The sequence below is a fragment of the Streptomyces sp. NPDC002888 genome (assembly GCF_042888465.1).
Lineage (GTDB): Bacteria > Actinomycetota > Actinomycetes > Streptomycetales > Streptomycetaceae > Streptomyces.
Genome location: NZ_JBIAPU010000005.1, coordinates 172029 through 229699 on the forward strand (window position 1 = coordinate 172029; position 57671 = coordinate 229699).

General features: G+C 70.8%; 52 protein-coding genes and 1 pseudogene (2 of these 53 cut by a window edge). 41 read left to right on the forward strand and 12 right to left on the reverse strand.

What is annotated here, in order from left to right; translation table 11 throughout:
• On the forward strand, nt 1-214 hold the end of the coding sequence (locus tag ACFYWX_RS10400) for a D-alanine--D-alanine ligase family protein (protein WP_389423556.1). The gene continues 944 nt to the left of window position 1, outside the view; the window shows 214 of its 1158 coding nt (coding positions 945-1158); the start codon falls outside the window, past its left edge; it ends in the stop codon at nt 212-214.
• A gap of 12 nt (nt 215-226) precedes the next feature.
• Here ACFYWX_RS10400 and ACFYWX_RS10405 read toward each other — a convergent pair whose 3' ends face one another.
• Complete coding sequence (locus ACFYWX_RS10405) at nt 227-724, reverse strand: DUF3515 domain-containing protein (RefSeq protein ID WP_389423747.1); 498 nt, start codon at nt 722-724, stop codon at nt 227-229.
• A 26-nt stretch (nt 725-750) separates the two neighbouring features.
• Nucleotides 751-984: an Lrp/AsnC family transcriptional regulator gene (locus ACFYWX_RS10410; protein WP_037677600.1), complete on the reverse strand. Its 234-nt coding sequence runs from the start codon at nt 982-984 to the stop codon at nt 751-753.
• 206 nt (nt 985-1190) lie between these two features.
• Between ACFYWX_RS10410 and ACFYWX_RS10415 the strand changes: the two genes are divergently transcribed.
• Entirely contained in the window at nt 1191-2156 is a 966-nt protein-coding gene (locus ACFYWX_RS10415; RefSeq protein ID WP_389423557.1) for a thiamine-phosphate kinase, read from the forward strand.
• Nucleotides 2153-2992, forward strand: a complete 840-nt coding sequence (gene thiD, locus ACFYWX_RS10420) for a bifunctional hydroxymethylpyrimidine kinase/phosphomethylpyrimidine kinase (protein WP_389423558.1) — start codon at nt 2153-2155, stop codon at nt 2990-2992. Before ACFYWX_RS10415 ends, thiD begins: the two co-directional genes overlap by 4 nt.
• Here thiD and ACFYWX_RS10425 read toward each other — a convergent pair.
• The 3 genes from ACFYWX_RS10425 to rpmB all read right to left on the reverse strand — a co-directional run bounded on the left by ACFYWX_RS10425 (nt 2968) and on the right by rpmB (nt 7564).
• Nucleotides 2968-4182, reverse strand: coding sequence for an FAD-dependent monooxygenase (locus tag ACFYWX_RS10425; RefSeq protein WP_389423559.1), 1215 nt, complete (start codon nt 4180-4182; stop codon nt 2968-2970). The genes thiD and ACFYWX_RS10425 overlap by 25 nt on opposite strands.
• A gap of 35 nt (nt 4183-4217) precedes the next feature.
• Nucleotides 4218-7229 (reverse strand): BTAD domain-containing putative transcriptional regulator, encoded by a 3012-nt coding sequence (locus ACFYWX_RS10430; RefSeq protein ID WP_389423560.1) that lies wholly within the window; start codon nt 7227-7229, stop codon nt 4218-4220.
• Nucleotides 7230-7378: 149 nt separating this feature from the next.
• Entirely contained in the window at nt 7379-7564 is a 186-nt protein-coding gene (gene rpmB, locus ACFYWX_RS10435) for a 50S ribosomal protein L28 (protein WP_004924906.1), read from the reverse strand.
• A 247-nt stretch (nt 7565-7811) separates the two neighbouring features.
• Here rpmB and ACFYWX_RS10440 point away from each other — a divergent pair, with 247 nt between their 5' ends.
• Nucleotides 7812-9638 (forward strand): DAK2 domain-containing protein, encoded by a 1827-nt coding sequence (locus tag ACFYWX_RS10440; RefSeq protein WP_389423561.1) that lies wholly within the window; start codon nt 7812-7814, stop codon nt 9636-9638.
• A 59-nt stretch (nt 9639-9697) separates the two neighbouring features.
• Here ACFYWX_RS10440 and ACFYWX_RS10445 read toward each other — a convergent pair whose 3' ends face one another.
• Nucleotides 9698-12625 carry a tetratricopeptide repeat protein gene (locus ACFYWX_RS10445; protein WP_389423562.1) on the reverse strand — a complete coding sequence of 976 codons (2928 nt, stop codon included), beginning with the start codon at nt 12623-12625 and terminating at the stop codon, nt 9698-9700.
• Entirely contained in the window at nt 12625-14451 is a 1827-nt protein-coding gene (locus ACFYWX_RS10450) for an HSP90 family protein (protein ID WP_389423563.1), read from the reverse strand. The genes ACFYWX_RS10445 and ACFYWX_RS10450 overlap by 1 nt, the downstream gene beginning before the upstream one ends.
• A gap of 170 nt (nt 14452-14621) precedes the next feature.
• Between ACFYWX_RS10450 and recG the strand changes: the two genes are divergently transcribed.
• The 8 genes from recG (at nt 14622) to mutM (ending at nt 22013) form a co-directional block, all read left to right on the forward strand.
• Nucleotides 14622-16832 (forward strand): ATP-dependent DNA helicase RecG, encoded by a 2211-nt coding sequence (gene recG, locus ACFYWX_RS10455; protein ID WP_389423564.1) that lies wholly within the window; start codon nt 14622-14624, stop codon nt 16830-16832.
• A gap of 79 nt (nt 16833-16911) precedes the next feature.
• Nucleotides 16912-17499, forward strand: a complete 588-nt coding sequence (gene rsmD / locus ACFYWX_RS10460; RefSeq protein ID WP_389423565.1) for a 16S rRNA (guanine(966)-N(2))-methyltransferase RsmD — start codon at nt 16912-16914, stop codon at nt 17497-17499.
• Nucleotides 17496-18005, forward strand: a complete 510-nt coding sequence (gene coaD, locus ACFYWX_RS10465) for a pantetheine-phosphate adenylyltransferase (protein WP_389423566.1) — start codon at nt 17496-17498, stop codon at nt 18003-18005. Before rsmD ends, coaD begins: the two co-directional genes overlap by 4 nt.
• A 99-nt stretch (nt 18006-18104) precedes the next feature.
• Nucleotides 18105-19196: an ATP synthase F0 subunit B gene (locus ACFYWX_RS10470; RefSeq protein WP_389423567.1), complete on the forward strand. Its 1092-nt coding sequence runs from the start codon at nt 18105-18107 to the stop codon at nt 19194-19196.
• 141 nt (nt 19197-19337) lie between these two features.
• On the forward strand, nt 19338-19982 hold the full coding sequence (locus tag ACFYWX_RS10475; RefSeq protein WP_389423568.1) for a YceD family protein: 645 nt from the start codon (nt 19338-19340) through the stop codon (nt 19980-19982).
• A 2-nt stretch (nt 19983-19984) separates the two neighbouring features.
• Nucleotides 19985-20158, forward strand: a complete 174-nt coding sequence (rpmF, locus tag ACFYWX_RS10480) for a 50S ribosomal protein L32 (protein WP_003951102.1) — start codon at nt 19985-19987, stop codon at nt 20156-20158.
• Nucleotides 20159-20177: 19 nt separating this feature from the next.
• Entirely contained in the window at nt 20178-20978 is an 801-nt protein-coding gene (rnc, locus tag ACFYWX_RS10485; protein WP_389423748.1) for a ribonuclease III, read from the forward strand.
• A 174-nt stretch (nt 20979-21152) separates the two neighbouring features.
• Nucleotides 21153-22013 (forward strand): bifunctional DNA-formamidopyrimidine glycosylase/DNA-(apurinic or apyrimidinic site) lyase, encoded by an 861-nt coding sequence (gene mutM / locus ACFYWX_RS10490; protein WP_389423569.1) that lies wholly within the window; start codon nt 21153-21155, stop codon nt 22011-22013.
• On the opposite strand, the gene ACFYWX_RS10495 is transcribed toward mutM, so the two are convergent.
• Together ACFYWX_RS10495 and ACFYWX_RS10500 are read right to left on the reverse strand one after the other, a co-directional pair.
• Nucleotides 21986-22387, reverse strand: a complete 402-nt coding sequence (locus ACFYWX_RS10495) for a winged helix-turn-helix transcriptional regulator (RefSeq protein ID WP_389423570.1) — start codon at nt 22385-22387, stop codon at nt 21986-21988. The genes mutM and ACFYWX_RS10495 overlap by 28 nt on opposite strands.
• Before the next feature lie 71 nt (nt 22388-22458).
• Nucleotides 22459-23583 carry a CAP domain-containing protein gene (locus tag ACFYWX_RS10500; protein ID WP_389423571.1) on the reverse strand — a complete coding sequence of 375 codons (1125 nt, stop codon included), beginning with the start codon at nt 23581-23583 and terminating at the stop codon, nt 22459-22461.
• Nucleotides 23584-23754: 171 nt separating this feature from the next.
• Between ACFYWX_RS10500 and ACFYWX_RS10505 the strand changes: the two genes are divergently transcribed.
• From ACFYWX_RS10505 to ACFYWX_RS10520, 4 genes are all read left to right on the forward strand, one after another.
• On the forward strand, nt 23755-24036 hold the full coding sequence (locus ACFYWX_RS10505) for an acylphosphatase (protein ID WP_389423572.1): 282 nt from the start codon (nt 23755-23757) through the stop codon (nt 24034-24036).
• Between the two features lie 382 nt (nt 24037-24418).
• Nucleotides 24419-24622 carry a hypothetical protein gene (locus ACFYWX_RS10510; protein ID WP_389423573.1) on the forward strand — a complete coding sequence of 68 codons (204 nt, stop codon included), beginning with the start codon at nt 24419-24421 and terminating at the stop codon, nt 24620-24622.
• Between the two features lie 262 nt (nt 24623-24884).
• Nucleotides 24885-28778: an AAA family ATPase gene (locus tag ACFYWX_RS10515; RefSeq protein WP_389423574.1), complete on the forward strand. Its 3894-nt coding sequence runs from the start codon at nt 24885-24887 to the stop codon at nt 28776-28778.
• Nucleotides 28779-28965: 187 nt separating this feature from the next.
• A complete protein-coding gene (locus ACFYWX_RS10520; protein ID WP_389423575.1) occupies nt 28966-30384 on the forward strand; it encodes a sugar porter family MFS transporter in 1419 nt (472 codons plus the stop codon).
• Between the two features lie 234 nt (nt 30385-30618).
• Here the strand turns inward: ACFYWX_RS10520 and ACFYWX_RS10525 are convergent, their stop codons facing one another.
• Nucleotides 30619-31590 (reverse strand): LLM class flavin-dependent oxidoreductase, encoded by a 972-nt coding sequence (locus tag ACFYWX_RS10525; protein WP_389423576.1) that lies wholly within the window; start codon nt 31588-31590, stop codon nt 30619-30621.
• 167 nt (nt 31591-31757) lie between these two features.
• On the opposite strand from ACFYWX_RS10525, the gene ftsY reads away from it, so the two are divergent.
• Entirely contained in the window at nt 31758-32963 is a 1206-nt protein-coding gene (gene ftsY / locus ACFYWX_RS10530; RefSeq protein WP_389423577.1) for a signal recognition particle-docking protein FtsY, read from the forward strand.
• Nucleotides 32964-33055: 92 nt separating this feature from the next.
• Here the strand turns inward: ftsY and ACFYWX_RS10535 are convergent, their stop codons facing one another.
• The gene (locus ACFYWX_RS10535; protein ID WP_389423578.1) at nt 33056-33721 is read right to left on the reverse strand and encodes a bifunctional DNA primase/polymerase; all 666 of its coding nucleotides are present in this window, start codon (nt 33719-33721) and stop codon (nt 33056-33058) included.
• A 445-nt stretch (nt 33722-34166) separates the two neighbouring features.
• Here ACFYWX_RS10535 and ACFYWX_RS10540 point away from each other — a divergent pair, with 445 nt between their 5' ends.
• The 5 genes from ACFYWX_RS10540 (at nt 34167) to ffh (ending at nt 41758) form a co-directional block, all read left to right on the forward strand.
• Entirely contained in the window at nt 34167-35642 is a 1476-nt protein-coding gene (locus tag ACFYWX_RS10540; RefSeq protein ID WP_389423579.1) for a hypothetical protein, read from the forward strand.
• Between the two features lie 316 nt (nt 35643-35958).
• Complete coding sequence (locus tag ACFYWX_RS10545; RefSeq protein WP_389423580.1) at nt 35959-37302, forward strand: ammonium transporter; 1344 nt, start codon at nt 35959-35961, stop codon at nt 37300-37302.
• Nucleotides 37299-37637, forward strand: coding sequence for a P-II family nitrogen regulator (locus ACFYWX_RS10550; RefSeq protein WP_003997576.1), 339 nt, complete (start codon nt 37299-37301; stop codon nt 37635-37637). Before ACFYWX_RS10545 ends, ACFYWX_RS10550 begins: the two co-directional genes overlap by 4 nt.
• Before the next feature lie 50 nt (nt 37638-37687).
• Nucleotides 37688-40123: a [protein-PII] uridylyltransferase gene (locus ACFYWX_RS10555; protein WP_389423581.1), complete on the forward strand. Its 2436-nt coding sequence runs from the start codon at nt 37688-37690 to the stop codon at nt 40121-40123.
• Nucleotides 40124-40204: 81 nt separating this feature from the next.
• Nucleotides 40205-41758: a signal recognition particle protein gene (gene ffh / locus ACFYWX_RS10560; protein ID WP_389423582.1), complete on the forward strand. Its 1554-nt coding sequence runs from the start codon at nt 40205-40207 to the stop codon at nt 41756-41758.
• Nucleotides 41759-41860: 102 nt separating this feature from the next.
• Here the strand turns inward: ffh and ACFYWX_RS10565 are convergent, their stop codons facing one another.
• A complete protein-coding gene (locus ACFYWX_RS10565) occupies nt 41861-42718 on the reverse strand; it encodes an SAM-dependent methyltransferase (RefSeq protein ID WP_389423583.1) in 858 nt (285 codons plus the stop codon).
• Between the two features lie 205 nt (nt 42719-42923).
• On the opposite strand from ACFYWX_RS10565, the gene proS reads away from it, so the two are divergent.
• From proS to ACFYWX_RS10660, 19 genes and pseudogenes are all read left to right on the forward strand, one after another.
• Complete coding sequence (proS, locus tag ACFYWX_RS10570; RefSeq protein ID WP_389423584.1) at nt 42924-44339, forward strand: proline--tRNA ligase; 1416 nt, start codon at nt 42924-42926, stop codon at nt 44337-44339.
• A 261-nt stretch (nt 44340-44600) separates the two neighbouring features.
• Entirely contained in the window at nt 44601-45197 is a 597-nt protein-coding gene (locus ACFYWX_RS10575; RefSeq protein WP_389423585.1) for a hypothetical protein, read from the forward strand.
• Between the two features lie 327 nt (nt 45198-45524).
• Complete coding sequence (gene rpsP, locus ACFYWX_RS10580) at nt 45525-45944, forward strand: 30S ribosomal protein S16 (RefSeq protein ID WP_389423586.1); 420 nt, start codon at nt 45525-45527, stop codon at nt 45942-45944.
• Between the two features lie 2 nt (nt 45945-45946).
• Complete coding sequence (locus tag ACFYWX_RS10585) at nt 45947-46186, forward strand: RNA-binding protein (protein WP_003973401.1); 240 nt, start codon at nt 45947-45949, stop codon at nt 46184-46186.
• A gap of 103 nt (nt 46187-46289) precedes the next feature.
• Nucleotides 46290-46835 carry a ribosome maturation factor RimM gene (rimM, locus tag ACFYWX_RS10590; RefSeq protein ID WP_389423587.1) on the forward strand — a complete coding sequence of 182 codons (546 nt, stop codon included), beginning with the start codon at nt 46290-46292 and terminating at the stop codon, nt 46833-46835.
• Entirely contained in the window at nt 46835-47668 is an 834-nt protein-coding gene (gene trmD / locus ACFYWX_RS10595; protein ID WP_389423588.1) for a tRNA (guanosine(37)-N1)-methyltransferase TrmD, read from the forward strand. The genes rimM and trmD overlap by 1 nt, the downstream gene beginning before the upstream one ends.
• Nucleotides 47669-47801: 133 nt before the next feature.
• Nucleotides 47802-48152, forward strand: a complete 351-nt coding sequence (gene rplS, locus ACFYWX_RS10600) for a 50S ribosomal protein L19 (RefSeq protein WP_030797849.1) — start codon at nt 47802-47804, stop codon at nt 48150-48152.
• Nucleotides 48153-48197: 45 nt separating this feature from the next.
• Nucleotides 48198-48914, forward strand: coding sequence for a signal peptidase I (gene lepB / locus ACFYWX_RS10605; protein WP_389423589.1), 717 nt, complete (start codon nt 48198-48200; stop codon nt 48912-48914).
• Nucleotides 48907-49998, forward strand: coding sequence for a signal peptidase I (gene lepB, locus ACFYWX_RS10610; RefSeq protein WP_389423590.1), 1092 nt, complete (start codon nt 48907-48909; stop codon nt 49996-49998). The genes lepB (ACFYWX_RS10605) and lepB (ACFYWX_RS10610) overlap by 8 nt, the downstream gene beginning before the upstream one ends.
• On the forward strand, nt 49886-50890 hold the full coding sequence (gene lepB / locus ACFYWX_RS10615) for a signal peptidase I (RefSeq protein WP_389423591.1): 1005 nt from the start codon (nt 49886-49888) through the stop codon (nt 50888-50890). Before lepB (ACFYWX_RS10610) ends, lepB (ACFYWX_RS10615) begins: the two co-directional genes overlap by 113 nt.
• Nucleotides 50891-50997: 107 nt before the next feature.
• A complete protein-coding gene (gene lepB, locus ACFYWX_RS10620) occupies nt 50998-51771 on the forward strand; it encodes a signal peptidase I (protein WP_389423592.1) in 774 nt (257 codons plus the stop codon).
• Nucleotides 51761-52309 carry an NUDIX hydrolase gene (locus tag ACFYWX_RS10625; RefSeq protein WP_389423593.1) on the forward strand — a complete coding sequence of 183 codons (549 nt, stop codon included), beginning with the start codon at nt 51761-51763 and terminating at the stop codon, nt 52307-52309. Before lepB (ACFYWX_RS10620) ends, ACFYWX_RS10625 begins: the two co-directional genes overlap by 11 nt.
• Nucleotides 52310-52365: 56 nt before the next feature.
• Complete coding sequence (locus ACFYWX_RS10630) at nt 52366-52674, forward strand: DUF2469 domain-containing protein (protein ID WP_003993268.1); 309 nt, start codon at nt 52366-52368, stop codon at nt 52672-52674.
• Nucleotides 52675-52752: 78 nt separating this feature from the next.
• On the forward strand, nt 52753-53154 hold the full coding sequence (locus ACFYWX_RS10635) for a YraN family protein (RefSeq protein WP_389423594.1): 402 nt from the start codon (nt 52753-52755) through the stop codon (nt 53152-53154).
• Between the two features lies 1 nt (nt 53155).
• Nucleotides 53156-53899: pseudogene (locus ACFYWX_RS10640) on the forward strand (magnesium chelatase domain-containing protein); the annotation flags it as partial.
• 58 nt (nt 53900-53957) lie between these two features.
• On the forward strand, nt 53958-55544 hold the full coding sequence (locus tag ACFYWX_RS10645; RefSeq protein ID WP_389423595.1) for a recombinase family protein: 1587 nt from the start codon (nt 53958-53960) through the stop codon (nt 55542-55544).
• A 441-nt stretch (nt 55545-55985) separates the two neighbouring features.
• Nucleotides 55986-56510 carry a hypothetical protein gene (locus ACFYWX_RS10650; RefSeq protein ID WP_389423596.1) on the forward strand — a complete coding sequence of 175 codons (525 nt, stop codon included), beginning with the start codon at nt 55986-55988 and terminating at the stop codon, nt 56508-56510.
• Nucleotides 56507-56728: a hypothetical protein gene (locus ACFYWX_RS10655; RefSeq protein WP_389423597.1), complete on the forward strand. Its 222-nt coding sequence runs from the start codon at nt 56507-56509 to the stop codon at nt 56726-56728. The genes ACFYWX_RS10650 and ACFYWX_RS10655 overlap by 4 nt, the downstream gene beginning before the upstream one ends.
• Nucleotides 56729-57307: 579 nt before the next feature.
• A protein-coding gene (locus ACFYWX_RS10660; protein WP_389423598.1) for a hypothetical protein crosses the window boundary here: on the forward strand, nt 57308-57671 show its 5' portion. The gene runs 218 nt beyond the window's last position; 364 of the gene's 582 nt are visible here — the first part of the coding sequence; its start codon is at nt 57308-57310; the stop codon falls past the right edge of the window.

Below are 57671 nucleotides of genomic sequence, written 5' to 3' on the forward strand. Positions count from 1 at the left end.
CGCCTTCGAGGCGGCCTCCTGCGAGGGGCTGGTCCGCGCGGACTTCTTCCTCACCGAGGACGGCGAGTTCGTGATCAACGAGATCAACACGATGCCCGGTTTCACACCGATCTCGATGTATCCGCAGATGTGGCAGGCGAGCGGGATCAGCTATCCGGAACTGGTGGACAGGCTGGTGCAGGCGGCGCTGAGGCGCTCCACCGGGCTCAGGTGAGAGCAGTATCGTTCAGTCGGCGATCCCTTCGGGGATCGCCTTCTTGACGGCCGACGCCAGGTCGATCAGCGCACTCGAGCTGTCCCGCCCCTTCGGCACCGTGACCTCCACGTACGCCCGACGGTTGGCCGTGGTGTAGCGGTACGCCCCGTCGTCCTGCTTCTCCATCAGCCAGTCGACCCCGTTCACACCGCCCGCGACCGCGTCCGGGTCGTGCCCCTCGGCCACCTTCGGGTCGATCATCTTCGGCGGTCGCGGAACACCGCAGCGCAGTATGATCGCCGGGTTCCCCCAGCCCGCGGTCAGCGCGGACTCGGGCTCGGGGTCCCGGCGACCCTGACTGTCGACCTTCGACGGCAGCGCCTCGTCCAGGTTCCGGCACAGCTCCATGGCCTTCGCGGACGGGCTGGGAACCGCCGTCGACGCACTGTCGTCTGCTGATGAGCAGCCCGCCGCAGCGATCAACAGAGCGAGCGCGAGCAGTCGAGAAGGCCGGTGACGGAGGAAGATTCGCACCGGCCAAGGGTAGACGGGGGCTACAGATGCACCACCGGGCAGGTCAGGGTGCGGGTGATGCCGTCCACCTGTTGGACCTTCGCGACCACCATGCGGCCGAGGTCGTCGACGGTGTCGGCCTGGGCCCGCACGATGACGTCGTACGGGCCTGTCACGTCCTCGGCCTGGACGACCCCAGGGATTTTGCTGATCGTCTCGGCGACGGTCGACGCTTTGCCGACCTCCGTCTGGATCAGGATGTACGCCTGTACCACGGAACCTCCAGGGCGGCCACGAGGATCATGTGGGGAAAAGGAACGCCACGGTATCGCGTCGCCGCTCGCCGCGGGGAGACCTGCGGGGGCCGGGGCGTACGCGCCGGGGTGCAGGCACGACAGAAGTTGACGGTCACTTCGACCGTATCGAGGACACTGGTCACGCGCGACCGGGCACGGACAGGGACAGAAGGGGAGAAAGGGCAATGAAGGGCACTGTTGGTGAGCTCGGGGAGTTCGGGCTCATCAGGGAGCTCACCTCCCGTCTCACCACCACCCCGGCGGTCCGGGTCGGCCCCGGCGACGACGCCGCGGTGGTCGCCGCGCCCGACCGGCGGGTCGTGGCCAGCACGGACATCCTCCTGGAGGGCCGGCACTTCCGCCGCGACTGGTCCACGGCCTACGACGTCGGCCGCAAGGCGGCCGCGCAGAACCTCGCGGACATCGCCGCCATGGGCGCCGTGCCGACCGCGCTGCTGCTCGGCCTGGTCGTCCCCGCCGAACTGCCGGTGGCCTGGCCGACCGAGCTGATGGACGGCCTGCGCGACGAGTGCCAGGTCGCGGGTGCCTCCGTGGTCGGCGGCGACGTCGTACGGGGCGACACGATCGTGGTGTCGATCACCGCGCTCGGCGACCTGCGCAACCAGGAGCCGATCACCCGGGGCGGAGCGCAGCCCGGTGACCTCGTCGCGGTGACCGGCTGGCTGGGCTGGTCCGCCGCCGGGTACGCGGTGCTCTCCCGGGGCTTCCGCTCGCCGCGCGCCTTCGTCGAGGCGCACCGCCGCCCCGAGCCGCCGTACCACGCGGGTCCGGCCGCCGCGGGGCTCGGCGCGACCGCGATGTGCGACGTCAGCGACGGACTGATCGCCGACCTCGGGCACATCGCGGAGGCCAGCAAGGTCCGCATCGACATCCGCTCCGGCGCGATCGACATCCCCACCCAGATGAACGACATCGGGCAGGCCGTCGGCGTCGACCCGCTCCAGTGGGTGCTGACCGGGGGAGAGGACCACGCGATCGTGGCGACCTTCCCGCCGGACGTGAAGCTCCCGGCCCGCTGGAAGGTGATCGGCGAGGTGCTCAACCCCTCCGCGCTGCCCCAGGTCACGGTCGACGGGGCGCCGTGGACCAGCAAGGGCGGCTGGGACCACTTCGGGGACATCGAGTCATGAGCGCTCTCGCCGGTCCTCCCAGGGTGCTGACGGTGGCGGGCTCCGACTCCGGTGGGGGCGCGGGGATTCAGGCCGACCTGAAGACGATGCTCGCGCTCGGCGTGCACGGCATGAGCGTCGTCACCGCGGTCACCGCGCAGAACTCCCTCGGTGTGCAGGGTGCTTGGGAACTTCCGGTGGAGGCGGTGCGGGCCCAGTACCGCAGCGTGGTCGACGACATCGGCGTACAGGCCGTGAAGACCGGGATGCTCGCGTCCGCCGAACTCGTCGAAGTGGTGGCCGAGTTGATCGCGGAGACGGACGCGCCGACCGTGGTCGACCCGGTGGGCGTCTCCAAGCACGGGGACTCGCTGCTGGCGTCCTCCGCCCTCGACTCCGTGCGCACCAGGCTGCTGCCGGTCGCCACCGTCGCCACCCCCAACCTCGACGAGGTGGCCCAACTGACCGGCGTACGGGTCGAGTCGGAGGACTCGATGCGGACGGCCGCCGCGGCCGTGCTGGCGTACGGGCCGCGATGGGTCGTGATCAAGGGCGGTCATCTCTCCGGCGACGCCGTGGACCTGCTCACCGACGGCTCCGAGGAGCTCTGGCTGCGCGCGCCGCGCCACGACAACCGGCACACCCACGGCACGGGCTGCACCCTCGCCTCGGCGATCGCGTCGCAGCTGGCGAAGGGGCGCTCCGTGCCGGAGGCGGTGACGTCGGCGAAGGAGTACGTCACCGGGGCGATCGCGGCCGGGTTCGGGCTGGGCGGTGGCATCGGGCCCGTGGACCACGGGTGGGCCCTCGGGTCCACCGGCTCCCGTGGGTCTCAGGATTCCGGCAGCTCGGGGTAGTCCCGCAGCTCGATGTTCGTCGCCGCCTTCTCCGTGAGCCGCTTGAAGAAGCCGGCCAGCAGACGTGAGCTCAGCAGGCGGTACATGCGGTCGCGGCTGCGGATCCTGCGCTCGGTGGGCGGGGCGAAGAACGGGCCCGCGTTGCCGGAGATCTTCTGGCAGCCCTTGGCGAAGTCCCGGATCCGCGTCTCGTACTCGGCGAACGCGGTGCGGTGGTCGCCGCCCGCGAGGGCCAGTTCACCGGCCAGGACGTACGCGGCGACGATCGCCGCGCCCGTGCCCATGCCGCCCATGGTGGCCCCGTAGCCGGCGTCCCCGAGGAGGACCACGCGGCCCTTGGCGAGCCGGTCGACGTGGATCTGGGCGATGGCGTCGAAGTACAGGTCGTCGGCCTGCTCCAGGGCCTTGAGGACGTTCGGGGTCTCCCAGCCCATCCCCGCGAACCGCTCGGCGAGGATCCGCTTCTGCGCGGCGACGTCCCGGCGGTCGTACGTCAGCCGCTCGGAACGGAAGACCAGCAGGGCGCCCGCGTGGCCGGGGTCGCCGTCGTAGTTGCCGAGGGCGATGGCGCGGCCGGGCTCGGTGTAGAGGCGGCCGGTGCGGTTCAGGCCGAGGTCGTTGGGGATGCCGAAGCCCGCCACGTAGTAGTCGAGGAAACGCAGGTACCGGGACTCGTCGCCGAAGACCAGACGCCGGGTGTTCGAGTGCAGACCGTCGGCGCCGACGACGAGGTCGAAGCGGCCGGGAGCGCCCCGCTCGAAGGTGACGTCCACGCCGTGGGCAGTCTCCGTGAGCGTGGCGATCGAGTCGTCGAAGACGTACTCGACGCGGTCCTTCGTGCGCTCGTACATGATCTTCGCCAGCTCGCCGCGGAAGATCTCCACGTCACCGCTCATCATCTCCGACGGCAGGTCCACGCGCGCGTGCCCGTCGGCGTCGACGACGCTCTGCCGGCCCATGTGGGTCTGGCGGGCGTGGACCTCGTCCCAGATGCCCATCGCGGTCAGCACCCTGCGGTGGACATGGCCGCGGAAGTCGACCGCGAAGCCGCCCTCGCGCAGCGTCGGGGCCTTCTCGACGACCGTGACGCGGGCGCCGCGCCGGGCGAGGTTCAGGGCGAGGGCGGGGCCGGCGACGCTCGCGCCGGAGACCAGGACGTTCAGGTGACCGAGGTGGTGTGAGTTCGTCATGGCCATGAGCCTGCGGGCAGGCGCTGACCGTCCACCTACCGTTCGCTGACCGCCGCTGACCGCAGACTTCGCCCCCGCCCGAACGCCTCGTCGTACGCCTGAGCGGACAGCCTCGCCCGTACGTCGTCCCGCGTCCGTACGACATCGGGGTCGGCGTCGAGCGACTCCCCCCGCAGGCCCGCCGCCGCACCCAGGAGTTCGGCAGCGCGCCCGGGGCCGGGGGCGAGCGAGGCGAGGGCGTCGGCGACGTCGGCCAGGGTGAGGGCGTCCGGTGCCTCCTGGGCGTGGGTGTGGGCCTGGGCGAACCAGTCGCGGGCCCCGTCGGCGTCGCCCTCCGCGGCCGCCGTGCGGCCCAGGCCGATGAGGATCCGTACCGTCTCGCCGATGCTGAACCAGTTCGCCGCGCACGCCTCCAGCGCGTTCTCGTAGTGCACGCGTGCGTGGGCCGCGTCCCCGCGGAGCCGGGCCACGTCACCGAGGCCCCGCCGGGCGGCCGCCACCTTGTCCGAGGCACCGGCGCTGCGCGCGAGGGCGCCCGACTGCTCGTAGTGGACGGCCGCCGCCTCGACGTCGCCCCGGTGCAGCAGCACGGTCCCGCGCGTACGCAGCAGGTCCGCGGTCTCCTCGGGGGCCTCCAGCTCCCGTACGTACGCCAGGCCCTCGTCGATCAGGCGCAGGGCCTCGTCGTACGCGCCGCGCCGGGACGCGAAACCGCCCAGCGGATCCAGGCAGTTGGCCATGCCCCAGCGGTCCCCGGTCACGCGGAAGCCGGTCAGGGAGCGGGCGAAGTCGGCCTCCGACTCGGCGGGACGGCCCGCGAACTGGGTCTGATAGGCGAGGCCCAGGTCGAGCACGGCCCGCCCCCACGGGTCGTCGCCGACCTGGACGGCCCGCACCTCCTGGTCCGAGGCGAGCAGCGGGCCCCCGGTGAGCGACCAGAGGACCACCGTGAACGGCAGCCGCAGCGGCTTCTCCAGGGCCCGCAGAACGTCGGCCACGCGCGCGATGCGGTCGGGTTCCGCCGGGTCGTCACCCCGCCCGGTGATCGTGTTCATCGCGCACAGGGCGTACTCCTCCTCCAGCCCCGTGGGCGCCTCGTCGCCGACGGCCGTCAGCAGCGCACGGGCGAGCCGGGCGTGTTCGTCGTGCGGACCGCGCAGCCGCCAGAACCAGGACAGGTGCGCCATGAGGGGCAGGGCGTCCGCGGGAGCCGTGCGCACGAGGTGCCGCAGAGCCGCGTCCAGATTGCCGTGCTCGGCGGTCAGCCGGGCCAGCCAGCGCAGCTGGCCCCCGCCCCTGAGATACGGTTCCGCGCGCTCGGCCAGCCGCAGGAAGTACGCCGCGTGGGCGTCCCGTGGCCCGTCCGCGCCGGTGAGCCGTTCGGCGGCGAACGCGCGGATCGTCTCCAGCATCCGGTAGCGCCCCTCGGACACCTCCAGGAACGACTTCTCGACCAGCGAGGCCAACAGGTCCTCCGGGTGGGCCGCCGTGCACACGGCCTCCACGGCGTCGAGGGTCGCCCCGCCCGGGAAGACGGTCAGCTCCGCCGCCAGGTCGCGCTCCTCGTCGTCCAGCAGGTCCCAGCTCCACTCCACGACCGCGCGCAGGGTGCGATGCCGGGGCGCCTTGGAGCGGTCGCCGCGGGTCAGCAGCCGGAACCGGTCGTCGAGGCGGTCGGCGAGCTCGTCCGGGGTGAGGGTGCGCAGCCTGGCCGCGGCCAGCTCGATCGCCAGCGGCAGCCCGTCGAGGGCCCGGCAGATGTCGGCCACGCGCGCGTGGTGGTCGAAGTCGGGGCGTACGGCCCGCGCGCGGTCGAGGAAGAGCCGCACGGCGGGTTCCGGCGGCAGCGGCGGCACGGGAACCAGGACCTCGCCGGTGATGCCGAGGGACTCCCGGCTGGTGGCGAGGACCCGGACACCTGGGCAGGCGCCGAGCAGCAGCGCCGACAGCTGTGCCGCCTCCTCCACCAGGTGCTCGCAGTTGTCGAGCACCAGCAGCAGCTCACGTTCCTCCAGGGCGGCCAGCAGCCGGTCCGTGGTGTCGGTGGCGGGTGTGCGGAAGCCTTCGCGCACCCCGAGCGCGGCGAGCACGGCGTACGGGATCCGCGTGCCGTCGCTGAGGGGGGCCAGCTCGACGAGGAACGCGTCGGACCGGGAGCGGGCCGCCTCGACCGCCAGCCGGGTCTTGCCGACGCCGCCCGGCCCGGTGAGCGTGACCAGGCGGGAGTCGGACAGCCCCCGCGCGATCCGCGCGAGCTCGGTGCCGCGGCCGACGAACGGGGTGAGCTGCACCGGGACGCGTGGCCGGGCGGGGCCGCCGGCGCCGCCGCCCCGCAGTAACTCCAGGTGGAGCGCGGACAGCTCCGGCGAGGGATCGGTACCCAGCTCGTCGGCGAGGGTGCGCCGGGCCTCCTCGTACACCGTGAGGGCCTCGGCGGGCCGTCCACCCGCATGCAGGGCCCGCATCAGCTGCCCGTACAGCCGCTCGCTCAGCGGATGCGCCGGCAGCAGCGCCCGCAGCTCCGCGACGAGTTCGGGCCCGCCGCCGAGCAGCAGGTCCGCCTCGATGCGGTCCTGTACGGCGGCCAGCCGCAGCTCCTCCAGCCGAGCCTTCTCGGCGTGCGCCTCCGGCAGGTCGGGCAGGGCGGGCCCGCGCCACAGGGCGAGCGCCTCCCGCAGCCGGGCCGCCGCGCGCGTGTGGTCCCCGGCGGAGAACGCGACGCGCCCCTCACCGGCCATGTGTTCGAATCGATGGGTGTCGACGGCTTCGGGGGAGGCGGTGATGCGGTAACCGGCCGGGGTGGCCTCGATCTCCGTGTGCGGCGCGAGACGCCTGCGGAGGCGGGAGATCTGCGACTGGAGCGCGTTGGCGGCTCCTGCGGGCGGCTGAGCGCCGTACAGGCCGGCCGTCAGGCGGTCTGTGGAGACGGTGCGGCCGGCGTCGAGGAGCAGGAGCGTGAGCAGGGCGCGGGGGCGGGGGCCACCGGAGTCCACGGGGGTGCCGTCGTCGGTGCGGATGTCCAGCGGACCCAGGATGCCGAAGCGCATTCGGCAGATTCTGGCAGCTCAGGCGAGTGCGCGTACGGCAAAAAGCCGGTCCACACAAGGTGGACCGGCTCTATGCAGCGAACCAGCAGTGGCCGCGCGCGATGGGGGTCCCCCCCGCCTCGAGCAAGTCGAGATGTGGGGGATGTGCGTCAGCGCGAGACCTTGCCGGCCTTGATGCACGAGGTGCAAGCGTTCACGCGCTTCGGCGTCCCACCGACCACGGTACGCACGCGCTGGATGTTCGGGTTCCAGCGACGGGGCGTACGGCGGTGCGAGTGCGAGATGTTGTTGCCGAAGCCCGGCCCCTTGCCGCAGACGTCGCAGTTGGCAGCCACCGGTCACTCCAAAGACTTCAGATGCACTTACGGTTGATCCCGGCATGCCGGGATCAGGATCGAGGATCTGAGTGGCGCTGCCAGGGGAATGGCCCGATGTGGATCGGGCAACCGGAGCAGCATACAACGACTGCGCCAGCACAACGAAACTACCATGACCGGCCCGGGTCCCTCTCCCGGCCCTCTTCCGGTGGGCACCGGCCCGGGGTCTACGCTGCGTCCAGTCCAGCAGATCAGGGAGGCGCAGGTGGCGCAGGTGCCGCAGACATTCTTCGATGCTCTCGCGGTGCGCACCTGGTGCGGTCTGGCGCTCGGAGCGCTGGGGCGGGCGCGCGAGGAGATCGACGCGATCAACGTGTATCCGGTCGCGGACGGGGACACCGGAACGAACCTCTACCTGACCGTCGAATCGGCGGTGACCGCTGTCGAGGCGGTGTTCGCGGGGCACGGGGTCGGCGCCGCGAGCGGTTCCGGTGAGGGGTCCGGTGACGACGAGGGTCCTTTGCTCGCCGACACCGTGCGCGCGATGGCGCACGGCGCGCTCATCGGCGCGCGCGGGAACTCCGGGACGATCCTCGCGCAGCTACTGCGCGGCATGGCCCAGGTGCTCGCCGCGGACGACGACACCGCGCACACCGACGGACCGGGGCTGCGGCTGGCTCTGTGGCACGCCGCCGACTCCGCCCGACAGGCCGTGGCCCACCCCGTCGAGGGCACCGTCCTGTCGGTCGCCTCGGCCGCCGCCGACGCGGCCCAGGGAGCGGAGGGCGACTGCGGGACGGTCGCACGGGCGGCCTACGAGGGGGCCCGCACGGCCCTGGCCGCGACCCCTGCCCAGCTGACCGTCCTGGAGCGGGCCGGGGTGGTCGACGCGGGCGGGCGGGGTTTGGTGGCGGTCCTCGGGGCGCTGGTCGAGACGTTCACGGGGGAGGCGCCGGGGGCGGTGTCCACAGTGGCCGTGGGGGGCTTCGGGGGGCACGCGCGTGGGGAAGACGATCACGATGGCGTGGAGGCCGATCACAAAGACGCAGGGCCTTATCTCGCCGATCAACGAGACGTGGACGGCGTTCACGCAGGCGTGGCGGAGCCTCACATCGGGATGGCCGCAGTCGGGGAGTGTGCGGACGGCCCCGCCGAGCCGGAGGAGGGTGGGCCCGCGTTCGAGGTGATCTACCTCCTGGAGGCCGAGGACGCGGCCGTGGCGAGGCTCAGGCAGCGGCTCGACGGCCTCGGGGACTCGCTCGTCGTGGTCGGCGGCGACGGGCTGTGGAACGTCCACGTGCACGTGAACGACGCGGGAGCCGCCGTGGAGGCGGGCGTCGAGGCCGGGCGGCCGCACCGGATCCGGATCACGCACTTCGGGCTCGGCGACGTGCACACGCGCGGGGGAGAGCGGCCGCCCCGGGAGCGGACCCAGCGGGCCGTCGTCGCCGTCGTGCCCGGCGAGGGCCTGGCCGGGCTGTACACCGAGGCGGGCGCGACCACCGTGCTCGCGCGCCCAGGGGAGGCGCCCGCGAGCGGGGAGCTCGTCGAGGCCGTACGGCGTGCCCACGCGCGCGAGGTCGTGCTGCTGCCCAACGACGCCGAGCTGCGCCACACCGCGGCCGCCGCGGCCGAGCAGGCCCGCGCGGACGGCGTGCGCGTCGCCCTGATCCCCACCCGCTCCGCGGTCCAGGGCATCGCCGCGCTCGCCGTCCACCAACCCGACCGCCGCTTCGACGAGGACGTCGTCGCGATGACCTCCGCGGCCGGCGCCACCCGCTACGCCGAGGTCGCCGTCGCCGAACGCCAGTCCTGGACCATGGCCGGCATCTGCCAGGCCGGAGACGTCCTCGGCCTCGTCGACGGCGACGTGGCCGTGATCGGCTCGGACGTCACCGCCACCGCGGCGACCGTCCTGGACCGCATGCTCGCGGCGGGCGGAGAGCTCGTCACCCTCGTCCTCGGCGACGAGGCACCCCAAGGCATCGCCGAGCACCTGGAGGCACGGGTGCGGGAGGCGTACCTGGCCGTCGACACGGTGGTGTACCGGGGCGGACGGCAGGGGGCGCTGCTGCTCATCGGGGTCGAGTAGGCCGAGCAGGTCGCGTGATCCACCCCTGATCCACCTTCTGCCCCGCCCCTACTCCTCGCCTACTCCGCCCCCTGCTCCGCCACCACCTGAAGCAGCTGCTCGGCCTCCGCGCACCGCGCCCCCGCCGTCCCGTCGTCGCCCGCTCCCGCGTACGCCGCCAGCACCGCACGCGCGCGTGCGGTCGCCTGTGCCGTGTGGCCCAGGTCGGCCTCCAGCCAGCCCGCGGCGAGCTCGGCGCCGGTGCGGCTGTCCAGGGCACCGTCCCCGAGGGAGGCGAAGACGTCTATGGCCTCCGTCAGGCGTGCCAGGCCCTCCTGGAACACGCCCTGGATCGAGCCGTCCTCGGCGTCCTCGGCGACGGAACGGGCGAGCAGGTCGCCGAACTGACGGTGGGTGTGCCCCAGTTCGGCGGTGAGCCGCTGCCGGGCCTCCTCGTCGTCCGCCGTCTCCCGCGCGGCCACGCACTCGCGGACGGCGGCCGCCATCAACTCCCGTGCCCCGTCCGCCCCGTCCTCGGTGCGCAGCGCCAGCCACGCGCGGGCGCGCAGGGAGCGGACCAGGCCGTGGACGTTGCCGAGCGAGCGCCACAGCTCACCCGCGCGCGTGTACGCCTGGTCCGCCTCGGCGTGCAGCTCCGCCTGCCCCAGGGACTCGGCGGCCAGGTGCGCGAGGGTCGCGTGGTCGTGCTGCTCGGGCCAGTGCCGGGCGATCTCGGCGGCCTGGAGCCGGCGTTCCGCGGACGCGCGGTGCTCGCCGAGCTCGCTCAGGCAGTCGCCGAGCCACCACTGCGTCTGGACGACCGCGCCGTCGCCGTGCGTCTCGGCGCTCAGGTCGGACAGCGCCGACTCCAGCACCTCCGCGGCCTCGGCGAACCGCCCGAGGCGCAGCAGGAGCCCGCCGAGCTGCTGGCGGGCCCACGCGCCGAGCGTCGGCCCCTCGCCCGCCTCGTCGGCCCAGTGCGCCGCCTCCAGGGCGTGCTCGGCGGCCTCGTCCGCCCGGCCCAGGCCGCCCACGACCTCGGCGAGCTGCAGATGCAGCTGGGCGCGACCGATCGCCTCCAGGTGCGGCCCGCCGTGCTCCAGGGCCGCCCGCAGTGCCCGCTCCGCCTGCACCGTGTCGCCGAGGTGGTGCGCGAGACCGGCAAGGCGGGCCTCGTACTCCACCGCGAACCACGGCAGTCCCGCCTCGACGAACCCCGACGCGGCCCGCGCGAACAGCTCCGCGGCCGTCTCCGCGTCCCCCGCGTGCGCGGCGACCTCCGCGAGCATCGCCTGGGCCTCCGCGACCCGCGAGGCGAGCCGTACGTCGTCCCCGGCCCGCCCGTCGACCAGTGCCAGCACCTCACGCGCGGCCGTGCGCGCGTCGGTCAGGACGCCTTCCGCCACCGGGCCCTCGGCCTCGTGCACCCGCCGCATCACGATCCGCGCCCGCGCCATCAGCACCGACGCCGTCTGCCGCACACCCGTGCCCTCGTCGGCGTAGAGCGCGAGCACCTGGTCGTACGGCTCGACGATCGCCGCGAGCGCCCCGTCGACATCGCCGGCGAGTGCGCGGACGTAGGCCGCACGCGCGTGTGCCGCCAGGGCCTCGCCGGGGTCGCCCGCCTCCGTGTACAGCTCCGCCGCGCGCGCGAACAGCTCGGCGCCCTCGGGACCGAGGTCCATCGCCTGGTGATCGGCGATCTCCGCGCGGTCGCGCGCCTCCAGCTCGATGTCCTTCGCGGCCCGCGCGAGGGCCGCCCACGCCTCGACGGCGTTCGGCTGAAGGGTGTCCGACCGGCGCCGCGCCTCCGCGATCAGGGCGGGCAGGTCCGGTTCGGTGGCCTCCTCCGGCGCCGGAGCCGACGGCGCGACCACCGCCGGGGCGGCCGGCCGCGCCGTACGCACGCCCAGCGGCAGCCGCTCCACCAGGGGTTCCTGCGCCATACGCGCGCGGGCCCGCTCACTGACGTACGACGTGCCGTTGCGCGCGTCGAAGCGTCCGGCCAGCGCGAGGGCCTCCACGCGCGCGTGCTCGGCGAGCTCCCGCGCGGTCCACGTGCGGCCCGCGGGACCGGGCACCCGCTGACCACCCATGCCGAGGGTGGACAGGCGGTCCATGAGCAGGACCACCACCGTCAGGAAGTCCAGCTTGCTGCGCGGATGCCCGTCGTCGGTGAAGTACGCCGGCCGTTCCGCCAGCAGCTCCAGACCACGTGCCTCATTGCCGGTCAGCGTGCAGAACTCCACATGGTCCGCGTAGGCGCCGCGCATGCTCTCCATGGGCCGCACCAGCCGGAAGCCCCGCAGATGGTTGCCGCGCGCCTCCTCCAGGCGGCCCAGCCGCACCAGGGGCACCAGGGAGGACGCGAGGACGGTGTGCGGCTCGTGGGCGCAACCGAACTCGCCCTCCAGCACCGGCCCCCACAACTCAAGCGCCTGAGCGCCGCGGCCCCGCTCCGCCTGCCACCAGCCCTGCCCGTGCAGTTCGCACGCATGGCAGTCGGCCATGCTGTCGCGATCGGCGGCCAGCCAGGCCGCGAACGCCCGCTCGGCCCGCGCCACGTCCCCGACATGCGCGGCCACGCTGAACTCGGCGCTGCGCACCGCCCGCTCCGAGTGCCCGGCCAACCGGTAGCGGTGCTCCATCTCGCCGAGCCACTTCTCGATCGACGCGAGCGGAACGTGCGGCTGGTCGAGCATGCCGGACGACATCCACTTGAAGACCCAGTGCAGCGAGTGCGTCTCGTACTCGTCGAAGTCCTCGGGCCGCTCGTCCCACAGGCGCAGCAGGCGCGCGAACGGGACGAACATCTTGTCCTTCTCGGAGCTGTAGTTGTAGACCTTCAGCTGGTGCCCGAGCGCCTCGATCACCGCGAGCGGGACGTCCAGTTTCTCGGCCTCGACGAGCAGTTGCTCCGCGCGCGCGTTGCGGGCAGGACCCTCCGGCTGCTCGGAGTTCTCCGCCATAGCCCGGCGCAGGGAGTCGAAGTCCGTGATCTCACTCATCAGTGGCCGTCCTCGCCGTGCGTGGCCCATTCCAGCAGGCCGATGAACGCCCGGTTCAGCAGCGCCGAGTCGGCGGGCCGCAGCGGGCGCTGCGCCATCAGCAGCGCCTGCCCGTACAGGGACTCAGCTGCGGTGCCGATCAGCTCCGGGTCGTGCAGGGAACTGATCCTGCGGATCAGCGGGTTGAGATGGTTGAGCACCAGACGCGCGCGTGGGGCGCTGCCGCGCAGCGAGCCGAGGATGCCCGCCCACAGGTCGTCGGCCTGCGCCTCGGCCTCCGCCCGGGCCTGCTCGTGCCGGGCCGCCCGGTCGTCCAGGTGCAGAGCGGGCACGGACAGCGGATGGAAGGCCCGCAGGACGACGTCGCAGCCCAGCGGATCCAGCTTCGCCCGCGCGGCCGCCAGAAACCCCGACAGCGCCAGCTCCACGGCCGGATCCACCGTGTCCAGGTGGGCGGTCACGGTGTCGGCGTCCAACTCGGCGACGACCGTCCCCGGCCGCACCGACGGCAATGCCTCGACCAGCTCACTGTCGTACGTGTAACCGCCGTTGATCACCCCGACGCCCTGCGCGGACGCGATCGGCGCGACCTGCCGGTACTCCTCGACGCTCCGCGTGAAGTGCACGACCGGGTGCCGCTGCGCGAACTCCTCCAGGGACAGCCGCCCGTCGGACGTCTCGAAGGGCAGCCACGGCAGCATCGTGCGCAGCATCTCCTTGTCGTGCCGCGCCAGGGACTTCACACCCAGGTGGTGCACGGACAGGAAGGCCGCGAGCCGCTCCGGATCACCCGCCGCCAGACCCGTGAGCCAGGACCGAATCCTTTCGCCCAGTGCCTCGCGCACACCCGCCAGCGTCTCGTCCTCGTACAGCGACTCGCGCGAGGCCGTGGGCCGCAGACTGTCCGTGTCCAGGACGCAGCGCACGAAGAACGCCCAGTCGGGCAGCAGTTGTTCGGCGCGCTCGGTCAGCAGCATGCCCTTCAGGTGCACCCGATGACCCGCCCGCTGGGCCGGACTGACCGCCGACGGCAGGACGTACGCCACGCCCCGGATCCCGGCGAGCGGCACGTCCAGGTCGATCGAGTCCAGCGGGGTGAAGCCGAACAGGTCGTGGCAGTGCCGTGCCAGGGCCACCCGGCGGTTGGCGGGGGAGGGGTACGACCGGTCCCAGGGCGCCGGGAGGTCGGTGACCGCCTCGCCGTCCACCTGGACGTCGTACGGCAGCAGCGACCCGAAGTCCCGCGCCAGCGCGCGCACCCGCTCCGGCGCGAGCCACTCCGCCGCCCCGGCCCGCGCCACCAGGTGCACGGTGGTGCCCGGTTCGGGACGCTCCTCGTCCGGGAGCGTGCGCACGGTGTACGAGCCGTCGTCGCGCGCCGTCCACTCCACCGGAGGGGCGCCCGGAGTACGGGCACTGCGGCTGACGACCCGGATCCGCTCGGCGACCACGAAACACGCCAGCAGCCCGATGCCGAACTGCCCGAGGAAGTCGGAGCGGGCCTCCTGCAGCCCCTCGGCGCGCTTGGAGCTGCGGCCGATGGTCGCGAGCAGGCTGTGCACGTCCGACTCGGTGAGCCCGACGCCGGAGTCCTCCACGCGCAGGGCACCGCCGTCCGCGTACAGCCGGACCCGCGCCGGGGCGTCGGGCTCCTCGGCGCGCCGGGCGGTGATGGCGTCCACGGCGTTCTGCAGCAGTTCGCGCAGGTAGACCTTGGGACTGGAGTAGAGGTGATGGGACAGCAGGTCCACCAGACCACGCAGGTCGACCTGGAACGTATGAGGTGACTGTGATGCCTGGGATGACTGTGAGGTCTGGTAGTCCATCGTCGCAGCGCCGGTGGGGGGAGATCGCGACGGCGCGGGGTCGGGCGGTCCCGTGTGAGGCGGTGACCGCGGGGAGGGATGGCCGGAGCGCGTCATCCTAGGGCCCGAACGAGCGGGCTGACCAGGGGTTTCCCGGTATGTATACGGCAATGTCAGTGCTGTGGTGTGCAATGGATCTCGTGCCCGCACTGGAAGAACCACTGAAGAAGGTGCTCGGCCCCGCCACCGCGAAGGTGATGGCCGAGCACCTCGGCCTGCACACCGTCGGCGACCTCCTGCACCACTATCCGCGCAGGTACGAGGAGCGCGGCCAGCTCACCCACCTCGCCGACCTCCCCATGGACGAGCACGTCACGGTGGTCGCTCAGGTCGCCGACGCCCGTCTGCACACCTTCGCCTCGGCCAAGGCCCCCCGCGGCAAGGGCCAGCGCCTGGAAGTCACGATCACGGACGGCAGCGGCCGCCTCCAACTCGTCTTCTTCGGCAACGGCGTTCACAAGCCCCACAAGGAGCTCCTGCCCGGCACCCGCGCGATGTTCGCCGGCAAGGTCTCACTCTTCAACCGCCGTCTCCAACTCGCTCACCCGGCCTACGAGTTGCTGCGAGGCGACACCGATGGCGCGGCGGAGTCCGTCGAGACCTGGGCCGGAGCCCTGATCCCGATCTACCCCGCCACCGCCAAGCTGGAGTCCTGGAAGATCGGCAAGGCGGTCCAGACGGTCCTGCCCAGCGCCCAGGAGGCCGTCGACCCCCTCCCCGGCTCCCTCCGCGAGGGCCGCGGCCTGGTCTCCCTCCCCGAGGCCCTGATCAAGATCCACCGCCCCCACACCAAGGCCGACATCGCCGACGCCCACTCCCGCCTCAAGTGGGACGAGGCTTTCGTCCTCCAGGTGGCCCTGGCCCGGCGCCGCCACGCCGACGCCCAACTCCCGGCGGTACCGAGGAAACCGGCCCCCGACGGCCTCCTCACCGCCTTCGACGCCCGCCTGCCCTTCACTCTCACCGAGGGCCAGCAGAAGGTGTCGAAGGAGATCTTCGACGACCTGGCCACCGAGCATCCGATGCACCGGCTGCTGCAGGGGGAGGTCGGAAGCGGGAAGACGATGGTGGCCCTGCGCGCCATGCTCGCCGTCGTCGACGCCGGGGGTCAGGCCGCCATGCTCGCGCCCACCGAAGTGCTCGCCCAGCAGCACCACCGCTCGGTCGTGGAGATGATGGGCGAGCTCGCCGAGGGCGGAATGCTGGGCGGGGCCGAGCAGGCCACCAAGGTGGTGCTGCTCACCGGCTCCATGGGGGCGGCCGCGCGCCGGCAGGCGCTGCTCGACCTGGTCACCGGAGAGGCCGGGATCGTGATCGGCACGCACGCGTTGATCGAGGACAAGGTGCAGTTCCACGATCTCGGCCTGGTCGTGGTGGACGAGCAGCACCGTTTCGGGGTCGAGCAGCGCGACGCCCTGCGCGGCAAGGGCAAACAGCCGCCGCACCTGCTCGTCATGACCGCCACGCCCATCCCCCGCACGGTCGCCATGACGGTCTTCGGCGACCTGGAGACCTCCGTCCTCGACCAGCTCCCGGCCGGCCGCTCGCCGATCGCCAGCCATGTCGTCCCGGCCGCCGACAAGCCCCACTTCCTGGCCCGGACCTGGGAACGGGTGCGCGAGGAGGTCGAGAACGGACACCAGGCGTACGTGGTCTGCCCCCGCATCGGGGACGAGGAGGACGACCCGAAGAAGCAGAAGAAGTCCGCCGAGGACGAGGCCGAGAAGCGGCCCCCGCTCGCCGTCCTCGACGTGGCCGACCAGCTCACCAAAGGTCCCCTCCAGGGGCTCAGGGTGGAGGTTCTGCACGGTCGTATGCACCCCGACGACAAGGACGCGGTCATGCGCCGCTTCGCCGCCGGTGAGACCCACGTCCTGGTCGCCACGACCGTCATCGAGGTCGGCGTCAACGTCCCGAACGCCACCGCGATGGTGATCATGGACGCCGACCGCTTCGGCGTCTCCCAGCTGCACCAGCTCCGCGGCCGGGTCGGCCGCGGCTCGGCGGCCGGCCTGTGCCTCCTGGTCACCGAGATGCCCGAGGCGAGCGCCGCCCGCCAACGCCTCAACGCCGTCGCCGCCACCCTCGACGGCTTCGAACTCTCCCGCATCGACCTCGAACAACGCCGCGAGGGCGACGTCCTCGGCCAGGCCCAGTCCGGCGCCCGCACCTCGCTCCGCGTCCTGGCGGTCATCGAGGACGAGGAGATCATCGCGGAGGCACGCGAAGAGGCAGCTGCGCTGGTGGCCGCCGACCCCGAGTTGGAACGCCTGCCCGGCTTGCGGACGGCGCTGGAGGCCCTTTTGGACGAGGAGAGGGAGCAGTACCTGGAAAAGGGGTGAGGGAGACTTCCCCAGGGGCGCGGGGAACTGCGCGACCAGCCACACTGAACCTAATGCCGCCCACAGCCAAGGACCCAAGATGACCCGCGTGATCGCCGGCGCAGCCGGCGGACGCCGCCTGGCCGTCCCGCCAGGGACCGGCACCCGCCCCACCTCAGACCGCGCACGCGAGGGCCTCTTCTCCACCTGGCAGTCCCTCCTCGGCGGCCCCCTGGAAGGCGAACGCGTCCTCGACCTGTACGCAGGATCGGGCGCAGTCGGCCTGGAGGCCCTCTCGCGCGGCGCCGGTCACACCCTCCTCGTCGAGGCCGACGCACGAGCGGCCCGCACGGTCCGGGAGAACGTGAAGAACCTCGGTCTGCCCGGCGCCGAGGTCCGCGCGGGCAAAGCGGAACAGATCATCCGGACTGCGGCACCCGAGGAGCCGTACGACCTCGTTTTCCTCGACCCCCCGTACGCCGTCACGGACGACGATCTTCGCGAGATTCTGCTCACACTCCGCTCGGGGGGCTGGCTCGCGGACGATGCCCTCGTCACCGTGGAGCGCAGCACCAGAGGCGGGGAGTTCCACTGGCCGGACGGTTTCGGAGCAGTCCGGTCCCGTCGCTACGGCGAGGGAACGTTTTGGTACGGTCGCGCCGCCTCTACGTGCGAAGACGCACGATGACTGGACCGGAGAGCGAGGGATCACAAGTGCGCCGCGCCGTCTGTCCCGGGTCGTTCGACCCGATCACCAACGGACATCTCGACATCATTTCCCGCGCCTCCCGCCTGTACGACGAGGTCTACGTCGCGGTGATGATCAACAAGTCCAAGAAGGGTCTCTTCGAGATCGACGAGCGGATCGACTTGATCCGCCAGGTCACCGCCGAGTACGGCAACGTCCGGGTCGAGGCCTTCCACGGCCTCCTCGTCGACTTCTGCAAGGAGCGGGACATCCCCGCCATCGTCAAGGGCCTGCGCGCGGTCAGCGACTTCGACTACGAGCTGCAGATGGCCCAGATGAACAACGGCCTCTCGGGCGTGGAGACCCTCTTCGTGCCCACCAACCCCACCTACAGCTTCCTGTCCTCCTCCCTGGTCAAGGAGGTCGCGACCTGGGGCGGAGACGTCTCCCACCTGGTGCCGCCGCTGGTCCTGGAGGCGCTCGCCCGGCGCCTGGGGACGGACTGACCCGCTGACGGCCCGTCACCCGGTGTCCGGCGGCAACCTCATGGCCGTACAGTCGTCCCGTCCGTCTCCAACGCATCTGTAGAGAGTGGCGAGCACACGGTGGACGTGCAGAAGAAGCTCGACGAGATCGTCTCCGCGGTCTCCGGCGCCCGGTCCATGCCCATGTCGGCCTCGTGCGTGGTCAACCGCGCCGAACTGCTCTCGATGCTGGAAGAGGTGCGCGCGGCGCTGCCCGACTCCCTCGCCCAGGCCCAGGAGCTGATCGGGGGCCGCGAGCAGATGGTCGAGCAGGCCCGCCACGAGGCCGAGCGGATCATCGAGACCGCCCACGCCGAGCGCGGCTCCCTGATCTCCGACACCGAGGTCGCCCGCCGCTCCCAGGCCGAGGCCGACCGCATCCTCGCCGAGGCCACCAAGGAGGCCGAGGAGGTCCGGGCCGACGCCGACGACTACGTCGACTCCAAGCTCGCCAACTTCGAGGTCGTCCTCACCAAGACCCTCGGCTCCGTCGGCCGCGGCCGCGAGAAGCTTCTCGGCACCGGCCCGGGCGTCGACGAACAGGGCTACGAGGACGAGGACGCCCCCGAGCGCAGCCACGACCCGGAGACCCTGCGCCGCACCGCCGACGAGTACGTCGACGTCAAGCTCGGCGCCTTCGAAGCGGTCCTCGCCAAGACCCTGGAGGCCGTCGGCCGAGGCCGGCAGAAGCTGCACGGCCGGACCGCCACGGACGACCTCGGCGCCCTCGCCGACGACCTCACGACCGTCCAGCACTCCAGCGACGCCGACTACCTGGCCGGCCTCGCCGCCCACGCGGAGGCGGACACCCCGGCCGCGGCCGAACAGCCCGCACAGCGCCAGTACGACCAGCAGCCGGCGTACGGCTACCAGCAGCAGACCGACCCCTACGGCGGCTATCAGCAGCAGGGCTACGGCCAGCAGGCGGACCCGTACGGCTACCAGCAGGCTGATCCGTACGCGTACCAGGGCTACGACGCCCAGCAGGCCGCGTACGACCCGAACCAGGCCGCACAGCAGCCGCAGCAGGACCACCAGGACCACCAAGCTCACCAGGACCACCAAGCTCACCAGGCCCAGCAGGGATACGCCCTCGACGAGACCAGCCTCTTCGACACCGGCATGATCAGCGCCGAACAGCTGCGGGCCTACGAACAGGGCCGGGGCCTGTAACAGCCGGGGTGACGGACACCGGATTGGGCTGTGAGTGAATGGTCCAGTATCCTGGCTCTTCGGTCGCATGTACGTCCGCGATCAACGCTGCCCGGGAACACCGAGGCGGCGCCCCAGAGCTCGGAAAGATCGAAAGCAGGAATGGCCCTGAACGCCCGCCTCGACCACCGCAATCCTCTCGTGTTCGACACACACGAGCTGGGGCGACGTCCTGGTGCGCTCCAGCGCCTGACCCGCACGATCGACGCTCCCAAGGACTTCGGTCTCCAGGGAGTCATCGGAGTGCCGGAAGGCACCCCGGTCGAGCTCGAACTCCGACTCGAGTCGGTCATGGAAGGGGTGCTCGTCACAGGCACCGCCCGTGCGCAGGCCGAGGGGGAGTGCGTAAGGTGTCTGGAGCCGCTCGAGCTCGAACTCGAAGCGGACTTCCAGGAGATGTTCTCGTACCCTGACGCCGACGACCGTGGCCGCGTGAAAGCGGAACCGGCCGACGACGCCGAGGAAGACGAGGACAGGCTCCCTCTCGAGGACGGCCTGTTCGACCTCGAACCCGTGCTGCGTGACGCGGTGGTGCTCGCACTGCCGATGCAGCCGGTGTGCCAGGACGACTGCCCAGGACTGTGCGCCGAGTGCGGAGCACGCCTTGCGGACGACCCGGGCCACCACCATGACGCCGTCGACATTCGTTGGGCGGCACTGCAGGGACTCGCCGAAACCATGACGGACGGCGAGAAGGACGAGATGAGCGGCGCCGATGCGGGCGTCGACGAGAAGCAGGAGAAGTAGCCGTGGCTGTTCCGAAGCGGAAGATGTCGCGCAGCAACACGCGCCACCGCCGGTCGCAGTGGAAGGCTGCGGTCCCCACCCTGGTTGCGTGCGAGCGCTGCCACGAGCCCAAGCAGCAGCACATCGCGTGCCCGTCTTGCGGCACCTACAACAAGCGCCAGGTCCTCGAGGTCTGAGCGGCTGGTGAGAGGCACTGTGTCCACGCCGAAGAAGAACTCTGCGGACAACACAGCCTCGTCCCACACGCTGTTGGAAGGGCGGCTCGGGTACAAGCTCGAGTCCGCCCTTCTGGTGCGTGCGCTGACCCACCGTTCCTACGCGTACGAGAACGGCGGTCTGCCGACGAACGAGCGGCTGGAGTTCCTCGGGGACTCCGTGCTCGGCCTCGTCGTCACGGACACGCTGTACCGCACCCACCCCGACCTGCCCGAAGGCCAACTGGCCAAGTTGCGGGCCGCGGTGGTCAACTCGCGTGCGCTGGCGGAGGTCGGTCGCGATCTCGACCTGGGCTCCTTCATCCGGCTCGGCCGCGGTGAAGAAGGCACGGGCGGCCGGGACAAGGCGTCCATCCTCGCCGACACCCTTGAAGCGGTGATCGGCGCGGTCTATCTCGACCAGGGCCTCGATGCGGCCTCCGAGCTGGTGCACCGCCTGTTCGACCCGCTGATCGAGAAGTCCTCGAACCTCGGAGCCGGCCTGGACTGGAAGACCAGTCTCCAGGAGCTCACCGCGACCGAAGGCCTCGGCGTCCCCGAGTACCTGGTCACGGAGACCGGCCCCGATCACGAGAAGACCTTCACTGCTGCCGCCCGCGTCGGAGGCGTCTCGTACGGCACCGGCACCGGCCGCAGCAAGAAGGAGGCGGAGCAACAGGCCGCCGAGTCCGCCTGGCGCTCCATCCGGGCCGCGGCGGACGAGCGTGCCAAGGCGGCGAAGGCGGCCCAGGCCGTCCAAGCGGCCGACGGCAGCCCGGACCCCGAGTCCGCCTCCGCATAGCACTCAGCGTTCCTGAGCTGCACTGACGAACAGCGCGAACCGAGCGCCCGTCCCCACACCAGGGGCGGGCGCTCGGACCGTCCACCGGCCCGACAGGAGACCCGAGGACCGGCTGACGGACCGCCGTGGTCAGCCGTACGCTGCGGTTGCCCGCACATCTGCCTGAGGAGCCCTGTGCCCGAACTGCCCGAGGTCGAGGTCGTCCGACGTGGGCTGGAGCGGTGGGTCGCCCATCGCACGGTCGCCGACGTCGAGGTGCTGCATCCGCGCGCCGTACGGCGTCACCTGGCCGGGGCCGACGACTTCGCGCACCGCCTCAAGGGCCACCGCATCGGCACCCCCAGCCGTCGCGGCAAGTATCTGTGGCTGCCGCTGGAGGACACGGACCAGTCGATCCTGGCGCATCTCGGGATGAGCGGTCAGCTGCTGGTGCAGCCGCAGGGCTCACCCGACGAGAAGCATCTGCGCATCCGCGTCCGGTTCGCCGACGCACTGGCGACCGAGCTCCGCTTCGTCGACCAGCGCACGTTCGGTGGCCTGTCGTTGCACGACAACACCCCCGACGGTCTGCCCGACGTGATCGCGCACATCGCCCGCGACCCCCTCGACCCGCTCTTCGACGACGAGGCGTTCCACCAGGCGCTGCGCCGCAAGCGCAGCACCATCAAACGGGCGCTGCTCGACCAGTCGTTGATCAGCGGCGTCGGCAACATCTACGCGGACGAGGCCCTTTGGCGGGCCCGCGTCCACTACGAACGCCCGACGGCCGCCTTCACCCGTCCCCGCACGGCCGAACTCCTCGGCCACGTACGGGACGTGATGACCGCGGCCCTCGCCGTCGGCGGCACCAGCTTCGACAGCCTGTACGTCAACGTCAACGGCGAGTCGGGCTACTTCGACCGGTCCCTGGACGCGTACGGCCGGGAGGGGCTGCCCTGCAAGAGGTGTGCCACGCCGATGCGCCGACGTGCCTGGATGAACCGGTCCAGCTACTTCTGCCCGAAGTGTCAGCGGGTGCCGCGCGTCTCGTCGTAACGCCGGCGTGATCGCAGGACGTCCGCCATGTTGCCCTCGACGAAGTGGATGAGGGACAGCAGGCGCCCGGCCACCTCGTGTCCCAGCGGGGTCAGCTCGTAGTCGACCCGGGGCGGGTTGGTCGGCTGGGCCTCGCGGTGCACCAGGCCGTCGCGCTCCAGCGCGTGCAGGGTCTGGGACAGCATCTTCTCGCTGACGCCGTCGACGCGGCGGCGCAGCTCGTTGAAGCGGAGGGAACCCTCGTGCAGCGCGCCGAGGGTGAGCGCGCCCCAGCGTCCCGTGACGTGCTCCAGCGTGCCGCGCGAGGGGCAGGCCTTGGCGAACACGTTGAAGGGGAGGTCCTGCTCCTCCGCGCACTCCTGAGTGGTGTTCATGTCTGAAGCGTACTCGAAGGCAGCGCTAACCAACAGGTTGCACTAACTAGAAGTTAGCGTCCTCGGCTGGCCTAGTAGCCGAAGTCCTGGGTCCACCAGGGGCCGCCGGACCCGTAGTGCACGCCCACACCCAGCGTCTTGAAGTCGCAGTTCAGGATGTTGGCGCGGTGGCCGGGGCTGTTCATCCAGGCCTCCATGACCGCCGCCGCGTCGGCCTGGCCCCGGGCTATGTTCTCGCCGCCCAGGTCGGTTATGCCGGCCTTCGCGGCCCGGTCCCACGGGGAGGCCCCGTCCGGGTCGGTGTGGTCGAAGAAGCCCCGCGCGGCCATGTCGTCGCTGAAGTTCGTGGCGAGCTTGGTCAGCGCGCTGTTGGCGGCCACGGCGCTGCAGCCCACCTTCGCCCGCTCCTCGTTGACCAGCCTGAGCACCTCCGTCTCGGCGGAGGCCTCCGCGGAGACCGTCCCGGGCGTGCTGCTGCGCTCCGGCTCCTTCGTGGCCGTACGCGACGGCGTGGGCCGCGGTTTCTTCGACGGGGTCACCGTCGGCTTCTCGGTCGGCTTCTCGGTCGGCGTCGCCGAGGCGGTCGAGGTCGAGGGGGAGGGTGAGGGCGAGGTCGAGGGCGAGGCGGACCGCTCGGAGTCGCGGCTGGTCGCCGTACCGCCGCGGCTGTCGTCCGAGGCGGAGGCGGGGCCCGAGGTGCCGCCCTGCTGCGTGTCCGCGTTGGTCGGCGTGTCGACGGCCTGCGTGGCCTCGCCGCCGCTGTCGCCGCCGAGCTTGTAGTTCTCGAGGCCGGGCACCACGCCCGAGGCGACGGCGACGGTGCCGATGGCGACCGCGGCGGAGACGCCGAGCAGACCGGCGCGGACCGAGGTGGCGGCCTTCCTCTTCCGGCGCCGGCCTCGCGCGGCGCTCCCGCCGGAGGGCGTGTAGCCGTCGGCCGGGAAGGCGGCGGTGGCGTCGGTGCCGGTGGCGTGGGCGTAGTCGTCGTCGGTCGCGAAGAGGTAGTCGTGGCTCTTCGTGTCGGTCTCGGCGTACGCCTCGGGGCGCAGATAGGGCGCGATGCCCATCGTTGCGTGGTCGCCCTCGTACGAGTCCTGCGGGTCGCGGCCTCCTGCGGAGAAGCCGTCGGTCTCTGTGACCCCCGTGGCGCGGCCGGTGGCGGCGCGGCCGGCGGCGTGGCGTCGGTGGCGTCCCATGTCCTGGCCTTCCTCGTCCTAGCGGTCGTAACCCCACTCAAGCGATCTTGTGGTCAGCCTGACTCACCTGATCGAGTGAGTTTCATATGAGATTCGTTTGGGTGGGGACGGTACCGCATGGCGCTCGGGGCGGAAGTGTCCCGAGTGACTTTGGCCGGTTAGGTTGCACCCATGAGCGAGGATGTGCGGCTGGTCGCCTGGGTGCGTGGAAGCGTCCAGGGCGTGGGTTTCCGCTGGTTCACACGGGCCAAGGCGCTCGAGATCGGCGGGCTGAGTGGTTTTGCTCTCAATTTGGCCGACGGTCGGGTGCAAGTGGTCGCCGAGGGGGCACCCGGTGGCTGTCATGGGCTCCTGGAGTGGCTCCAGAGTGACGACACGCCCGGGCGCGTGGACGGAGTCACCGAGATCTGGGACACACCTCGCGGGGGTTACGACGGCTTCGCCATCCGCTGACCCGGTGCCGTGAACCGGCTCCGAGAGAAGCGGAGGAGCATGCCACCGGCACGTGCCCCTAGCAGAAATGAGCAGGTGGTTGCCAAGAAACGCTTGTGATGGCAGGCTCCGCACGTAAGGATGATCGCCACGCCCCGAGGGGCCCGCAGGAGTCGCCGCGTCGCCGTTTCGGGCCGCGTGCCCCCGGGATGCCCGCCAATACGGGGCGTGATCGTGTTGACCGTCAAACTTTTTGGTGAGACGCTGAAAGCACCCCGCGCACCTTAGCTGTTTGGCATGGATGAACAGCAGCAAGAACTCAAGAGTGTCAAGCACCGCGGGTGCGAATCCCTCACGACCCACACCGCTTCGGTCGGTCACTCAGTGTGGAGGACCATCCATCATGGCAAAGGCGCTTCTCGGTTACGTCGGCGGCTCCGACCCTCGACTCCTCGCCGAGATGCGACGGCTCCAGCAGCGCGTACAAGACCTGGAATCCGAGCTCGTACGGATCCAGTCGGAAAACGACGCGCTGACGGCTGCCGCTTCTCACGACAGGATCATGGAGAGCATCGACGCACACCAGGCGGAGCCTGCGCTCACCTGATCGCTGCATCGCTCCACGACAGCACACGCAACGGTTGGGCTGCCCGTATCAACCGCTAAGTTGTCAGAGTTTGCAAGGGACGCTTCGGCGTCCCTTCTTTCTTTCCCCCGCGCCCCCGCGGCCCCCAGGTTCCTCTGCGTCCCCCGTGTGCTTTCCCCGCGCATCCTTTCAGTGTCTTTAACGTTTGGTGTGCCCTGCGCGTTCATGGGTGAAACCGCGGGTTCATGGAGTGAGACAACACCGGGGGGTAGAGTCCGGCGGCGTGCACCTCAAGGCCCTGACCCTCCGCGGCTTCAAGTCGTTCGCCTCGGCAACCACGCTCCGGTTCGAGCCGGGTATCACGTGCGTCGTGGGGCCGAACGGCTCGGGCAAGTCCAATGTGGTGGACGCGCTCAGCTGGGTCATGGGCGAGCAGGGCGCCAAGTCACTGCGCGGCGGCAAGATGGAGGACGTCATCTTCGCCGGCACCACCGGCCGTCCGCCGCTGGGCCGCGCCGAGGTCTCCCTGACCATCGACAACTCCGACGGGGCTCTGCCCATCGAGTACGCCGAGGTCACCATCACGCGGATCATGTTCCGCAACGGCGGCAGCGAGTACCAGATCAACGGCGACACCTGCCGTCTCCTCGATATTCAGGAGCTGTTGTCAGACTCCGGCATCGGCCGCGAGATGCACGTCATCGTCGGCCAGGGCCAGCTCGACTCCGTCCTGCATGCCGACCCCATGGGTCGCCGCGCCTTCATCGAGGAGGCGGCGGGCGTCCTCAAGCACCGCAAGCGCAAGGAGAAGGCGCTGCGGAAGCTGGACGCGATGCAGGCCAACCTCGCGCGCGTGCAGGACCTGACGGACGAACTGCGCCGCCAGCTCAAGCCGCTGGGCCGCCAGGCGGCGGTCGCGCGACGGGCCGCCGTCATCCAGGCCGACCTCCGCGACGCGCGCCTGCGGCTCCTCGCCGACGATCTCGTACGGCTGCGGGAGGCGCTCAACGCCGAGGTGGCCGACGAGGCCGCGCTGAAGGGACGCAAAGAGGCCGCCGAGGAGGAGCTGCAGAAGGCACTCCAGCGCGAGGCGCTCCTGGAGGACGAGGTACGGCAGCTCACGCCACGCCTCCAGCGCGCCCAGCAGACCTGGTACGAGCTCTCCCAGCTCGCCGAACGGGTGCGCGGCACGATCTCGCTGGCCGACGCGCGCGTGAAGAGCGCCACCTCCGTGCCGCCCGAGGAGCGGCGCGGCCGCGACCCCGAGGACATGGAGCGCGAGGCCGCCCGCATCCGTGAGCAGGAGGCCGAACTGGAGGCGGCGCTGGAAGCGGCCGAGCGGGCCCTGGAGGACACGGTCGCCCACCGCGCCGATCTGGAACGCGAACTGGCCCTCGAGGAACGCCGCCTGAAGGACGTCGCCCGCGCCATCGCCGACCGCCGCGAGGGCCTGGCCCGTCTCAACGGCCAGGTCAACGCGGCCCGCTCCCGTGCCGCGTCCGCCCAGGCCGAGATCGACCGCCTGGCCGCGGCCCGCGACGAGGCACAGGAGCGCGCGGTCCGGGCGCAGGAGGAATACGAGGCACTGAAGGCGGAGGTCGACGGCCTCGACGCCGGCGACGCGGAACTCGCCGAACAGCACGAGGTGGCGAAGCGGCAACTGGCGGAGGCGGAGGCCGCCCTGACCGCCGCCCGCGAGGCGGCCACCGCGGCGGAACGCAAACGCGCCGCGACCCAGGCTCGCCACGAGGCCCTCGCGTTGGGCCTGCGGCGCAAGGACGGGACGGGCGCGCTCCTCGGGGCGAAGGATCGTCTGAGCGGCCTGCTCGGCCCGGCGGCCGAACTCCTGACAGTGAGTCCGGGCCATGAGGTCTCCCTCGCCGCGGCCTTGGGCGCCGCCGCCGACGCCATCGCCGTCACCACCCCCACCGCGGCAGCGGACGCGATCCGCCTCCTGCGCAAGCAGGACGGAGGGCGGGCGGCGCTGCTCCTGGGGGGCGCACCGGAAGAGCCGACGGCCACCGACGACTCGCGCGGCATGTCCCACGCCGCGCAAGGCGGGACACCCGCGGCCGGCGGCAGCGAGCGACCGGCCGTGCCCACGCCGGGAGCCTCCGCCGCCGTACCCGCTGTGCCGCCCGGTGCCGACGGTCTCACTTCGCCCGGCGGTGAGCATGCGGTCGAGGGCGGTGGGCGATCGGTGCCGTCCGCCTCCGGTGCTTCTGGTGAGGCAGCCGGGACTGGTGGTTTCGCCGAGCCCGGTGGTGGAGGTGCGGCCGAGCGCGGTCAGCCGTCGGTGGTCCCCGCGCGCGGGGACTTCGCCGCCCTGCCCGGTGAGGGCGCGGGCGGCAACCCGTCGGGCACTCGCACCGCCGGCCCGCTCTTCGCCGCTGATCTCGTGCGTGGCCCCTCCGAGCTCATGCCCGCCGTCCGGCGCCTGCTGCGCGGCATCGTCGTCGTAGGCACCCTTGAGGACGCCGAGGATCTCGTCTACGCGCACCCCGACCTCACGGCCGTGACCGCCGAAGGCGACCTGCTGGGGGCCCACTTCGCGCAGGGCGGGTCCGCCGGGGCGCCCAGTCTGCTCGAGGTGCAGGCGTCCGTGGACGAGGCCGCCGCCGAGCTGGAGGAGCTGGCGGTGCGGTGCGAGGAGTTGACCGGGGCGCAGCACGCGTCCGGGGAGCGGCGCAAGGACTGTGCCGCGCTCGTGGAGGAGTTGGGGGAGCGGCGCAGGGCCGCCGACCGGGAGAAGTCGGCGGTCGCCCAGCAGCTCGGGCGGCTGTCCGGGCAGGCGCGCGGTGCCGCCGGTGAGGCCGAGCGGTCGGCGGCGGCCGCCGCTCGGGCCCAGGAGGCGCTGGACAAGGCGCTCCAGGAGGTCGAGGAACTGGCCGAACGGCTCGTCGTCGCCGAGGAGATGCCGGTCGAGGAGGAGCCCGACACCTCGGTACGGGACCGTCTCGCCGCCGACGGGGCCAACGCGCGACAGACCGAGATGGAGGCGCGCCTCCAGGTCCGTACCCACGAGGAGCGGGTCAAGGGCCTCGCCGGTCGGGCCGACGCGCTGGACCGGGGCGCCCGCGCGGAACGCGAGGCACGCGCGCGTGCCGAACAGCGGCGGGCACGGCTGCGGCACGAGGCGGCCGTCGCGGAGGCCGTCGCCTCCGGCGCCCGGCAACTGCTCGCACACGTCGAGGTGTCCGTCGGGCGGGCGGAGGAGGAGCGGGCCGCGGCCGAGGCCGCGAAGGCCCGGCGGGAGCAGGAACTCACCGCCGCCCGAGGCGCGGGACGCGATCTCAAGGCGGAGCTCGACAAGTTGACGGATTCAGTCCACCGGGGCGAGGTACTCGGCGCCGAGAAACGGCTGCGGATCGAGCAGCTGGAGACGAAGGCGCTGGAGGAACTCGGTGTGGAACCGGCGGGGCTCGTGTCGGAGTACGGTCCGCACCAACTGGTGCCGCCCTCGCCCCCCGCCGAGGGGGAGCAGCTGCCGGAGGACCCCGAGCACCCGCGCAACCAGCCCAGGCCGTTCGTGCGGGCCGAGCAGGAGAAGCGGTTGAAGGCCACCGAGCGGGCGTACCAGCAGCTGGGCAAGGTGAACCCGCTGGCCCTGGAGGAGTTCGCGGCGCTGGAGGAACGCCACCAGTTCCTCAGCGAGCAGCTGGAGGACCTGAAGAAGACGCGTGCCGACCTGCTCCAGGTCGTCAAGGAGGTCGACGAGCGCGTCGAACAGGTCTTCACCGAGGCCTACCGGGACACCGCCCGGGAGTTCGAGGGTGTCTTCAGCCGGCTGTTCCCCGGTGGTGACGGGCGTCTGATCCTGACCGACCCCGACAACATGCTGACCACCGGCGTGGACGTCGAGGCGCGGCCGCCGGGCAAGAAGGTCAAGCGGCTCAGCCTGCTCTCGGGCGGCGAGCGGTCGCTGACCGCGGTCGCTCTGCTGGTGTCGATCTTCAAGGCGCGCCCCAGCCCGTTCTACGTCATGGACGAGGTCGAGGCCGCCCTCGACGACACCAACCTCCAGCGGCTGATCCGCATCATGCAGGAGCTGCAGGAGGCCTCCCAACTCATCGTCATCACGCACCAGAAGCGGACGATGGAGGTCGCCGACGCCCTCTACGGCGTCTCGATGCAGGGCGACGGGGTGTCGAAGGTCATCAGCCAGCGATTGCGCTGACTGGTCTTCACTTCTTCAACACTTGAACACATTCCCCTCACTTGTGACCTCTCATCTCACATAGGCCCGGTCTTGACTTCGAGACTTGAAGGAATAGTCTCGGCAACGTTGCTTTTACCTTCAGGTACCACCAACCAGAAGGGTCGCCCCCCATCCGGCAGCGTTGCCGGTGGCCCGAGGAGTACACGTGACCAGCACATCGCAGGCACTCAAGTCAGGAGCCAGGACGGCTCACCCCGATCATCTCGGGCACGTCATCTTCATCGCGGCGGCGGCCGCGATGGGCGGCTTCCTCTTCGGCTACGACAGCTCGGTGATCAACGGCGCCGTCGAGGCGATCCGCGGCCGGTACGACATCGGGTCCGCGGCGCTGGCCCAGGTCATCGCCATCGCCCTGATCGGCTGCGCCATCGGCGCCGCGACGGCCGGCCGCATAGCCGACCGTATCGGCCGCATCCGCTGCATGCAGATCGCCGCCGTGCTGTTCACCGTCAGCGCCGTCGGCTCGGCGCTTCCCTTCGCGCTGTGGGACCTCGCCTTGTGGCGCGTCGTCGGCGGTTTCGCCATCGGTATGGCCTCGGTCATCGGCCCGGCCTACATCGCCGAGGTCGCCCCGCCCGCCTACCGCGGCCGCCTCGGCTCCTTCCAGCAGGCCGCGATCGTCGTCGGCATCGCGGTGTCGCAGCTGGTCAACTGGGGTCTGCTGAACGCTGCCGGCGGTGACCAGCGCGGCACCCTGATGGGCCTGGAGGCCTGGCAGGTCATGCTCGGCGTCATGGTCGTCCCGGCCGTCCTCTACGGCCTGCTCTCCTTCGCCATCCCCGAGTCCCCCCGCTTCCTGATCTCCGTCGGCAAGCAGGAGCGCGCCCGCGAGATCCTCGCCGAGGTCGAGGGCGAGCAGGTCGACCTGGACGCCCGGGTCGCCGAGATCGAGCTCGCCATGAAGAGCGAGCACAAGTCCACCTTCAAGGACCTGCTCGGCGGTGGCTTCTTCTTCAAGCCGATCGTCTGGGTCGGCATCGGCCTGTCGGTCTTCCAGCAGTTCGTCGGCATCAACGTCGCGTTCTACTACTCCTCGACGCTGTGGCAGTCGGTCGGCGTCGACCCGGCGGACTCGTTCTTCTACTCCTTCACGACGTCGATCATCAACATCCTCGGCACCGTGATCGCGATGATCTTCGTCGACCGCATCGGCCGCCGCCCGCTCGCCATCATCGGCTCGGTCGGCATGGTCGTCGGTCTGGCGCTGGAGGCCTGGGCGTTCTCGTACGACCTGGTCGGTGGGAAGCTGCCCAGCGCGCAGGGCTGGACCGCCCTGATCGCCGCCCACGTTTTCGTCCTCTTCTTCGCCCTGTCCTGGGGTGTGGTCGTCTGGGTCATGCTCGGCGAGATGTTCCCGAACCGGCTCCGCGCCGCCGCCCTGGGTGTGGCCGCCGCCGCGCAGTGGATCGCCAACTGGGCCATCACCGCGAGCTTCCCGTCGCTGGCCGACTGGAACCTCTCCGTGACCTACGTGATCTACACGGTCTTCGCCGCGCTCTCCGTCCCCTTCGTCCTGAAGTTCGTCAAGGAGACGAAGGGCAAGGCGCTGGAGGAGATGGGCTGAGCCTCCTCGCGAGGCTCCTGAACCCGAGGCTCCTGAACCCGAGGCTCCTGAACCCGAGGCTCCTGAACCCGAGGCTCCCGAACCCGAGGCTCCCGAACCCGAGGCTCCTGAACCCGAGGCTCCCGAACCAGAGGCCCCCGAACCCGAGGTCCTCACGAGGCCCCCGAACTCGAGGAGACGGGCCAAGTCCCCGCTGCCCCTCTCCTCGACACCTGTAAGGCGTACTGCCCCGGCTCACGCACCGAGCCGGGGCAGTACGCCGTCGCAGAACAGGCGCAGGCTGCGCCATCCCTCCTCCAGCGGCATTCCGCCGGCCAGCGGATGCAGGACGAGGCTGTCCAGTCCCAGCGCCACGCACGCGTCCGGCGTCAGCACCCGGTACACCCCCTCGGCGCGCAGCTCCGCCACGCTCGTGGCCGCCGACTTCACCGCCGAGCGGACGGAGCCGGACTGCCAGGAGGCGTAGGTCCGCGCCTCATGGAGGAAGTGCTCGCCGTACTCCGCCCACGTCCGGTCCGGATCCTCGGCGAGATGCAGCAGCGGGGTCACGGCACCCGGCATCATCGTCCAGCCCTCGGTGCCGTACTCCACGAGCCGCTCCTTGTAGTACGCCTCCAGCTCCGGAAGGTGCGCGCTGGGGAAGAAGGGCAGGCCGAGCCGGGCGGCCCGGCGGGCGGCGGCCCTGGAGGAGCCGCCGACCAGCAGCAGGGGGTGCGGGTCGGAGTACGGGCGCGGGGTGACCCGTACCGTACGGCCCCGGTAGGAGAACTCCTCGCCGGTCCACGCCTTCAGCACCGTCTCCAGCAGCTCGTCCTGGAGCCGCCCGCGCTGTTTCCACTCCACGCCGAAGTGGTCGTACTCCTCGGGCCGGTACCCGATGCCGACGACGGTGACGAGCCGGCCGCCGCTGAGCAGGTCGAGCACGGCGATGTCCTCCGCCAGCCGCAGCGGGTCGTGCAGCGGGCCGATGACCGCCGAGACGGTGACCGCCAGGCGCCGGGTCGCGCCGAGGACCGCGCCCGCGAAGGCGAACGGCGAGGGCAGCCAGTTGTTGGCGGCCCCGTGGTGCTCCTCGGTCTGCACGGTGGCGACCCCGTGCTCGTCGGCGTACGCCGCCATCTCCAGGGCCGCCCGGTAGCGGGCGCTCAGCGAGGCGGGCGTGGCGCCGGGCTCCACGAGGTTGAAACGGACGACCGAGACGGGCATGGCGGGCCCCCTTCGTGTGTGGAGGGGGACGTTAGCTGACGGTGCGTCAGACAGCCAGAGGGCGGCCGAGGACGGCCGCGGCGTTCGGCACGCCGGCGCGACTTTCACGCTTGGAGGAAAGTACAAGCTGGGTCCGGCGCAGGCCCATGGCTGATACTGGACGGGTTATGGACATCGTCATCCTTGCTGTAGTCATCGCCGTGGTTGTGCTCGGCGCCATCGGCGGGCTCATCGTCGGCAGCCGGCGCAAGAAGCCGCTGCCCCCGCCGCCGCCCGCCGCGCCCGACATCACCGCGCCTCCCGCCGAACCGCACGTCGGCGACGAGGCCGAGACGCCGCGCGACGAACCGCGCCGCACGATAGAGGAGGTGGATCTTCCGGACGGCGGCTCGACGGGCGTCGCCGTCGAGGAGCCGCCCGCCGTCGAGGCTCCCGAGATCGAGATCCCGGAGCCCACCGAGGGACGCCTGGTGCGCCTGCGCGCCCGCCTGTCCCGCTCCCAGAACGCCCTCGGCAAGGGTCTGCTCACGCTGCTCTCGCGCGAGCACCTCGACGAGGACACCTGGGAGGAGATCGAGGACACCCTCCTCACCGCCGATGTCGGCGTCCAGCCCACCCAGGAGCTGGTCGACGCGCTGCGCGCGCGCGTGAAGGTGCTCGGCACCCGCACCCCCGTGGAACTGCGCGGCCTGCTGCGCGAGGAGCTGCTCAAGCTGGTCGGCACCGACGTCGACCGCACGGTGAAGACCGAGCCCGAGGAGCGCAAGCCGGGCATCGTGATGGTCGTCGGCGTCAACGGCACCGGCAAGACCACCACCACCGGCAAGCTCGCGCGCGTGCTCGTGGCCGACGGCCGGACCGTCGTCCTCGGTGCCGCCGACACCTTCCGCGCCGCCGCCGCCGACCAGCTGCAGACCTGGGGTGAGCGCGTCGGCGCCCACACCGTGCGCGGGCCGGAGGCCGGCGACCCCGCCTCCGTCGCCTTCGACGCGGTCAAGGAGGGCAAGGAGATGGGGGTCGACGTCGTCCTCATCGACACCGCGGGGCGGCTGCACACCAAGACCGGGCTCATGGACGAGCTCGGCAAGGTCAAGCGCGTCGTCGAGAAGCACGCCCCGCTCGACGAGGTGCTGCTCGTCCTCGACGCCACCACCGGGCAGAACGGTCTCGTCCAGGCCCGGGTGTTCGCCGAGGTCGTCGACATCACCGGCATCGTGCTGACCAAGCTGGACGGCACGGCCAAGGGCGGCATCGTGGTCGCGGTCCAGCGCGAGCTGGGCGTGCCGGTCAAGCTGATCGGGCTCGGCGAGGGCGCGGACGATCTGGCGCCCTTCGAGCCGGAGGCGTTCGTGGATGCGCTTATCGGGGAGTGAACCACTTCCGGAAATCCGTATGTGGCGGATGCGAGAAGCGCCCGTTCCCAGGTGCAGTGGGAGCGGGCGCTTCGCTGTGTTCGGGTGAGGCGCTACGCGCGTGACCGGTGCACCACGTACGCCAGCGTGCCCAGGAGCAGGCGGGCCGCCGGCGGTTTCGTGGCCGTGTCCAGCTCGGGCGGGCGCAGCCAGTGGACCGGGCCGAGGCCGCCGCGGTCGGAGGGGGGCGCCGTGATGTGCGTACCGGGGCCGAGGCCCCGCAGGTCCAGGGAGGACGGGTCGTCCCAGCCCATGCGGTAGAGCAGGGCGGTCAGCTCGGCGGCCGCGCCGGGGGCGACGAAGAAGTGGGCGCGGCCGTCCGGGGTCGCGGTCACGGGGCCGAGGGGGAGGCCCATGCGCTCCAGCCGGACCAGGGCGCGGCGGCCGGCGGGTTCGGCCAGCTCGATCACGTCGAACGCGCGCCCGACGGTCAGCATCACCGCGGCCCCCGGGACCTCGCCCCACGCCTCGGTCACCTCGTCCAGCGTCGCCCCCGCGGGGATCTCCGGCGCGAAGTCCAGCGGATGTGCGCCCGGGGCACGGCAGCCGGAGCGGCCGCAGGAGCACGCGCCGGCGGCGGCCCGCGCGCCCGGCACGACGTCCCAGCCCCACAGGCCGGTGAACTCGGCCACGGCCGTGCACTCGGACGAGCGGCCGCGGCGGCGTGAGGTGGACCGGAGGTCGCGCATCCCCCGACTGCTGCCGATCGTGAAGCCCATGCCCCCTCCAACGGGTCCGACGCACCGGTGGTTACGAGAAGCGCCCGGAGTGTTACTTTGTGTTATCCACTTCCGTTTTCGGCGGCCGCTGAACCAGCGCCTGGAAGCGCCCCGGGTGGTGCGCGCGTCAACACGCGCCCCCGTGTGCATCGTTCCGCTCGCTCCCGGCTGTGCTCTGTCAAGTCAATCGCGCGTGGGCAACCGTTAGTTCATTCGATGGGGTGGCGAATGGTGGCGTTTCCGTGTTCGCCATGGCTGGACGCGTGATCGTAGGATTACTTTGAGTGCACGAAGCCTGGGGGCACATGCAGGTGTGGGTATGCCGGAGGCAAGTCGGCTTTCCGTTCGAAGGGTGCAACCGTCGTACGGGAGGCGGCGATTGGCGGCATTCTGATAGGGCTTGGCGCACTCGGCGACAAGTGGTCTCAGGGATGGGGGCGTTCCAGTGGGCGGCAACGGCGGAAGCGGTACGAACGCTGACAAGCGCCCCAACGAGCTGCTCGGGTCGTGGTTCGTGCGCAGCGGCTGGTCCAAGGGCGAGCTCGCGCGCCAGGTCAACCGCCGGGCCCGCCAGTTGGGGGCCAACCACATCTCCACGGACACCTCGCGCGTGCGCCGGTGGCTGGACGGCGAGAACCCCCGAGAGCCCATCCCCAGGATCCTGTCCGAGCTGTTCTCCGAGCGGTTCGGCTGCGTCGTCTCCGTCGAGGACCTCGGCCTGCGCGCCGCCCGCCAGTCACCGTCCGTGTCCGGCGTGGACCTGCCCTGGACGGGCCCGCAGACCGTGGCCATGCTCGGCGAGTTCTCGCGCAGCGACCTGATGCTGGCGCGGCGCGGCTTCCTCGGGAGCTCGCTGGCCCTGGCCGCGGGCCCGTCCCTCATCGAGCCCATGCAGCGCTGGCTCGTCCCCGCGCCGCCCTCCCCGCGCACCGAAGCCGAGCAGGTCCCCAGCAGCCGCGCGCGCGGCAGGCTCTCCATGCCGGAACTGGAGCTGCTGGAGTCCACCACCGTGATGTTCCGGCAGTGGGACGCCCAGTGCGGCGGCGGCCTGCGCCGCAAGGCCGTCGTCGGTCAGCTGCACGAGGTCACCGACCTCCTCCAGGAGCCCCAGCCCGAGGCCACCACGCGGAAGCTGTTCAAGGTCGCCGCCGAGCTCGCCGAACTGGCCGGCTGGATGAGCTACGACGTCGGGCTCCAGCCCACCGCGCAGAAGTACTTCGTCCTCGCCCTGCACGCCGCCAAGGAAGCGGGCGACAAGCCCCTCGGCTCCTACGTCCTGTCCAGCATGAGCCGCCAGATGATCCACCTCGGGCGACCCGAGGACGCTCTGGAACTGATCCACCTCGCGCAGTACGGAAGCCGCGACTGCGCCGGCCCGCGCACCCAGTCCATGCTGTATGCGATGGAGGCCCGCGCCTACGCCAACATGGGGCAGCCCGGCCGGTGCAAGCGGGCCGTGCGAATGGCGGAGGACTCCTTCGCCGACGCCGACGACTGGGACGAGCCGGACCCCGACTGGATCCGCTTCTTCTCCGAGGCCGAGCTGTACGGCGAGAACAGCCACTCCTTCCGTGACCTCGCCTATGTCGCGGGCCGCAGCCCCACCTACGCCTCGCTGGCCGAGCCCCACATGCGGCGGGCCGTGGAGCTGTTCGCCGACGACAAGGAGCACCAGCGGTCGTACGCACTGAACCTGATCGGGATGGCCACGGTCCACCTGCTGCAGCGCGAGCCGGAGCAGAGCACGGCACCGGCCGTGCTGGCCATGCAGGTCGCCAAGAAGGTGCGCTCCGAGCGGGTCAACACTCGTATCCGAAAGACCGTGGACACCGCTGTACGCGATTTCGGGGACCTCACCGAGGTCGTGGACCTCACCGACCGGCTCGCGACCGAGCTGCCCGAGGCGGCCGAAGCCGTCTGAACCCCGCTGAACCCCGGCCGCGGCCGGCCCTCCCGAACAGCCCGACTCGGCTCCCCCATGCCAGGTCATCGGAAGGCCGACCGCGGCCGGTTTACATCCTTCGAGTGAAGGTTGCGCCACGATAACGATCCACTCGCCGCACATCCGGCAGTTCATCCACGCGTAACACGCAAGGCGCCTTCGTCACGGCGGCGAAACAACGAGGGGCTTCCACCGAAACCGCGCTGCGCCAATCTCATGGCGCATAACCGGCCCACCCCTCAATCCGCTCAGGCTTCGCCCGCACGGGGCCGTACCAAATGACGAGGAGACGCCGATGGCACCAGCCATCACGCTCGCCGCAGAAGCACCCAAGCTGTCTGCCGCCAACACGGGCTTCATGCTCATCTGTTCCGCCCTGGTGCTGATCATGACTCCGGGTCTGGCCTTCTTCTACGGAGGCATGGTCCGGGTCAAGAGCACCCTGAACATGCTGATGATGAGTTTCATCAGCATCGGGATCGTCACCATCCTCTGGGTGCTGTACGGCTTCTCCATGGCCTTTGGTACCGACTCCGGCAGCATCATCGGGTGGAATTCCGACTGGGTCGGCCTCAGCAACATCGGCCTGACGCAGCTGTGGGACGGCTACACCATCCCGATCTTCGTCTTCATGGTCTTCCAGATGATGTTCGCCATCATCACGCCCGCCCTGATAAGCGGTGCCCTCGCCGACCGCGTGAAGTTCACCGCGTGGGCACTGTTCGTCGCCCTGTGGGCCACGGTCGTCTACTTCCCGGTCGCGCACTGGGTCTGGGGCACCGGTGGCTGGGCCTTCGAGCTGGGCGTGATCGACTTCGCCGGTGGTACGGCGGTGCACATCAACGCCGGTGCCGCGGCGCTCGGCGTGATCCTCGTCATCGGCAAGCGCGTCGGCTTCAAGAAGGACCCGATGCGCCCGCACAGCCTGCCGCTGGTCATGCTCGGCGCCGGTCTGCTGTGGTTCGGCTGGTTCGGCTTCAACGCCGGCTCGTGGCTCGGCAACGACGACGGCGTCGGCGCGCTGATGTTCGTCAACACGCAGGTCGCCACCGCCGCCGCCATGCTGGCCTGGCTCATCTACGAGAAGATCCGCCACGGCGCGTTCACCACGCTGGGCGCCGCCTCCGGCGCGGTCGCCGGTCTGGTCGCCATCACCCCGTCCGGTGGTGCGGTCTCCCCGCTCGGCGCGATCGCCGTCGGTGCCATCGCCGGTGTCCTGTGCGCCATGGCGGTCGGCCTGAAGTACAAGTTCGGCTACGACGACTCGCTCGACGTCGTCGGCGTCCACCTCGTCGGCGGTGTCGTCGGCTCCCTGCTGATCGGCCTCTTCGCCAGCGGCCACGGCCAGTCCACGGTCGAGGGTCTCTTCTACGGCGGCGGCCTGACCCAGTTCTGGAAGCAGTGCGCCGGTGTCTTCGCGGTCCTCGCCTACTCGCTGGTGGCCTCCGCGATCCTCGCCTTCCTCATCGACAAGACGATCGGTATGCGCGTCACGGAGGACGAGGAGGTGACCGGCATCGACCAGGCCGAGCACGCCGAGACCGCATACGACTTCAGCGGTGCCGGCGGCGGTGCCGCCCGTACGACCGCCGCCACGGCCCCGGTGGCCGACGCCGCGAGCAAGAAGGTGGACGCATGAAGCTCATCACCGCCGTCGTGAAGCCCCACCGGCTCGACGAGATCAAGGAGGCCCTCCAGGCCTTCGGGGTACACGGTCTGACGGTCACCGAGGCGAGCGGCTACGGTCGTCAGAGGGGCCACACCGAGGTCTACCGCGGTGCCGAGTACACGGTCGACCTGGTCCCCAAGATCCGCATCGAGGTGCTGGCCGAGGACGACGACGCCGAGCAGCTGATCGACGTCATCGTCAAGGCCGCCCGCACCGGCAAGATCGGTGACGGCAAGGTCTGGTCCCTGCCGGTCGAGACGGCCGTCCGGGTCCGCACCGGTGAGCGCGGTCCGGACGCGCTGTAAAAAAGAACCATCTGAATACAGGCAGGAGTCGCCGGGTGTCGAGTACGGAGATGCAGACCGAAGCAGAGGACTCGGGACCCAGCGGCTACGCGGCGGCCCGGCTGCGCCTCCTCCAGGAGGGGGCGCAGTCCGGGCCGCCGCGCCGTGCGGCCCTCGCCGAACTGACCGACGAATGGCTCTCGGGCCTCTTCGACGCGGGCACCGAGGAACTGCGCGGAGTCTCCCTGGTCGCCGTCGGTGGCTACGGCCGGGGCGAGCTGTCCCCGCGCAGCGACCTCGACCTGCTCCTGCTGCACGACGGCCAGGACTCCAAGGGCGTCGCCGCCCTGGCCGACCGCCTCTGGTACCCCGTGTGGGACCTCGGACTCGCGCTCGACCACTCCGTGCGGACCCCGGCGGAGGCCCGCAAGACCGCGGGCGAGGACCTCAAGGTCCAGCTCGGCCTGCTCGACGCCCGCCACCTCGCGGGCGACCTCGGCCTCACGGCCGGCCTGCGTACGGCGGTCCTCGCCGACTGGCGCAACCAGGCGCCCAAACGCCTCCCCGAACTCCAGGAGCTGTGCGCCGAGCGCGCCGAACGGCAGGGCGAACTGCAGTACCTGCTCGAGCCGGACCTGAAGGAGGCCCGGGGCGGGCTCAGGGACGACACCGCGCTGCGTGCCGTCGCCGCCTCCTGGCTGGCCGACGCCCCGCGCGAGGGCCTCGCCGACGCCCGGCGCCGGCTGCTCGACGTACGGGACGCCCTGCACCTGACCACGGGGCGCGCGACCGACCGGCTCGCGCTCCAGGAGCAGGACCAGGTCGCGGCCGAGCTCGGGCTCCTCGACGCCGACACGCTGCTGCGGCAGGTGTATGAGGCGGCGCGCGTCATTTCGTATGCGAGCGATGTCACCTGGCGTGAAGTGGGGCGCGTTCTGCGGTCGCGCGCCGTGCGGCCTCGGCTGCGCGCCATGCTGGGCGCCGGGAAGCCGGTGTCCGAACGGTCTCCTCTCGCGGAGGGCGTGGTCGAGCAGGACGGCGAGGTGGTGCTCGCGCGCGCCGCACGCCCCGAACGCGACCCCGTGCTCCCGCTGCGCGCCGCTGCCGCCGCCGCCCAGGCGGGCCTGCCGCTCTCCCTGCACGCCGTACGGCGCATGGCGTCCGTCGCACGCCCCCTGCCCACGCCCTGGCCCGCCGAGGCGCGCGAACAGCTCGTCACGCTGCTCGGCTCCGGCCAGCCCACCATCGACGTCTGGGAGGCGCTGGAGGCCGAAGGCCTGATCACCCGGCTGCTGCCCGACTGGGAGCGGGTGCGCTGCCGCCCGCAGCGCAACGCCGTGCACCTGTGGACCGTGGACCGGCACCTCATCGAGACCGCCGTGCGCGCCTCCGAGTTCACCCGCCGTGTCAGCCGCCCCGACCTGCTGCTGGTCGCCGCGCTGCTGCACGACATCGGCAAGGGCTGGCCCGGCGACCACTCCGTCGCGGGCGAGATCATCGCCAAGGACGTGGCCGCCCGGATCGGCTTCGACCGCGCGGACGTGGCGGTGCTCTCCTTGCTCGTACGCCATCACCTGCTGCTCATCGAGACGGCCACCCGGCGCGACCTGGAGGACCCGGCCACCGTCCGCTCCGTCGCCGAGGCGGTCGGTTCGCAGGGCACGCTGGAGCTGCTGCACGCGCTGACCGAGGCCGACGCGCTGGCGACCGGCCCGGCCGCCTGGTCGTCCTGGCGGGGCTCCCTCGTCGCCGACCTGGTCAAGCGGGTCTCGGCGGTGCTCGCCGGGGACGACCCGGAGGAGCCCGAGGACGCCGCGCCCACCGCCGAGCAGGAGCGGCTCGCCGTCGAGGCGCACCGCACGGGCGGGCCGGTGCTGGCGCTGCGCGCGCAGACCGAGGCGCCCTCCGACGCCGAGCCGTCCGGCGACCCCGAGCCGCTGGGCGTGGAGCTGGTCATCGCCGTACCCGACCAGCCGGGCGTACTGCCCGCGGTCGCCGGCGTCCTCGCCATGCACCGCCTCACCGTCCGCACCGCGGAACTGCGCTCCCTCGGCCTGCCCGACGGCGTCGACGAGGGCTCCGTCCTGCTGCTGAACTGGCGTGTCGCCGCCGAGTACGGCTCCCTGCCCCAGGCCGCCCGGCTGCGCGCCGATCTCGTACGGGCGCTGGACGGCTCCCTGGACATCGCCGGCCGCCTCGCCGAACGCGACGCCGCCTACCCGCGCCGCAGGGGCGTGGTGGCACCCGCGGCCCGCGTGAAGGTCGCCTCGGCCGCCTCCCGCCTGGCCACGGTCATCGAGGTCCGTGCCCAGGACGCGCCCGGGCTGCTGTTCCGCATCGGCAGCGCCCTGGAGGACTCCGGCGTCCACGTCCGCAGCGCCCACGTCAGCACCCTGGGCGCCAACGCGGTCGACGCCTTCTACGTGACCGGCCCGACGGGTGTCCCGCTGCCGAACGAGGAGGCCGCGGGGGTGGCCCGGAAGCTGGAGGAGACCTTGCGCGGGTGACCGTGACCCGGTCTTGTGGAGCCGGGATACCCTGGAGGGCGATTCACCAGCCAGTCACCGACCCCGAGGACCGACGCCGCCGTGTTCGATACTCTCTCCGATCGCCTTTCAGCGACCTTCAAGAACTTGCGCGGCAAGGGGCGCTTGAGCGAAGCGGACATCGACGCCACGGCGCGCGAGATCCGCATCGCGCTTCTCGAAGCCGACGTCGCGCTGCCTGTCGTCCGCACGTTCATCAAGAACATCAAGGAACGCGCGCTCGGATCCGACGTCTCGCGGGCGCTGAATCCGGCCCAGCAGGTCCTGAAGATCGTCAACGAGGAACTCGTCACGATCCTCGGCGGCGAGACCCGGCGGCTGCGGTTCGCCAAGCAGCCGCCGACCGTGATCATGCTGGCGGGTCTGCAGGGTGCCGGTAAGACCACCCTCGCGGGCAAGCTGGGCCGGTGGCTCAAGGAGCAGGGGCACTCGCCGCTGCTCGTCGCCGCCGACCTCCAGCGCCCCAACGCGGTCAACCAGCTGAGCGTCGTCGCCGAGCGCGCCGGTGTCGCGGTCTTCGCGCCCCAGCCGGGCAACGGCGTGGGCGACCCGGTCCAGGTCGCCAAGGACTCCATCGAGCACGCGAAGACCAAGGTCCACGACATCGTGATCGTGGACACCGCCGGCCGCCTCGGCATCGACCAGGAGCTGATGCAGCAGGCCGCGGACATCCGCGACGCGGTCTCGCCGGACGAGATCCTCTTCGTCGTCGACGCGATGATCGGCCAGGACGCCGTCAACACCGCCGAGGCGTTCCGCGACGGTGTCGGCTTCGACGGCGTGGTGCTGTCCAAGCTCGACGGTGACGCCCGCGGTGGTGCCGCGCTGTCGATCGCCTCCGTGACCGGCAAGCCGATCATGTTCGCGTCGAACGGTGAGAAGCTCGACGACTTCGACGCCTTCCACCCGGACCGGATGGCTTCCCGCATCCTCGACATGGGTGACCTGCTCACCCTGATCGAGCAGGCGGAGAAGACGTTCAGCCAGGAAGAGGCCGAGAAAATGGCCTCCAAGCTGGCGTCCAAGAAGGGCCAGGACTTCACCCTGGACGACTTCCTGGCCCAGATGGAGCAGGTCAGGAAGATGGGCTCCATCTCGAAGCTCCTCGGGATGCTGCCGGGCATGGGGCAGATCAAGGACCAGATCAACAACCTCGACGAGCGGGACGTCGACCGCACGGCCGCGATCATCAAGTCGATGACGCCGGCCGAGCGCCAGGAGCCGACGATCATCAACGGCTCCCGCCGCGCCCGTATCGCCAAGGGCTCCGGTGTCGACGTCAGCGCGGTGAAGAACCTCGTCGAGCGGTTCTTCGAGGCCCGCAAGATGATGTCCCGCATGGCCCAGGGCGGCGGCATGCCAGGCATGCCGGGGGTCCCGGGCATGGGCGGCGGCCCCGGCCGCACCAAGAAGCAGCCGAAGAAGGCCAAGGGCAAGCAGCGCTCCGGCAACCCGATGAAGCGCAAGCAGCAGGAGCAGGAGGAGGCCGCCCGCCGGGCCGCCGCGGCGCAGGGCGGCAATGCCTTCGGAGTGCCGGGCCAGCAGGACGGTCAGGACTTCGAACTGCCGGACGAGTTCAAGAAGTTCATGGGCTGATCCGGCTCGTACGTCACCTCGTACGTCCGGTACGTCCCGTACGTCGCTGGGGGCGCTCCTCGTGAGAGGGGCGCCCCCGGTGCTTTTCCGGCCAGATCGGTGTCAGGGTGTCCGGGCCACCAGGTACCGGAACACGTTCGGCATCCACACCGTCCCGTCCCGCCGCTGGTGCGGGTGCAGCGCCTCGGCCAGTTCCTTGTCGACCTGTTCCTGGTCCGTCGCGGCGATGGCCGCGTCGAACAGCCCCGTCGACAGCAGACCGCGCACCGCGCTGCCGAGGTCGGCGTAGCCGAAGGGGCAGGAGACCCGTCCGGAGCCGTCCGGCCTGAGGCCTGCTCGCTGGGCGACCTCCTCCAGGTCGTCGCGCAGGGCGGGACGCCAACCGCCCGAGGTGCGCATCGGATCGGCCAGCTTGGTGGCCACCCGCAGCACGGACGACGTGGCGCACCGCTCGGGCGGACCCCAGCCGGCCAGCACCACGGGCGACCCCCGCTCGGCGAGCGGCGCCGCCGCCGTGAGCAGCTCGCTCAGACCCTCCGAGTCGCCCGCGAGGCACCCGATGGGCTCGAAGGCGGTCACCAGGTTGTACGCGGGTGTCTCCGCGTCGGCCGCGTCCGCGGGCCCGCCGTCGATGAGCCGGGTGGCCACACGCGCACGCGTGCCCCACGCCTCCGGCAGCAACCGCTCCCGCGCGAGCGCCAGCCGCTCCGGGCAGCGGGATTCGACGCCGGTGACGGCGGCGCCTCTGGAGGCCGCCATCAGCAAGGAGAGCCCGGAGCCGCAGCCGAGGCCCAGCAGCCGGGTGGCCGGGCCCACTTCGAGTCGCTCGTGGACGGCCTCGTAGAGCGGGACCAGCATCCGCTCCTGAATCTCGGACCAGTCACGCGCGCGTGCACCGAGGTCCACGCGGGATTCGGCTCCCGCGTGAGCCAGGTGCTGCCGCACGAGCGTAGGTGTCATAGGAAAGCGCCCCAATCCGCCGAGAGTTGTCAGGTGTGTGCTCGTCGTTTCCGAGGCCCCCGTGGTGCGCGCTCGCACTTCCCCCGTATGCCAGGAAACTCCCGGCTCGCGGCGGCGTCCAGGGGTTGCGGAGTCCGGTTTGGGGCTTGTCGGTGCCTGTGGCGAGAATTCACATTCCGGCAACGTGGGCCCGTACCATCTCGCCATGGCCAAAGCACCCGTTCTCACGCCCAGGGCGGACGATTTCCCGCGCTGGTACCAGGACCTGATCAGCAAGGCCGAGCTGGCCGACAACGGGCCGGTGCGCGGCACCATGGTGATCCGACCGTACGGGTACGGGCTGTGGGAGCGGATGCAGGCCGAGATGGACGCCCGGATCAAGGAGACGGGCACGCAGAACGCGTACTTCCCCCTCCTGATCCCGCAGTCGTACCTCGCGCGTGAGGCCGACCATGTCGAGGGCTTCGCGCCCGAACTCGCCGTGGTCACGCACGGCGGCGGCAAGGAACTCGAGGAGCCGGCGGTGGTCCGCCCCACCTCCGAGATGATCATCAACGACTACTTCTCGAAGTGGGTGCAGAGCTACCGCGACCTGCCCCTGCTGATCAACCAGTGGGCCAACGTGGTCCGTTGGGAGCTGCGGCCCCGGCTCTTCCTGCGCACCACCGAGTTCCTCTGGCAGGAGGGCCACACGGCCCACGCCACGTACGAGGACGCGCGCGACTTCGCCTCCCGCATCCACCGCGAGGTCTACGAGGACTTCATGGTGAACGTCCTCGCGATGGACGTCGTACCCGGCCGCAAGACCGTCAAGGAGCGCTTCGCGGGAGCCATCAACACCCTCACCCTCGAAGGGATGATGGGCGACGGCAAGGCCCTGCAGATGGCCACCAGCCATGAGCTGGGGCAGAACTTCGCCAAGGCCTTCAACACCTCCTACCTGTCGAAGGACGGCACCCAGGAGCTGGTCTGGCAGACCTCCTGGGGCTCGACCACCCGCATGATCGGCGCCCTGGTGATGATGCACGGCGACGACAACGGCCTGCGCGTCCCGCCGCGGCTGGCGCAGATCCAGGCCGTCGTCCTCGCGATCAAGGGCGACGAGGCGGTTCTGGCCAAGGTCCGCGAGATCGGCGACCGGCTCAGGGCGGCCGGGATCCGGGTCCAGGTCGACGACCGCACCGACACCCCGTTCGGCCGCCGCGCCGTCGACTGGGAGCTCAAGGGCGTGCCCGTCCGCATCGAGATCGGCCCGCGCGACCTGGAGAACGGCACCGCGATGCTGGCCCGCCGCATCCCCGGCGGCAAGGAGCCGGTGTCCCTGGACGCGCTTGCCGAGCTGCTGCCCGCGGTCCTCGAAGAAGACCAGGCGCTGCTGCTGCGGCAGGCCCGTGAGCGCCGCGAGTCCCGTACGACGGACGTGTCCTCGATCGAGGAGGCCGTCGAGGCCGCCACCGCCGGCACCTGGGCGCGCATCCCGTGGGCGAGCCTCGGCGAGGAGGGCGAGGCCAAGCTGGCCGACCACGCGGTGACCGTACGGTGTCTGGTCACCGGGGACGGGTCGGTCCCGGAGGACGGCGACGCACCGGGTAACGTCGTGATCGTGGCGCGCGCTTACTGAGGTGACGCCCTCCAGGCGGGAGAGCGACCGAAACACCCCTTGCGCGCCTGCGGACCTCACATACCCCGGCGAGTGGACATCGTCTACGCGCCGGTGCGTAGAGGGGACTACGCACCACCTTGGTATGAGCTGTGAGGCTTCTCCGCAGATCGGCGCACCCGCCCTCGTCGTGGCGCATCATTCGCAACTGACGGGTACGTGCAAATTATTTGGGATGGCCCGGAATCGGAACACAGGGGCACCCCGGCTCGTTGTCATTACGTGAGCACGACACAGACACCACCTGTTCTCGCCGCAGAGCTGGCGCAGGCGTGGGCCGACATTCAGCGGTACCACCCCGAGCTGCCGGATCTCGCCGCGCCAGAGTCCCTGATCGGGGAGTCGTCGTCCGCGTGCGGTCACGAGCTCTCCTTCGAGCGACTGCTTCATGAGGCAGTCCACGGCATCGCGGCCGCTCGCGGAGTTCGCGACACCTCCCGCGCCGGCCGCTACCACAACCGCAGATTCCTCGCGATCGCCGAGGAGCTGGGCCTGGACCACCCCGAGGAACCGCATCCGAGCAGCGGCTTCTCGCTGGTCTCGCTCAACCCCGAGGCCAAGCGCCGCTACCGCCCGACGATCGAGCGCCTGCAGCGCGCCCTGAAGGCGCACACCGCGGCCACCACCGCCGAGACCACCCGCGCCTTCCGCGGCCCCGCCGCCCGCCACGGCTCCTCCGGCGGCGGCGTCCGCGTCAAGGCGGTGTGCGACTGCGGCCGCAACGTCCGCGTCGTCCCGTCGGTCCTGGCCCAGGCCCCGATCGTCTGCGGCGGCTGCGGCAAGCCGTTCCGCATCCCGGAGGTCATGGGCGCGGCGTAACGGACGCCTCCGTCGAGCACCGGCATCTCGTGGCTGTCGGTTCGGGTTGGCGGGGTCACCGGGGGGAGCGCCGTGCCGCCCTCGGGCGCGTCCGGCGCTCAACCACGCTCGAGCGCCGGGCGTCCCTCGGTCATGCCCACGCTCAGCTCACCGCACCCTCGGCCAAAGGTGACCCGCAGGGTGTGGCACAATGGCTAGCTGTACTCGACAGCCGCACAGGACCCCTCTCTCCTCCGGCTGACGCGTCCATCGGGCACTCGGGTACCGCAACCCCACGCGGCCATCTCGCCGTGCCCAACCACGTCAAAACCAGGAGAACCCACTCCCGTGGCAGTCAAGATCAAGCTGAAGCGTCTGGGCAAGATCCGTTCGCCTCACTACCGCATCGTCATCGCCGACTCCCGTACCCGTCGTGACGGTCGTGCGATCGAGGAGATCGGCAAGTACCACCCGACGTACCACCCCTCGGTCATCGAGGTGGACGCCGAGCGCGTGGCGTACTGGCTGGGCGTCGGCGCCCAGCCGACCGAGCCCGTGCTCGCCATCCTGAAGAAGACCGGCGACTGGCAGAAGTTCAAGGGCGAGCCCGCCCCGGCGCCGCTGCTCGTCGCCGAGCCGAAGGCCTCGCGCGTGTCGTTCGAGTCCCTCGGCGGCGACGACGAGGGCAAGGGTGAGGCGATCACCCAGAAGAAGAAGGCTGAGAAGAAGGACGAGGCTGCGGCTGAGTCCGAGTCGACCGAGGCCTGAGCATGCTCGAGGAGGCTCTCGAGCACCTCGTGAAGGGCATCGTCGACAATCCTGACGATGTGCAGGTCGCCTCGCGCAACCTGCGTCGCGGGCGTGTGCTCGAGGTCCGGGTCCACCCGGACGACCTCGGCAAGGTGATCGGCCGCAACGGCCGCACCGCACGCGCCCTGCGCACCGTCGTGGGCGCCATCGGCGGTCGCGGTGTCCGCGTCGACCTCGTCGACGTGGACCACGTCCGCTGACGCTTATCGCAATCCGGCTCGGGCCGGGGAGGGCCACTGGGCCGTCCCCGGCCCGTCGTCGTAGGGCCGGTCGTATGAGTCGTATGACAGGAGACCTGTACAAGTGCAGCTGGTAGTCGCTCGCGTCGGCCGTGCCCACGGCATCAAGGGCGAGGTCACCGTGGAGGTACGCACCGACGAGCCGGAGCTGAGGCTCGGGCCGGGCGCCGTCCTGGCCACCGACCCGGCCTCGGCCGGCCCGCTGACCATCGAGACGGGCCGCGTCCACAGCGGCCGCCTCCTGCTGCGCTTCGAAGGCGTGCGCGACCGCACCGCCGCCGAGGCGCTGCGCAACACGCTCCTGATCGCCGACGTCGACCCGAACGAGCTGCCCGAGGACGAGGACGAGTACTACGACCACCAGCTCATGGACCTCGACGTGGTGACCGCGGACGGCGTGGAGGTCGGCCGGATCACCGAGATCTCCCACCTGCCCTCGCAGGACCTGTTCATCGTGGAGCGCCCGGACGGCACCGAGGTCATGATCCCGTTCGTCGAGGAGATCGTCACCGAGATCGATCTGGAGGAACAGCGGGCCGTCATCACCCCGCCCCCGGGCCTGATCGACGACCGCGCTGAGATCGCCTCGTCCCGGGAAGAAGAGTCCTGATGCGCCTCGACGTCGTCACGATCTTCCCCGAGTACCTGGAACCCCTGAACGTCTCCCTGGTCGGCAAGGCACGCGCGCGTGGACAGCTGAACGTGCACGTGCACGATCTGCGCTCCTGGACGTACGACCGCCACAACACGGTCGACGACACGCCCTACGGCGGCGGACCCGGCATGGTCATGAAGACCGAGCCCTGGGGTGACGCCCTGGACTCCGTCCTCGCCGACGGCTACGAGACGGGCTCGCGCGCGCCCGCGCTCATCGTGCCGACCCCCAGCGGCCGCCCGTTCACCCAGGAACTCGCCGTCGAGCTCTCCGAGCGCCCCTGGCTGATCTTCACGCCGGCCCGCTACGAGGGCATCGACCGCCGCGTCATCGACGAGTACGCGGCCCGGATGCCCGTCTACGAGGTGTCCATCGGCGACTACGTCCTCGCCGGCGGCGAGGCGGCCGTACTCGTCGTCACGGAGGCCGTGGCGCGGCTGCTGCCCGGTGTCCTGGGCAACGCCGAGTCCCACCGGGACGACTCCTTCGCGCCCGGCGCCATGGCCAACCTCCTGGAGGGGCCCGTCCACACCAAGCCGCCCGAGTGGCGCGGCCGCGGGATCCCGGAGGTGCTGCTCAGCGGCCACCACGGGAAGATCGCCCGCTGGCGCCGCGACGAGGCGCTACGGCGTACTACGGCCAACCGCCCGGACCTCATCGAGCGCTGCGACCCCAAGGCCTTCGACAAGAAGGACCGAGAGATGCTCTCCATCCTGGGCTGGGCACCGGACCCGGACGGCGAGCCGTACGGCCGATTTTGGCGCAGGACAGAAGGCGTGGAAGAATAGGCCGCTGTTGTGCGCCGTCCGGCGTGCGCCCCTGCCACGGGGGGACACGACGCCCGCCCCGACCGCACGACTCCCCTCCAGAACCTCTAGTTCCCGTTGATGACCTGTGGCATCAGCGAAGAAAGCAGACGAAATGTCTCACCTGCTCGACACCGTCGACTCCGCGTCGCTGCGCAGCGACATCCCGGCCTTCCGCCCGGGTGACACCGTCAACGTCCACGTCCGCGTCATCGAGGGCAACCGCTCCCGTGTGCAGCAGTTCAAGGGCGTTGTGATCCGCCGCCAGGGCGCCGGTGTCCGCGAGACCTTCACGGTCCGCAAGGTCTCGTTCTCCGTCGGCGTCGAGCGCACCTTCCCGGTGCACACCCCGATCGTCGAGAAGATCGAGCTCGTCACCCGCGGTGACGTGCGTCGCGCCAAGCTGTACTACCTGCGCGAGCTGCGCGGCAAGGCCGCGAAGATCAAGGAGAAGCGCGACAACTGAGCGCTTCCCGGGGTTCACAGACGGGCCGGATAGCATCTGGCCTCGATGGACACCGAAGCACAGCCGACGGAGCGCGACCGCTCCTCCCGCTCCTCCGTTTCCGAGGCGATCTCGGACACAGGGGGACAGGAGGGACGGTCGCGTTTCTCGTTGGTGTCGCGGATCACCGACTGGCTTCCGGGCGGTCGGATCAGCCTGACCCTGCTCGTCTGCCTGCTGTTTTTGCTCTTCCTCAACACGTTCGTGGTGCAACCGTTCCAGATTCCGAGCGGATCCATGGAACAGGGATTGAGGATCGGGGACCGCGTTCTCGTAAATAAGTTGGCGTACCGTTTCGGGGCCGAGCCGCGGCGGGGCGACGTGATTGTGTTCGACGGCACTGGGTATTTCGGGGACGCCGACTACGTCAAGCGCGTTGTGGGTGTGGCGGGAGACCACGTGGTCTGCTGTGACAAGGAGGGGAGGATCCAGGTGAACGGCCGGTCGGTCGACGAGTCGAGGTTTCTGTACCCCGGCGACAGCCCGTCCACGGTGCCCTTCGACGTCGTCGTGCCGGACAGTGCCCTGTTCGTCCTCGGCGACCATCGCGGCGACTCCAGCGACTCCCGCGACCATCTGGGGTCGCCGGGCGGCGGCATGATCCCCGTCGGGGAAGTGATCGGGCGTGCCGACCTGGTCGCCTGGCCCTTGGGTCACCTCTCCTCCCTGCAACGGCCCGACGCCTACGCGCGCGTGCCCGCCGCGGAGGGCGCCCATGGGTAACCGCGGCAAACCACGCGGCGCGGGGGGCAGCGCCGCCGACAACCTTCTGCCCACCGGCTCCCGCCGGGCCGGCCCCGGCCCGTCCGCCGGTCGCAGCCGCGCCGAGCGGCGCAAGCTCCAGCGCAAGGTCAAGCGGCGCCGCAGGCGCGGCGCGGTCAAGGAGATACCCCTCCTCGTCGGCGTCGCGGTGCTCATAGCGCTCGTGCTGAAGACCTTCCTCGTCCAGGCGTTCGTGATCCCGTCGGGCTCCATGGAGCAGACGATCCAGATCGGTGACCGCGTCCTGGTCGACAAGTTCACCCCGTGGTTCGGCTCCAAGCCGCAGCGCGGGGACGTCGTCGTGTTCAAGGACCCCGGCGGCTGGCTGAAGGACGAGCAGACGACCACGAAGAAGAACGACCCGATCGTCGTCAAGCAGGTCAAGGAGGCGCTCACTTTCATCGGTCTGCTGCCGTCCGACGACGAGAAGGACCTCATCAAGCGGGTCGTCGGGGTCGGCGGGGACCGCGTGAAGTGCTGTGACACACAGGGGCGGGTCACCGTCAACGGCGTTCCGCTGGCCGAGGACTACCTGTATCCGGGGAACGCCCCGTCCGACATGCAGTTCGACATCACCGTCCCCCAGGGGCGGTTGTGGGTGATGGGCGACCACCGGGCCAACTCCGCGGACTCCCGTTCGCACCAGGACACCGACTACGGCGGCACGGTCTCCGAGGACGTGGTGGGGCGCGCCATGGTGATCGCCTGGCCCTTCAACCACATGACCAGCCTCGACGAACCCACGACGTACGCTTCCGTGTCCGACTCGGTGGCAGGGTCGACCGCTGCTCCCCGGCTGTCGCATAGGGTTGCCTCGGACGATTCGAACGGAACGATCCAGCTCCCGAGCCCTGCGGAACTCCCGCTCGTTATGGGAGTGGTGGGCCTGCGCCGCGTATGGGGCAGGCGGCGGCACAGAGTAAGGAGTTGGCGTGGGGGATGTGGCGGTTGGCGCACGGTCCGGACACGACGGCGAGGAGCACCGCGGAGGTCCCGTGGAAGCTGCCGTCCCGGCCGCGGACAGCGCCGTGACCTCCGGGAGTGACTCCGGAGCGACTGAGGGCGGCAGGGTGGAGGACGAGCAGATCCAGGGTGGTGGCGCGGGGCCGGGGACCCCGGGGCCCGGACCGAAGAAACCCCGCTCCTTCTGGAAGGAGCTGCCCATCCTGATCGGTATCGCGCTGGTGCTGGCGCTGCTGATCAAGACGTTCCTGGTGCAGGCGTTCTCGATCCCCTCGGACTCGATGCAGAACACCCTCCAGCAGGGTGACCGCGTCCTCGTCGACAAGCTGACCCCGTGGTTCGGCTCCGAGCCGGAGCGCGGCGAGGTCGTCGTCTTCCACGACCCCGACCAGTGGCTGGCGGGTGAGCCGACCCCCGACCCGAACGCCCTCCAGACGTTCCTCAGCTGGATCGGCCTGATGCCGTCCGCGGAGGAGAAGGACCTCATCAAGCGGGTCGTCGGCGTCGGCGGCGACACCGTCGAGTGCAAGGGCACCGGCCCGCTGAAGGTCAACGGCAAGGCGTTGAACGAGCCGTACGTCTACCCGGGCAACACCCCGTGCACCATGGACGACCAGGGCGGCCAGTTCAAGGTCAAGGTGCCCAAGGGCAAGATCTGGGTCATGGGCGACCACCGCCAGAACTCGCGCGACTCGCGCTACAACCAGTCGGACAAGAACCACGGCATGGTGCCCGTCGACGAGGTCGTCGGGCGCGCCATCGTCAAGGCCTGGCCGATCAACCGCTGGGGCACGCTGCCCGTCCCGGACACCTTCGACCAGGACGGCCTGAACGACCAGTCGTCGGCGGCCGCCACCCTCACCGTCGCCCCGCAGGGCCTCGCCCTCGCCGGCGTGGTGCCGGTGGCGCTGTGGCGGCGCAGGCGGCTCACCCTGGCCGAGCCGGTCCAGCGGGTCGAGAGCGCGGACCGCTGAGGGCACGGCACGAAGGAGCGCGCGTCCCGCCGCCTTTTCCCAAGGGTTGGTCGTGATCCAGGCCATGGGCTGACCAGGCGGCGTACCCCCGGGTAGGGTGCGGATCCATGAGTGGCGAGAGTGCGACACGTACGGCCCCGCGCAGCACCGGCGCGGGTGAGGGCCCAGTGGGCAGTCGGACCGGACAGAGGTTGTCCGGGCTGGCCGTCGCACTGGGCCTGGTGCTGTTCCTGGGCGGTTTCGGCTGGGGAGCGGTGGTCTATCGGCCGTACACCGTGCCGACCAGCTCCATGACGCCGACGATCGACGCGGGTGACCGCGTGCTGGCGCAGCGCGTGGACGGCGACGAGGTGCGCCGCGGTGACGTCGTCGTCTTCGAGGACGCCACGTGGGCCAACGCTCCCGTGGTCAAGCGTGTGGTCGCCGTCGGCGGGGACACGGTCTCCTGCTGCACCGACGGCAAGCTGACCGTCGACGGCAAGCAGATCGACGAACCGTATCTCGCGGCAGGCAGCCCTGCCGAGGACAAGAACATCCCGACCGTGAAGGTTCCCGAGGGGCGGCTCTTCCTCCTCGGTGACGAACGTCAGGGCTCCCTGGACTCCTCCGCCCACCTCACGGACGCGGCCAGTGGCACGGTGGCCGTGAAGGCCGTACGCGCCAGGGTGGACGCCGTCGTGTGGCCCATGAACGGCATGCTGAAGCGCCCCACGGGCTTCGAGGCACTCGGCACTCTCTCCTCGCCCGGTCCGCTCGGCACGATCGGCCTCGTGATCCTCGCCGGCGCCGTGCTGGTCCTCGGCGGTGGCGCATACGGCCCGATCGCCAAGCTGCTGGGCGGCCGGGGCCGTTCGCGCACGGAGCCCGCCGGTGTCCGCTGAGGCGACGGGCGCGGGTACGGAAGCGGGTGCGGACGCGCATACGGACGGGCACGAAGGCGGCCTGCGCAAGGTGGCCAGGGTCGTCCTCCTCGACCCCGACGACCGCATCCTCCTGCTGCACGGCCACGAGCCGGACGATCCGGCCGACGACTGGTGGTTCACGCCCGGTGGCGGCCTGGAGGGCGACGAGAGTCGTGAGGAGGCCGCGCTCAGGGAACTCGCGGAGGAGACCGGCATCACCGAGGTCGAGCTCGGCCCGGTGCTGTGGCGACGGATGTGCTCGTTCCCGTTCGCGGGCCGCCGCTGGGACCAGGACGAGTGGTACTACCTGGCCCGTACGACCCAGACGGCCACCCGGGCCGCGGCCCTCACCGAGCTGGAACGGCGCAGCGTCGCCGGAGCGCGCTGGTGGACGTGTCAGGAACTGAGCCGGGCACATGAGACGGTGTATCCGACCAGACTCGCCGAGCTGCTGCGCAGGCTGCTCGACGAAGGTCCCCCGGCCGGACCCGAGATCCTTGACACGGAAATCGTCTAGAGGCACACGGGACTGGCGCACAATGGTGGGATCGCACGGCTGAAGGGGAACATGCCATGAGCGCCGAGGACCTCGAGAAGTACGAGACCGAGATGGAGCTGAAGCTCTACCGGGAGTACCGCGATGTCGTCGGTCTGTTCAAATACGTGATCGAGACCGAGCGGCGTTTCTACCTGACCAACGACTACGAGATGCAGGTGCACTCGGTCCAGGGTGAGGTGTTCTTCGAGGTGTCCATGGCGGACGCCTGGGTGTGGGACATGTATCGGCCGGCCCGGTTCGTGAAGCAGGTACGCGTCCTCACGTTCAAGGACGTGAACATCGAGGAGCTCAACAAGAGCGACCTGGAGCTCCCGAGCGGGTGACGGGTGGCCCGAGTGGGTGACGGAGTTGTCCACAACCGCTGAGTTCTCCACCAAGATCCACTTCGTGGGGGCGGATGCGTGACGGTTGGCGCCGGAGGTGGTGCCGACATGAACGCACATCGGGCACGCAGTGCACTCGGCAGGTACGGCGAGACGCTGGCCGCGCGGCGGCTGGCCGAGGCCGGAATGACGGTCCTGGAGCGCAACTGGCGCTGCGGCAGGACCGGAGAGATCGACATCGTGGCGCGGGACGGCGACGTCCTGGTCGTCTGCGAGGTGAAGACCCGCAGGGCGGGGCCCTTCCAGCACCCCATGGCCGCGATCACGCCCACCAAGGCGGACCGTCTGCGGGGCCTCGCACAACGCTGGACCCAGGAACACGGCGGAGCCCCACCCGGCGGCGTCCGCATCGATCTCGTCGGCGTCCTCCTGCCCCAGCGCGGCGCACCCGTGGTCGAGCACGTGCGGGGGGTGGCCTGAGATGGGGTTCGCACGTACGTGCTCCGTGGCCCTGGTCGGCGTCGAGGGCGTCGTCGTCGAGGTCCAGGCCGACCTGGAGCCCGGGGTGGCGGCGTTCACGCTGGTGGGGTTGCCGGACAAGAGCCTGACGGAGAGCCGGGACCGGGTGCGGGCGGCGGTGGTGAACTCGGGCGGCGAGTGGCCGCAGAAGAAGCTCACGGTGGGCCTGAGCCCGGCATCGGTACCGAAGGCGGGCAGCGGCTTCGACCTTGCGGTCGCCTGCGCCGTGCTGGGCGCCGCCGAGCGGATCGACCCACGGGTGCTCGCCGACATCGTGATGATCGGAGAGCTGGGCCTGGACGGACGGGTGAGGCCCGTCAGGGGCATCCTCCCCGCGGTGCTCGCCGCGGCGGACGCCGGATACGAACAGGTGGTCGTACCGGAGTGCGCCGCCGCCGAGGCCTCGCTGGTGCCGGGGATCTCCGTGCTCGGCATCCGCAGCCTGCGCCAGTTGATCGCCGTCCTCACGGACGAGCCGGTGCCCGAGGAGGAACCGGAGGCGCCGGGACGGCCCGATCCGCTCCTTGCCGGACTGCGCGTGCCCGGCACGGGCGCGGCCACCGGCATGCACAGCACGGGTGCCGCCCAGCACGACCAGGGGCACGACCTCGCCGACGTCGTCGGCCAGATCTCGGCGCGCACCGCCGTCGAGGTGTCCGCTGCGGGCGGGCACCACCTGTTCCTGGAGGGCCCGCCCGGCGGGGGTGCACACTGAAGTAGACATAGGAGGGGCTTTGCTGCCCGAGCAACGATCCGGTCCGGTGGTGGCCAAGTACGAGGCGGGATGGGGAAAGCCGCAGGCGCAATCTGGACGCTTGCGAGCCGCGATCATGACGCGGCTGTCCCGTGACGCCGACGACAGCACAAGTATCGCAACTCAGGAAGAGGACGCACGGACGCTCTGCCGCCTGCGCGGGTGGGATGTCGTCCTCGTGACGTACGACGTAGGCGTGTCGGGGTCGATGCGCCCGGAGGAGCGTCCAGGCTTCAGCGTCATCCTCAATGACCTTCAGCACATCGACGTGGTGGTGGCCCGGAGCATCGACCGATTCTCGCGTCAGTCGAACCACTTCGCTGGGCTCGTTGAGACGCTCGACGCCGGAGGAACCACGCTCGCGGATGTTCAGGGTCAGGTGGACCTGACGAGCCCGTACGGGCGGTTCGTCACCACCATCATGGTTGCCTTCGCGCAGATGGAGCGCGAAGTCACTCAAAGCCGCATCCTGCGGTCACGTGCTGAGCTTCGGCGCGCTGGAAGGTGGCTTGGAGGCGCCGCTCCGTACGGATACCGGATCGTCCCCGACGGGATGGGAGGAAAGCGGCTGGAGGTCGACGAGGTGTCGGCCGAAGTGCTTCGGAACGTCATCCGGCGCGTCATCTCCGGCGTGACCCTTTCGCAGGAAGTTGGCCGACTGAACCACGAAGGCGTCCTCTGCCCGCTGGATTACCGCAAGTCGCTCCGCGGAGAGCTTCCTCCGCCGGCTCCCGGGTACGCAGAGTGGACGTATTCGCCGCTCCGTGACCTCCTCCGAAGTGACGTACTGCGGGGGATTCGCGTCGTCGGCAAGAGGAAGGACCGACGGGCCGTCAGGGACGAGTCTGGGGCGCCTGTGCGGGTGGGTACGGCGCTCGTGGACGACTCGACGTTCTTCGCCCTTCAGAAGGCGCTTGACGCCGCCTCAGTGGACCCGCGCCGCCCTCGTCGAAAGGCGACGCTTCTACTGCACGTCGCGTGGTGCCCGAAGTGTGACGAAACGCTGTACTACAACAGTCGGCAGTACGGGGATCAGCGACGCGACGTCTACTCATGTCCCGCAGTGAGGGACAAGCGCCTGCGTGAAAGCGGTGTGTGTCCCGGCGTCACAGTGACCGCGCGCCATCTCGAAGCTCACGTAGAGGAATGGCTCCTCACGAACCTGGGGCGTATCCCGTTTCGGGAGCACGTGCGCGTGGGTGGCGCCGGAGACAAGACAGCCGCAATCGAAGAGCTGAACGCCGACATCGAAGAACTAGCAGCTTCGCTTGTCGGACTCCGTGGCAGGGCCAAGGATGCCGTCATGGGACAGCTCGAATCTCGTCAGGAGGCGCTAGACGAGTTGCAAGCTGAGCCCATTGAACCTGAACGGTGGGAGTGGGTTCCGACCGGGCGCACCGTCGCGCAAGAGTGGAAGTCCGCAAAGGACGTCGCGGAGCGGCGCCTACTGCTGGTGTCGCTCGGGATCCGGGCAGAGATCCAGCCGGCCTACGGAAGCCGGCGGTGGGACCACGAGCGCGTCACCATCGGGCGGCATGAGGACGACCCCGCAACCGCGCGCCTCATGGAGATCCTCGACGAGGAGATGAGCGACTAACCGTCAGACACCGCGAGAGCCCCGCCGGGATGTCCGACGGGGCTCTCGTCATGTCTACGGCGCCTTGCTCCACGGGCCGGCTGGAGGCCGCTCAGGTAGCTTGGCGCCCGGCCGACGTAGATACCACTGCACAAACTCCCGGATGACGCGTCCCCGCGGACTGCGGCCCGTGGGATGCATGACTTTGGCCGCATGAAGGAGTGGCTCCCACTCGTCGTCAGGCATGCGCACGCGACGGGCCTTGTCGTACTCGTTCTCTTCGACGTCCATACGGGGACGGTAGCCGACTTGTGGCCACAAACTCAAGCGGCAAACGGGTTGCGCTTGTGGCCACAAACGGTCTAGCTTTGTGGCCACAAGGAAGCGCCGCAGAAACAGCGAACGCCCCGTAGTCCTGGCAGACCATCCCGGGGCGTTCGTCCTCTCAGAGGAGACACCAGTATGCACGCCGTCCCCGCCCCCTCCCTCGCCCTCGTCGTCGGCCCCACGAACACTCCCTCCGACATCGAGCACCTCCGTCACGTCGCCTTCAACATCACCTTCGAGCTGGGCGCCCCCGCCGTGTACGCCACCCACACCGACCACCGCGTGACGGACTTCGCCGCCGTGTACCTGACGGGCGACGTGACGTCACTGCGGGACGCGTCCACGCTCGTCCTCGTCGGCGAGGCTCTCGCGGCCGGTGTTCCCGTCCACGAGCCGCTGACGGACGACGAGTCGGTTACGTGTGACTGCGGCCTCGTCCACCACTACACGCGGCCCCACGTCGACGAGCGCGGGGAGGTGTGGTGTGCCGAGTGCAGCGGGGACTCCGCTTGTACGTGGTGCCTGGAGTGGAACGACGTAGAGGATTTGGAGATCGTCGAGAGCGGCGAAGCGTACGTCCCGCTCCACGCCGGGTGCCTCGACGGGATCCGCCGCGCGGAGTCGTCGGCCCGCCTCGTCGCCCTGGAGGCGTCGGCGTGAGCAACGAAGCCAAGGATCTCCGCGACCTCCTGAGTGTCGTCCTCGAAGCGCTCACCGTGCCCACCGGCCCCGACTCCGGCCGTCGCCTCGATGATCGTGCCCTGTGGGTGCGGGTGACGGTGAAAGGCGTCCTGGAAGAGGGACCCGAGGATGTCGCCTGGAACGCCGACTACCTCCGACGGAAATTGGCAGAGGAAGAAGCGAAGAGCGCCAAGTAACTGAACGTGACGAGGGCCGTCTTTCCGGGCAACCGGAGACGGCCCTCGTCACTGTCCGGGCGCCTCGTCGACGTCGGCCGACACCCTCCGCTCGGACAGCGACTTAACGGAACGTATTGGATCTCGGCCCCTTCGTCACCCTCCGTCTATCGTTGGGTCGTTCTAGGTGCCAAAGTGCCAAACTAACCCCCTAGTTCCAACTCTCCTTAACGCGTGTTAGAGAGACTTGAAAAGTGAGGTTAGTTTGGCACTTTGGACCAAACTGGCCCCGGAGGACGCCGAAAGCTCCCCTCGACGGGTAGGCGGGCGCGGACGAGGCGCGAGAAGGGGTCTGGGTGTCCGCCTGAGCGCCTTTCAGGCGCCGTGGGCATCAGGGGGCCGTCCGGGGCCTCACGGACCCTCAGAGGCGCACGTGGGTTTTCCTGGCTCCCCGAGTCAGGGTTACGCAGGGTGACTGACGCTCGGGCGCTCCTCGTCGTCGTCAAAGTGGTGTGCCGCCCAACCGAACATCTGGCCCCGTTTCCCCCATAACCCCTTTGTAAGCCGAACACGCGGCTTGCCGACGACAAGGGGATAGCTGTGAGGCACGAGGACGGTCTGAGGGTTCGACGCACCCGCCGCACGTATGAGGCCCTGGAGATGCAAGCGCTAGAGGGCGACATGGAAGCGTGCGGAGCGTACATCTCGTCAGGGCGTGGCTACTGGCGCGGCTTGTCGGGGCGTGACCCTCTGGCGGAGATCAGCGACGAGGAGTACGGGCTCCGGGAGTTCGAGGACTGGAACGACGCCGCACTTGACGAGGACGAGCGTCCGCAGCGTCGCCGGCCGTCGGGGCGTGAGGTCGACATCGTCCCGCCCGTGGTTGGCGAAGTGACGGTGAGAGTGGATCCGTCGATAGCAGCTGCTTATGCGGCGCGCCAGGTCGGTGCAGCGCCGGGGGCGT

Coding starts and splice junctions, on each gene's coding strand:
- ACFYWX_RS10415 (WP_389423557.1), top strand. CDS start 1,191: ATGAAGGGCACTGTTGGTGAGCTCGGGGAGTTCGGGCTCATCAGGGAG.
- thiD (WP_389423558.1), top strand. CDS start 2,153: ATGAGCGCTCTCGCCGGTCCTCCCAGGGTGCTGACGGTGGCGGGCTCC.
- ACFYWX_RS10425 (WP_389423559.1), bottom strand. CDS start 4,182: ATGACGAACTCACACCACCTCGGTCACCTGAACGTCCTGGTCTCCGGC.
- ACFYWX_RS10430 (WP_389423560.1), bottom strand. CDS start 7,229: ATGCGCTTCGGCATCCTGGGTCCGCTGGACATCCGCACCGACGACGGC.
- ACFYWX_RS10445 (WP_389423562.1), bottom strand. CDS start 12,625: ATGAGTGAGATCACGGACTTCGACTCCCTGCGCCGGGCTATGGCGGAG.
- ACFYWX_RS10450 (WP_389423563.1), bottom strand. CDS start 14,451: ATGGACTACCAGACCTCACAGTCATCCCAGGCATCACAGTCACCTCAT.
- recG (WP_389423564.1), top strand. CDS start 14,622: ATGGATCTCGTGCCCGCACTGGAAGAACCACTGAAGAAGGTGCTCGGC.
- rsmD (WP_389423565.1), top strand. CDS start 16,912: ATGACCCGCGTGATCGCCGGCGCAGCCGGCGGACGCCGCCTGGCCGTC.
- coaD (WP_389423566.1), top strand. CDS start 17,496: ATGACTGGACCGGAGAGCGAGGGATCACAAGTGCGCCGCGCCGTCTGT.
- ACFYWX_RS10475 (WP_389423568.1), top strand. CDS start 19,338: ATGGCCCTGAACGCCCGCCTCGACCACCGCAATCCTCTCGTGTTCGAC.
- ACFYWX_RS10495 (WP_389423570.1), bottom strand. CDS start 22,387: ATGAACACCACTCAGGAGTGCGCGGAGGAGCAGGACCTCCCCTTCAAC.
- ACFYWX_RS10500 (WP_389423571.1), bottom strand. CDS start 23,583: ATGGGACGCCACCGACGCCACGCCGCCGGCCGCGCCGCCACCGGCCGC.
- ACFYWX_RS10505 (WP_389423572.1), top strand. CDS start 23,755: ATGAGCGAGGATGTGCGGCTGGTCGCCTGGGTGCGTGGAAGCGTCCAG.
- ACFYWX_RS10510 (WP_389423573.1), top strand. CDS start 24,419: ATGGCAAAGGCGCTTCTCGGTTACGTCGGCGGCTCCGACCCTCGACTC.
- ACFYWX_RS10525 (WP_389423576.1), bottom strand. CDS start 31,590: ATGCCCGTCTCGGTCGTCCGTTTCAACCTCGTGGAGCCCGGCGCCACG.
- ftsY (WP_389423577.1), top strand. CDS start 31,758: ATGGACATCGTCATCCTTGCTGTAGTCATCGCCGTGGTTGTGCTCGGC.
- ACFYWX_RS10535 (WP_389423578.1), bottom strand. CDS start 33,721: ATGGGCTTCACGATCGGCAGCAGTCGGGGGATGCGCGACCTCCGGTCC.
- ACFYWX_RS10545 (WP_389423580.1), top strand. CDS start 35,959: ATGGCACCAGCCATCACGCTCGCCGCAGAAGCACCCAAGCTGTCTGCC.
- ACFYWX_RS10550 (WP_003997576.1), top strand. CDS start 37,299: ATGAAGCTCATCACCGCCGTCGTGAAGCCCCACCGGCTCGACGAGATC.
- ACFYWX_RS10555 (WP_389423581.1), top strand. CDS start 37,688: ATGCAGACCGAAGCAGAGGACTCGGGACCCAGCGGCTACGCGGCGGCC.
- ACFYWX_RS10565 (WP_389423583.1), bottom strand. CDS start 42,718: ATGACACCTACGCTCGTGCGGCAGCACCTGGCTCACGCGGGAGCCGAA.
- proS (WP_389423584.1), top strand. CDS start 42,924: ATGGCCAAAGCACCCGTTCTCACGCCCAGGGCGGACGATTTCCCGCGC.
- ACFYWX_RS10585 (WP_003973401.1), top strand. CDS start 45,947: ATGCTCGAGGAGGCTCTCGAGCACCTCGTGAAGGGCATCGTCGACAAT.
- trmD (WP_389423588.1), top strand. CDS start 46,835: ATGCGCCTCGACGTCGTCACGATCTTCCCCGAGTACCTGGAACCCCTG.
- rplS (WP_030797849.1), top strand. CDS start 47,802: ATGTCTCACCTGCTCGACACCGTCGACTCCGCGTCGCTGCGCAGCGAC.
- lepB (WP_389423589.1), top strand. CDS start 48,198: ATGGACACCGAAGCACAGCCGACGGAGCGCGACCGCTCCTCCCGCTCC.
- lepB (WP_389423590.1), top strand. CDS start 48,907: ATGGGTAACCGCGGCAAACCACGCGGCGCGGGGGGCAGCGCCGCCGAC.
- lepB (WP_389423592.1), top strand. CDS start 50,998: ATGAGTGGCGAGAGTGCGACACGTACGGCCCCGCGCAGCACCGGCGCG.
- ACFYWX_RS10630 (WP_003993268.1), top strand. CDS start 52,366: ATGAGCGCCGAGGACCTCGAGAAGTACGAGACCGAGATGGAGCTGAAG.
- ACFYWX_RS10650 (WP_389423596.1), top strand. CDS start 55,986: ATGCACGCCGTCCCCGCCCCCTCCCTCGCCCTCGTCGTCGGCCCCACG.